This is a genomic window from Roseomonas sp. KE0001, assembly GCF_016107285.1.
Taxonomy (GTDB): domain Bacteria; phylum Pseudomonadota; class Alphaproteobacteria; order Acetobacterales; family Acetobacteraceae; genus Pseudoroseomonas.
Window position 1 is genome coordinate 1 of the sequence record NZ_RCVQ01000016.1, and the last position, 43,728, is coordinate 43,728.

The 43,728-nt window shown below is 62.4% G+C and carries 38 protein-coding genes and 10 pseudogenes; 20 read left to right on the forward strand and 28 right to left on the reverse strand.

Annotated elements, in window-relative coordinates; all coding sequences use genetic code 11:
- A partial coding sequence (locus tag D9598_RS21275) for a hypothetical protein (RefSeq protein ID WP_232477465.1) occupies nucleotides 1-300 on the forward strand: 300 nt, incomplete at its 5' end.
- 6 nt (nucleotides 301-306) lie between these two features.
- On the forward strand, nucleotides 307-711 hold the full coding sequence (locus D9598_RS21675; protein WP_370592091.1) for an ATP-dependent endonuclease: 405 nt from the start codon (nucleotides 307-309) through the stop codon (nucleotides 709-711).
- 35 nt (nucleotides 712-746) lie between these two features.
- On the opposite strand, the gene D9598_RS19600 is transcribed toward D9598_RS21675, so the two are convergent.
- The 3 genes from D9598_RS19600 to D9598_RS19610 form a co-directional block, all read right to left on the reverse strand.
- Nucleotides 747-2,110, reverse strand: a protein-coding gene (locus tag D9598_RS19600) for an IS3 family transposase (protein ID WP_370592090.1) whose coding sequence is annotated in 2 segments (ribosomal slippage) — nucleotides 747-1,760 and nucleotides 1,763-2,110 — 1,362 coding nt in all. Because the reading frame shifts where the segments join, the coding sequence is not laid out codon by codon here.
- 139 nt (nucleotides 2,111-2,249) lie between these two features.
- The gene (locus D9598_RS19605; protein ID WP_198368183.1) at nucleotides 2,250-3,509 is read right to left on the reverse strand and encodes a Y-family DNA polymerase; all 1,260 of its coding nucleotides are present in this window, start codon (nucleotides 3,507-3,509) and stop codon (nucleotides 2,250-2,252) included.
- Between the two features lie 2 nt (nucleotides 3,510-3,511).
- A complete protein-coding gene (locus D9598_RS19610; protein WP_232477466.1) occupies nucleotides 3,512-3,916 on the reverse strand; it encodes a LexA family transcriptional regulator in 405 nt (134 codons plus the stop codon).
- Between the two features lie 485 nt (nucleotides 3,917-4,401).
- Between D9598_RS19610 and D9598_RS19615 the strand changes: the two genes are divergently transcribed.
- The 5 genes and pseudogenes from D9598_RS19615 to D9598_RS19630 all read left to right on the forward strand — a co-directional run.
- A complete protein-coding gene (locus tag D9598_RS19615) occupies nucleotides 4,402-5,055 on the forward strand; it encodes a division plane positioning ATPase MipZ (RefSeq protein ID WP_198368184.1) in 654 nt (217 codons plus the stop codon).
- 2 nt (nucleotides 5,056-5,057) lie between these two features.
- Complete coding sequence (locus tag D9598_RS19620; protein WP_198368185.1) at nucleotides 5,058-5,339, forward strand: hypothetical protein; 282 nt, start codon at nucleotides 5,058-5,060, stop codon at nucleotides 5,337-5,339.
- Nucleotides 5,340-5,757: 418 nt separating this feature from the next.
- Nucleotides 5,758-6,321 carry a helix-turn-helix domain-containing protein gene (locus D9598_RS19625; protein ID WP_198368186.1) on the forward strand — a complete coding sequence of 188 codons (564 nt, stop codon included), beginning with the start codon at nucleotides 5,758-5,760 and terminating at the stop codon, nucleotides 6,319-6,321.
- A 97-nt stretch (nucleotides 6,322-6,418) separates the two neighbouring features.
- A pseudogene (locus D9598_RS21280) lies at nucleotides 6,419-6,611 on the forward strand (IS630 family transposase); the annotation flags it as partial.
- A 6-nt stretch (nucleotides 6,612-6,617) separates the two neighbouring features.
- Nucleotides 6,618-6,710: pseudogene (locus tag D9598_RS19630) on the forward strand (transposase); the annotation flags it as partial.
- A 147-nt stretch (nucleotides 6,711-6,857) separates the two neighbouring features.
- On the opposite strand, the gene D9598_RS19635 reads toward D9598_RS19630, so the two are convergent.
- From D9598_RS19635 to D9598_RS21680, 4 genes are all read right to left on the reverse strand, one after another.
- Nucleotides 6,858-7,991 (reverse strand): tyrosine-type recombinase/integrase, encoded by a 1,134-nt coding sequence (locus D9598_RS19635; protein WP_198368187.1) that lies wholly within the window; start codon nucleotides 7,989-7,991, stop codon nucleotides 6,858-6,860.
- Nucleotides 7,992-8,004: 13 nt separating this feature from the next.
- Nucleotides 8,005-9,735, reverse strand: coding sequence for a site-specific integrase (locus D9598_RS19640; RefSeq protein WP_198368188.1), 1,731 nt, complete (start codon nucleotides 9,733-9,735; stop codon nucleotides 8,005-8,007).
- A gap of 209 nt (nucleotides 9,736-9,944) precedes the next feature.
- On the reverse strand, nucleotides 9,945-10,133 hold the full coding sequence (locus tag D9598_RS19645) for a helix-turn-helix domain-containing protein (RefSeq protein WP_198368189.1): 189 nt from the start codon (nucleotides 10,131-10,133) through the stop codon (nucleotides 9,945-9,947).
- A 333-nt stretch (nucleotides 10,134-10,466) separates the two neighbouring features.
- A complete protein-coding gene (locus D9598_RS21680) occupies nucleotides 10,467-10,733 on the reverse strand; it encodes a transposase (protein ID WP_198368190.1) in 267 nt (88 codons plus the stop codon).
- Between the two features lie 660 nt (nucleotides 10,734-11,393).
- On the opposite strand from D9598_RS21680, the pseudogene D9598_RS19655 reads away from it, so the two are divergent.
- The 4 genes and pseudogenes from D9598_RS19655 to D9598_RS19675 form a co-directional block, all read left to right on the forward strand.
- Nucleotides 11,394-11,540 (forward strand): annotated as a pseudogene (locus D9598_RS19655) (transposase); the annotation flags it as partial.
- A 202-nt stretch (nucleotides 11,541-11,742) separates the two neighbouring features.
- Nucleotides 11,743-12,578 (forward strand): annotated as a pseudogene (locus D9598_RS21685) (IS5 family transposase).
- 250 nt (nucleotides 12,579-12,828) lie between these two features.
- A complete protein-coding gene (locus D9598_RS19670; RefSeq protein ID WP_198368194.1) occupies nucleotides 12,829-13,656 on the forward strand; it encodes a hypothetical protein in 828 nt (275 codons plus the stop codon).
- A 66-nt stretch (nucleotides 13,657-13,722) separates the two neighbouring features.
- Entirely contained in the window at nucleotides 13,723-16,029 is a 2,307-nt protein-coding gene (locus D9598_RS19675) for a tetratricopeptide repeat protein (protein WP_198368195.1), read from the forward strand.
- Nucleotides 16,030-16,405: 376 nt separating this feature from the next.
- Here the strand turns inward: D9598_RS19675 and D9598_RS19680 are convergent, their stop codons facing one another.
- The 8 genes and pseudogenes from D9598_RS19680 to D9598_RS19715 form a co-directional block, all read right to left on the reverse strand.
- Nucleotides 16,406-16,753, reverse strand: a complete 348-nt coding sequence (locus D9598_RS19680; RefSeq protein ID WP_198368196.1) for a hypothetical protein — start codon at nucleotides 16,751-16,753, stop codon at nucleotides 16,406-16,408.
- Between the two features lie 288 nt (nucleotides 16,754-17,041).
- Nucleotides 17,042-17,188 (reverse strand): hypothetical protein, encoded by a 147-nt coding sequence (locus D9598_RS21285; protein ID WP_232477467.1) that lies wholly within the window; start codon nucleotides 17,186-17,188, stop codon nucleotides 17,042-17,044.
- A gap of 1,377 nt (nucleotides 17,189-18,565) precedes the next feature.
- Nucleotides 18,566-18,967, reverse strand: a pseudogene (locus D9598_RS21290) (transposase); the annotation flags it as partial.
- A 161-nt stretch (nucleotides 18,968-19,128) separates the two neighbouring features.
- The gene (locus D9598_RS19695; protein ID WP_198368198.1) at nucleotides 19,129-19,416 is read right to left on the reverse strand and encodes a hypothetical protein; all 288 of its coding nucleotides are present in this window, start codon (nucleotides 19,414-19,416) and stop codon (nucleotides 19,129-19,131) included.
- A gap of 298 nt (nucleotides 19,417-19,714) precedes the next feature.
- Nucleotides 19,715-20,440, reverse strand: a complete 726-nt coding sequence (locus D9598_RS19700) for a hypothetical protein (protein WP_198368199.1) — start codon at nucleotides 20,438-20,440, stop codon at nucleotides 19,715-19,717.
- A 395-nt stretch (nucleotides 20,441-20,835) separates the two neighbouring features.
- Entirely contained in the window at nucleotides 20,836-21,690 is an 855-nt protein-coding gene (locus tag D9598_RS19705) for an FkbM family methyltransferase (RefSeq protein WP_198368200.1), read from the reverse strand.
- A 307-nt stretch (nucleotides 21,691-21,997) separates the two neighbouring features.
- Entirely contained in the window at nucleotides 21,998-24,556 is a 2,559-nt protein-coding gene (locus D9598_RS19710; RefSeq protein WP_198368201.1) for a glycosyltransferase, read from the reverse strand.
- Nucleotides 24,557-24,594: 38 nt separating this feature from the next.
- Nucleotides 24,595-26,205 (reverse strand): hypothetical protein, encoded by a 1,611-nt coding sequence (locus D9598_RS19715; protein ID WP_198368202.1) that lies wholly within the window; start codon nucleotides 26,203-26,205, stop codon nucleotides 24,595-24,597.
- Nucleotides 26,206-26,479: 274 nt separating this feature from the next.
- Between D9598_RS19715 and D9598_RS19720 the strand changes: the two genes are divergently transcribed.
- The 3 genes and pseudogenes from D9598_RS19720 to tnpC (D9598_RS19730) form a co-directional block, all read left to right on the forward strand.
- Entirely contained in the window at nucleotides 26,480-26,935 is a 456-nt protein-coding gene (locus D9598_RS19720) for a transposase (protein ID WP_198368203.1), read from the forward strand.
- A 10-nt stretch (nucleotides 26,936-26,945) separates the two neighbouring features.
- Nucleotides 26,946-27,260 (forward strand): transposase, encoded by a 315-nt coding sequence (locus tag D9598_RS19725; protein ID WP_198368204.1) that lies wholly within the window; start codon nucleotides 26,946-26,948, stop codon nucleotides 27,258-27,260.
- A 45-nt stretch (nucleotides 27,261-27,305) separates the two neighbouring features.
- A pseudogene (tnpC, locus tag D9598_RS19730) lies at nucleotides 27,306-28,128 on the forward strand (IS66 family transposase); the annotation flags it as partial.
- A 26-nt stretch (nucleotides 28,129-28,154) separates the two neighbouring features.
- Here the strand turns inward: tnpC (D9598_RS19730) and D9598_RS19735 are convergent.
- A pseudogene (locus D9598_RS19735) lies at nucleotides 28,155-28,286 on the reverse strand (transposase); the annotation flags it as partial.
- Nucleotides 28,287-28,422: 136 nt separating this feature from the next.
- Between D9598_RS19735 and D9598_RS19740 the strand changes: the two are divergent.
- A pseudogene (locus D9598_RS19740) lies at nucleotides 28,423-29,200 on the forward strand (IS5 family transposase).
- Between the two features lie 459 nt (nucleotides 29,201-29,659).
- Here the strand turns inward: D9598_RS19740 and D9598_RS19745 are convergent.
- The 3 genes and pseudogenes from D9598_RS19745 to D9598_RS19755 form a co-directional block, all read right to left on the reverse strand.
- Complete coding sequence (locus tag D9598_RS19745) at nucleotides 29,660-30,454, reverse strand: hypothetical protein (RefSeq protein WP_198368205.1); 795 nt, start codon at nucleotides 30,452-30,454, stop codon at nucleotides 29,660-29,662.
- A 344-nt stretch (nucleotides 30,455-30,798) separates the two neighbouring features.
- Nucleotides 30,799-32,262 carry a DUF563 domain-containing protein gene (locus D9598_RS19750; RefSeq protein WP_198368206.1) on the reverse strand — a complete coding sequence of 488 codons (1,464 nt, stop codon included), beginning with the start codon at nucleotides 32,260-32,262 and terminating at the stop codon, nucleotides 30,799-30,801.
- A 125-nt stretch (nucleotides 32,263-32,387) separates the two neighbouring features.
- Nucleotides 32,388-32,647 (reverse strand): annotated as a pseudogene (locus D9598_RS19755) (transposase); the annotation flags it as partial.
- 285 nt (nucleotides 32,648-32,932) lie between these two features.
- Between D9598_RS19755 and D9598_RS19760 the strand changes: the two are divergent.
- Nucleotides 32,933-33,157 (forward strand): hypothetical protein, encoded by a 225-nt coding sequence (locus tag D9598_RS19760; RefSeq protein ID WP_198368208.1) that lies wholly within the window; start codon nucleotides 32,933-32,935, stop codon nucleotides 33,155-33,157.
- A 272-nt stretch (nucleotides 33,158-33,429) separates the two neighbouring features.
- Complete coding sequence (locus D9598_RS19765) at nucleotides 33,430-33,843, forward strand: SRPBCC family protein (RefSeq protein ID WP_198368209.1); 414 nt, start codon at nucleotides 33,430-33,432, stop codon at nucleotides 33,841-33,843.
- Nucleotides 33,844-34,262: 419 nt separating this feature from the next.
- Here D9598_RS19765 and D9598_RS19770 read toward each other — a convergent pair.
- Nucleotides 34,263-35,626, reverse strand: a protein-coding gene (locus D9598_RS19770; protein WP_370592090.1) for an IS3 family transposase whose coding sequence is annotated in 2 segments (ribosomal slippage) — nucleotides 34,263-35,276 and nucleotides 35,279-35,626 — 1,362 coding nt in all. Because the reading frame shifts where the segments join, the coding sequence is not laid out codon by codon here.
- Nucleotides 35,627-35,658: 32 nt separating this feature from the next.
- On the opposite strand from D9598_RS19770, the gene tnpC (D9598_RS19775) reads away from it, so the two are divergent.
- Nucleotides 35,659-37,146, forward strand: coding sequence for an IS66 family transposase (gene tnpC / locus D9598_RS19775; RefSeq protein ID WP_370592092.1), 1,488 nt, complete (start codon nucleotides 35,659-35,661; stop codon nucleotides 37,144-37,146).
- Nucleotides 37,147-37,411: 265 nt separating this feature from the next.
- Here tnpC (D9598_RS19775) and tcmP read toward each other — a convergent pair whose 3' ends face one another.
- Together tcmP and D9598_RS19785 are read right to left on the reverse strand one after the other, a co-directional pair.
- Complete coding sequence (tcmP, locus tag D9598_RS19780; RefSeq protein WP_198368210.1) at nucleotides 37,412-38,389, reverse strand: three-Cys-motif partner protein TcmP; 978 nt, start codon at nucleotides 38,387-38,389, stop codon at nucleotides 37,412-37,414.
- A complete protein-coding gene (locus tag D9598_RS19785; protein WP_198368211.1) occupies nucleotides 38,386-39,138 on the reverse strand; it encodes a DUF5131 family protein in 753 nt (250 codons plus the stop codon). Before D9598_RS19785 ends, tcmP begins: the two co-directional genes overlap by 4 nt.
- A 92-nt stretch (nucleotides 39,139-39,230) precedes the next feature.
- Here D9598_RS19785 and D9598_RS19790 point away from each other — a divergent pair, with 92 nt between their 5' ends.
- Nucleotides 39,231-39,584, forward strand: coding sequence for an XF1762 family protein (locus tag D9598_RS19790; protein ID WP_198368212.1), 354 nt, complete (start codon nucleotides 39,231-39,233; stop codon nucleotides 39,582-39,584).
- A 1-nt stretch (nucleotide 39,585) separates the two neighbouring features.
- On the opposite strand, the gene D9598_RS19795 is transcribed toward D9598_RS19790, so the two are convergent.
- The 6 genes and pseudogenes from D9598_RS19795 to D9598_RS19815 form a co-directional block, all read right to left on the reverse strand.
- Entirely contained in the window at nucleotides 39,586-40,137 is a 552-nt protein-coding gene (locus D9598_RS19795; RefSeq protein ID WP_198368213.1) for a hypothetical protein, read from the reverse strand.
- Nucleotides 40,138-40,326, reverse strand: coding sequence for a hypothetical protein (locus D9598_RS19800; RefSeq protein WP_198368214.1), 189 nt, complete (start codon nucleotides 40,324-40,326; stop codon nucleotides 40,138-40,140).
- Nucleotides 40,327-40,622: 296 nt separating this feature from the next.
- The gene (locus D9598_RS19805) at nucleotides 40,623-41,639 is read right to left on the reverse strand and encodes a toprim domain-containing protein (RefSeq protein ID WP_198368215.1); all 1,017 of its coding nucleotides are present in this window, start codon (nucleotides 41,637-41,639) and stop codon (nucleotides 40,623-40,625) included.
- A 78-nt stretch (nucleotides 41,640-41,717) separates the two neighbouring features.
- Nucleotides 41,718-41,978: a hypothetical protein gene (locus tag D9598_RS19810; RefSeq protein ID WP_198368216.1), complete on the reverse strand. Its 261-nt coding sequence runs from the start codon at nucleotides 41,976-41,978 to the stop codon at nucleotides 41,718-41,720.
- Nucleotides 41,978-42,109 carry a hypothetical protein gene (locus D9598_RS21445; RefSeq protein WP_255528812.1) on the reverse strand — a complete coding sequence of 44 codons (132 nt, stop codon included), beginning with the start codon at nucleotides 42,107-42,109 and terminating at the stop codon, nucleotides 41,978-41,980. The genes D9598_RS19810 and D9598_RS21445 overlap by 1 nt, the downstream gene beginning before the upstream one ends.
- A gap of 5 nt (nucleotides 42,110-42,114) precedes the next feature.
- A pseudogene (locus D9598_RS19815) lies at nucleotides 42,115-43,268 on the reverse strand (IS3 family transposase).
- Between the two features lie 304 nt (nucleotides 43,269-43,572).
- Here D9598_RS19815 and D9598_RS21690 point away from each other — a divergent pair.
- Nucleotides 43,573-43,728 (forward strand): ParA family protein (locus D9598_RS21690; RefSeq protein WP_198368217.1); only part of this gene is annotated, 156 nt, incomplete at its 3' end.

The window sequence follows — 43,728 nt, forward strand, 5'->3', positions numbered from 1 at the left end:
AAGCAGAGCTTGCGGACAGCCCAAGAGATCCTGCGCACAGACAAATACACGAGCTTCGTCACAGAGATGGCCGAGGGCTTTAAGGCCCAGCTACGCCGAACCAGCCACGAGGTAAAAGTAGACTTCCGCACCTTCGATCCGCTGAACTTCTATAAGACGCTCCAACCCATCCTTGTCGAGGACGGGTTGGAGCGGAGCCCTGAGGAAGCAGGTTCTGGGATGAGGAACCTCATCGTACTGGCCCTCTTCCGCGCATACGCGAAGTGCTTTCGAGGAGATGCGGTTTTCGCGGTCGAATAACCTGAGATCTATCTACACCCGCATGCCCAACGCAGCCTCGCCCTTCTGTTCCGTGAGATGGCCGACCAGGGCGCCCAAATCCTGTACTCCACACACTCGGCCGCCTTCGTATCGCCTGATAACTTTGACGAAATCGCTGTAGTCGAGCGCTGCCTCGACGAGGACAATGAGGGAATGCTCTGCACGCGAATGCGCCGCCTATCTGCCGCGCATCTGATGGCATCGCCTGAAGCCAGTACGGGGACTGAAGCCCTGCTACGAGAGCGCCTCCGGCACGCCTGCGGCCAGGAGCATGCGGAAGCATTCTTTGGCCGTGCTGTTATCCTGGTGGAGGGGCCAACTGAACGTGCCGCACTGCCTATCTTTGCCGAGTGTCCGTCGTCAGAACATTCGGCACAACTCGCGGCGTAGATTAGCGGAGTGCGGACCTCGTCAGGGGGTTGATGTTAGGCGGCGAACTTGCGGTGCTGCAAGCGCCGATGTTCGATGGTCTGTCGCTTGATCCTTTCGCGCAGTTTGATGATTGCCGGAGCCCTGCCGAAGTAGGCGTCGGCAGGCGTCACGTTGGCCAGGCTCTCGTGGTATCGCTGGTGATTGTAGTGCTCGACGAAGGCCTCGATGTGGGCTTCGAGGTCGCCGGGCAGGAAGTAGTTTTCCAGCAAGATGCGGTTTTTCAGGGTCTGGTGCCAGCGCTCGATCTTGCCCTGGGTTTGGGGATGACACGGGGCGCCGCGGACATGGCTCATCTTCCGGGCCTCGATGTATTCCGCCAGCTCACCCGCGATGTAGCTGGGGCCATTATCGCTGAGTAGCCGGGGTTTGTGCAGCACCGTGGCGCTGTCGCAACCAGAAGCCGCCAGGGCGAGGTTCAGCGTGTCGGTGACGTCCTCGGCTCGCATGTTGGTGCACAGCTTCCAGGCGATGATGTAGCGCGAGAAGTCGTCGAGCACGGTCGACAGATACATCCAGCCCCACCCGATGATCTTGAAGTAGGTGAAGTCGGTCTGCCACATCTCGTTCGGCCGCGTGGTTTTCGTGTGGAACTGATCGGCAGCCTTGATCACGACATAGGCCGGGCTGGTGATCAGGTCGTGGGCCTTCAACAGGCGGTAAACCGTGGATTCCGACACGAAGTAGCGCTGCCCATCGGTGAAGCGCACGGCCAGTTCCCGGGGGCTCAGCTCAGACTGTTCCAGCGCCAGCTCGATGATCTGGTCGTGGATGCCCGCCGGGATGCGGTTCCACACCCGGCTCGGCGCCGATGGCCGATCTTCCAACGCCTCCGGCCCGCCTTCGAGGTAGCGATCATACCAGCGGTAGAATGTCCGACGAGGGATGCCGAGTTGGTCCAGCGTGCGCTTGGCCGACAGGTGCGACTGCTCGACGGTTCTGATGATCTCGAGCTTCTCGGATGCGGGATATCTCATTCGTCGTTGTCCCCATCCGCGACCATGCTTTTTTTGAGCAGACGGTTTTCCAGTGTCAGATCGGCCACGCATTCCTTCAGGGCCCGGGCTTCGCGGCGCAGGTCCTGGACCTCTCCGGTGGTCGCGGCACGGGCGGTGTCGCCGGCCAGGCGGCGCTTGCCAGCTTCCATGAACTCCTTCGACCAGGTGTAATACAGGCTCTGGGCAATGCCTTCCTTGCGGCATAGCTCGGCGATGCTGTCTTCCCCGCGCAGGCCATCCAGCACGATGCGGATCTTGTCCTCGGCCGAAAAGTGGCGCCGGGTCTGTCGGCGGATGTCCTTCACTACCCGCTCTGCTGGGGCCTTGGCGGGCGATTTTACATTGGAGGATCTGGGCTTCATCTTCGTTCCTTCGTCACTACGACGAAGCCCAGATCCTCCTTAAATCACAACCTCAAATCTGTGCCATTGGTGCTGACGGCGGACACCATGGAGTCAGGGCGCGATCCAAGTGCAAGAGGCCCGTTAATAGATCCTGATCCTAGAAAGATTCCGCACGCAGGATTTCCTCCAGCCGCGTGGTGAAGCGCTGGGACAGCCGCTGCGCCCGCGTTGCCCAGGGCCTGGTGATGCCAGTGGCCAGGGGCCGCAGTGTTCCTCGACCAAATCGACTGTTGATAGCATCCATCGCCGTCATCGCCTTGGCTGAACGCACCGGATCGCGCGATGGGAACAGCCTGGCCTGCTGCCGTTGCGGTGCCAGGTCGTTCAGCATCACCCCCGCCTTGAAGTAGCGGAAGCCGTCGCGCCAAAGCGGGGTCAGCAACCGCAGCGCCTCGCCGATCAGATCGCGGGTGTCGCCGGTCGGCTCGATACGCGCCGTGCGCTGGGCAGAGTGCCAGGGGCTGCCATCGTGCGGATTGGTGTGCAGGAAGACCGTCAGGTGGCAGGCGTCCAGCCCCTCGGCGCGCAGCTTCTCGGCCGCACGAGCCGCAAAGGCTGCCACGGCCTCGCGCATGTCCTCCCAGCGTGTCACCGGCTGGCCAAAGGAGCGGGTGCAGGCGATGCCCTTGCGGGTGGCCGCCATCAGCTGCAGCGGCAGGCAGGAGATGCCACGAAGCTCCGCCTGGACGCGGCCACCCACCACCGTCAGCAGATCGCGCGTCATTCGGGCATCGAGCGCGACGAAGTCGGCGATGGTCTCCACACCCAGGCGCTGAAGCTTCTCCACCGTCCGGCCGCCAATACCCCACACCTCGCCCACCGGCAGGCGGGCGTACCACCCTGCCCGCTCCTCCGGGTCCGTGAGATCGCAGAGGCCACCCAGCTCCGGGAAATCCTTGGCGATGCCGTTGGCCAGCTTCGCGATCGTCTTGGTCGGCCCCCAGCCCACGCAGGTCGGGATCTTGGCCACTTGGCGCACGGCTTCCCGCAACCCTGCGCAGAAGGCTGGCAAGGGCTGCGGAACATCCAGATCGAGGAACATCTCGTCGATGCTGTAGGGTTCAACACGAGGCACCCGCTCGGCCAACACCTGATAGACCCGGCGGCTCATGTCGCCATACAGCGCGTAGTTGCTGCTGTACCAATGGACGCCGCGCAGCTCAGGCCGCTTCCGGACGAGGTGCCATGGATCACCCATCTTGATTCCCAAGGCTTTCGCCTCTGGCGTTCTGGCGATCGCACAGCCGTCATTGTTGCTCAGCACGACGACCGGCACGCGCTGAAGCACTGGGGCAAAGGCACGCTCGCACGAGCAATAGAACGAGTTGCCATCGATGAGGCCATAGGTGGCCGGCATGGCTACATGCGATCCCGGACCAGGGCGGCCACCACCGCCCAGATCTCCACCTCCTCCGTCACCGCCACGGGCGCCCTGCCCTGCCGGCCGGATCGCAGCCACCACTGACCCTTCTGATAGGCCAGTTGGGCCACCAGCACTTCCCCGTGCAGCATGACGATGGCCACCGCGCCGGAGCGCGGCTCGGCTGCGGCGTCGGCGATCAGCACGTCGCCATGCAGGATGCCCCGGCTGGACAGTGCATCGCCGACGACACGGATCGGATAGCGGTGTGGCCGGCGCAGATCGAGCGTCTCGGCCAAGTCGATCGGGCCCTCCAGGCTGTCACCGGCGGGGGAAACAAAGCCCGTGGTCTCGCCGCCGGTATAGGCCGGCGGCTCCATCTGGTCGTCACCGGAACGGGGCATCAGAGAAGGGCGCCGCCTCGCACGGGCTGGATGATCTGGCCGGCCGGTGTGGCACGCATCATGGCGACGTGCTCAACAGGCCGGGCACAGACACTGCACCGGAGTCGGTCGGCCATGGCCTGCAGACTCTGGTCTCCCCAGGCCGTCAGCAGATCACCAACGCAGAGGAGTCGGTTGGGTGGACAGGCAGGGTCGCCACATCGCGTCTGCACCTGCCATCCCGTCCATCGAGAGAGCGGACTGTCCGGTGTGCCCAGGGGCGCGGTGAACGGCATGCTCTCGCTACCTGTGCGCCTCTGTACATGGGGCTGCATCGCTGCATCTCCTATCGCTTCTCCATCGAGACCCCCGTCCTGCGCTGACCCTATATATGGAACATTTAGAGAACAAGGGAGAAATCTATCTTGAGAGAAAGCTAGCTTTCTCATTGTACCAAGTAGACAAATAGCTAGAAAGCTAGCTAGCTTTCTGGTGGCAATGGGGAGATGAAGATGATTGTCATGGTAGGCGGGGAAAAGGGCGGAGTTGGGAAGACGACGCTGGCGACGCACCTTGCTGTGGCACGTAAAGCGCAAGGGAGTAGCGTGGTCCTCGTCGATGCGGACAGCCAAGGAACGTCTTCGATCTGGAGCGATGCACGCAAAGAGCATCCAGAGGTGCCTCAGGTCCCATGCGTTTCCCTTCGAGGCGGAAAAGTGCATGTCGAGTTAAAGGAACTCGCGCGACTCTATGATGATGTAGTGGTGGATACAGGCGGCGCAGATAGCCAAGAATTTCGATCGGCAATGCTTGCAGCTGACACCCTGCTCATGCCTCTCCGACCAGGCAGCTTTGATTTCTGGACGCTGCTGAAGATGCAGGAGATCGTAGCCTTAGCTGAAGGCTTCAACGACTCCCTAAGGGCTGTGGTGGTGCTGTCTCAAGTACCGCCCACTGCGGTGGATCGAGCCCGTCGTGAGGCGATTGAGGTGCTTTCTGAAATGCCAAGATTTAAGTTGCTCAACACCATGACCGTCTTTCGAGCCGCGTTCAATCATTCGGCCGGAGAGGGGTTGACGGTCGACGAGATGCCGCGGCGTGACTCGAAAGCGTGCTCCGAAATTTCATTCCTTCATCAAGAGCTGTTCGCGGGAGCCTAACGATGGCGATCAAGATGCCCTCTCGTCGCCCTCAGAGCCCTGAAGACTTTGTGGCCGAGGCATCAGCGGCTCCGGCACCTACCCGCCCCGACCTTCCGTGGCTTGATCCACGTGTCAGGCCCGACCTCCGAGTCCAGCTGAATGCAAAGCTCCCTGAGCCGCTGATGCTTCAGTTGGAGTATCTCCATAAGTCGCTCGATCGACCAAAGCAGCTGATCGTGGAAGAAGCGCTGCGGGCATGGGTACAGAAGCAGCTGCGGGCTTTGAATCTGCCAGAAAGCTAGCTAGCTAGCTCAGGTTGAGACGCGAGAGCTAACAAGCAGTTAGGCGCCTTCATTGAGAATAGCTAGCTAGCTTTCCAGAAAGAGTATTCCTGACAAAAGCTAGGAAGCTAGCTAGCTTCCTAGCTTTTTCGGCATAAATCAGGGGCTTGCAAGGAAAGGCTTACACAGGCTTTGATGATGGTCCTCTACGCACTTTCGCGTGGAGCCTCAAAAGCAGAAAGGGCCGCCCCAGCAGATCCGCCAGAACGACCCCTTCATACAGCCTGTGCCGAAGCATTCTGGCTTGGTGTGGTAACCCCAGGATAGGACGGCCCTCTGGAGACCGCAAGGAATTGCGGAACGGGAAGCTGTGCCCTGTTGGCGGCCCAGGAGAGTGGGCATGCCTGATGTACGACCGCGCCCGGCGCGGGCCGGATCCGTGCGCGTCGCCGCGTGGCAGCGGCAGATCCTGGGCGATGCGGACCGGCGCCGCATCATGGAGGCGGCACGCCGCCTGGAACGGCGCACCCATCAGCCGGGGCTGCACGGCGGCTGCCTGCGCCGCACCGGGATCATCCTCCTCTGGACGTTGCTCTATCGCGGGCCGTCGCGGCACGGCGTCTGCGACCCGTCGCTCGGCCAATTGGCCGCCTGGTCCGGCTGTGCCCGCTCCACCGTGCAGCTGGCCCTGCAGCGCCTCGAGGCGGCCGGCATCCTCGGCCATGTGCGGCGCGGTCTGGTGGTCGCCGGCCGCTGGTCGCAATGGACCTCGGCCTATCTGTTCGCCACGCCGGAGCGCTGGACTGCAAGCGATACCGACGCCCGGTCAGCCGAAGTCTCTGCAGTAAAAAAAACGCTCAGGAAAGAGTCCTCGGGAGAGGGGAGGGCCCGTTTGCCGGCCGCGGTACTGCGAGACCTGGCGGTGACATGGGGGCTGCGGCAGGAGGCGAGCGGCACAGACAAATGCGGCGATCCCGCCGGACCAGGCGCATGCCAGCGATAAGCCAACATTATCGGGGGTTAAGCGGAGGGATGGGCGCGCGGCCGACGACGACAGTCCGCTTGTCGTCCTTCCGGTCGCCCGGCAGGGCATTGTCACGCTGCGGGCCGCAATCCTCCACGGCCACTGGAAAACCTCCACCTTCATCGCCGGGCTGCGCAACAATGGCATGGTGGCGCCAATGATGCTCGACGGCCAACGGCGCCGCCTTCCAAGCCGACGTCGATCAGGTGCTGGTACCCGAACTGGCGCCCGGTGACATCGTCATCATGGACACCCTGGGCAGCCACAAGGTGCACTTCCCCGCCGCTCACTGGGCCAAGTTGCACAGCACCAACCTGATCGAGCGCCTCAATGGCGAGATCGAGCGCCACACCGACGTGGTTGGGATCTCAGCCATCAGCACCGTCAGCGATACTGCCGCCGTCAGGCTCTCGGCCGTGCCAGCCTGACCCGGCGGCCCAGCCCGCCGGGGATCATCGCGCTCCTACACCATACGAGGGGACACGACCGGTCGGTGCTGCCGGTTGGCTGCCTGATCAGCATTCCTCCTGGTTGGTCTCCTTGCGCCGCCGCGGCGCCCGCCTGGCGTGGAGGGCCTCGTGATGCCGGCGCAGGGCACCGCGGGACTGCGCCGCGATGTAGTGCCGCTCGGTGGTCACGAAGCTGCCGTGACCCAGCAGCGGTGCGGCCAGGCGCACATGCTCGGGGTCCGCCTCGCCGAGGAAGCTCGCAGCGCAATCGCGAAACAAATGCGGGTTCACCGTCACCCCGAGCCGCTCGCGCGTGTGGCGGGTGATCACCGACCAAGCTCGCATGCCGGAGAGCGGCTGGCCGGTGTTGCTGAGCCAGAGGCTCTGCGTGCTACTGGCCCGGCACCGGGCCAGGAGGGGAGGACGATGCACCGCCAGATAGGTGTCGAGGGCCGGCACCAGCGCCGCGGGCAATGCCATCTCGATCGGCCGATGGTTCTTGGTCTGCTCGCCCGGGATGGCGATCAGCCAATGACCGGCCTGTCGGGTCAGCTGCTGCTCCAGCTCCAGCCCCATCAGGTTGCGTCGGCGCAGCGGCAGCAGTGCCAACAGCGCGATCATCAGCCCGTCGCGGTAGCGCAGTGCCGTAGCGTCCGGACTTTTCATCGCGGCGGCCTCTGCCATGAGCTCCTGTCCCAGCCGAAGCAGGGTGCCCGGCGTGGTGAGACGTCCAGCCTTGTGACGCACCGGCGTGGCCTGGCGCTGAGCCACGCCGCGCATCGCCCGCAGCCAGGCCCAGTCCTGCTCGGGGCACAGCACGGCGGCCGCCATGCCGAGATGGCTCAGATAGCTGCTGACGGCGCTCCAGCTGCGGCGCTCGCGCAGCATGGCGGCATAGGCTTGCACCTGCGCGCGGGTGAGCCGGGCGTCGGGATCGCCTTCGGTGAGCGCGTCCTGACGCTGCAGGAAGCGCAGCCAATGGCCATAGGCGCGCTCCACTGCGACACGCGACGCCGGCCGCCAGCCCACGGCGCCGCCACCCTCGTCATCCAGCAGGGAGGCGGGTGGGGTGCAGGCGCGCCGCCAGGCTTGCTGATCCGCCCGCGGCCACTGTGCCAGGGGCAGGGACAGCCGGGGACGGCCGCGCCGCCGCGGCGCGGGGTGCTGGGAAAGGGCGGGTGCCGGATCGTCGAACGGCATGATCGGCTCCTTCTCAGCGCCGCCGCCGGGGCCGGGCTGGCGCAGCCGCCGGATCCCGCGCCAGCACGGCCTGGTGGTAGTGCTGCAGGGCCCGGGGCGTCTCCAGGCCGGTGTAGAAGCTGGTGGTGGTGCCGAGCTGCCGGTGGCCGAGGATGCGCTGTACCAGCCCGTAGGCGGCCGGTTCGCGCTGCAGGGTCAGCAGGCCGGCGAAGTGCCGGAACAGATGCGGGTGCATCGCCACGCCGCAGCGCTCCGCCAGCACCTCGGTGATCTGGTCGCGCAAGGCGTCGTGACTCTTGGGGCGGCCGGGCTGGCGGCCCGGGAACAGCCAGTCGCCGCCGGCCTCGCCCAAGAGTGGGCGGTACTGCGCGATGTAGCGGTCGATCATCCGGGCGGTCACATCGGGCAGCTGGCACTCCAGGGGCTGGCCATTCTTGACCTCCTCGCCAGCGAGAGTGAGGAACAACGCACCCTGTGGCGTGCGCAGCAGCTGCGTGCCAATCCGCAGCCCGGCGAGGTTGGCCATGCGCATCGGCACCACCAGCAGCAGTTCCACCAGCACCGCCGTCTGCCATTGCCGCGCCAGGGCGACATTGGGCGCGCCGAGCCGGCGCTCTTGTCGCACCACCTCGCTGCAGAGATCCGCGGGCAGCGCAAACACCCGGTCCTGGGCACCAGGGTCCTGCAGCGGGCGCAGACGCGCCTGGTTGCGCGGCGCCATGCCCTGCTTGGGCGGGGTGACCCGGCTGGTCATGCGCTGCAGGGTGGCGAGCTCAACCTCCGGCAGCTTGGCCCAGTGCCGAGCGATGCCGAGCGCCAGCTGGGCGATTTGCGCAGTGTGATGGGTTGGCTTTTGACCGGCGCGCTCGAGGAAGAACTCCAGGGCCAGCCGCACCCGCGCCGGCGTCACAGCGGCGCGCAGGTCCACCAGATCGGCCGGATCCTCGCCGCGCAGCACCAGGGCACCGAGGTAGAGGCGCAGCCTGGCGTGGCGGTTCTGCACGGTTTTAGGACGTAGCGGCTGAGCGCAGGCGCCCTCGGCCCAGATGTCGGCGCCATCACCGCCGCGCAGCGCCGCGCACCAAGCCTCGACATCCTGCAGCAGGCTGGGCGGGTAGCTGCTCCAGGGCGGCGAATAATACAGCCGGTGATCCGGCACCGTCAGGCGCTGCTGCGGCCAGGCGGGATGGGCAGTCGCGGCGCGGTTCCACTGCAGTGCCGTCTCCCGCTGACAGCGGGCTGGGTCAGCGACCAGGCTGCCCTGCTCCAGGGCGGTGCGGAACGCGGCCAGCACCGCGTCATCCACCTGCTCCGGCTGCAAGCCCTGGCGCGTGCAGTAGCGGGCCAGGCGGCCCATGCGGCACCGCGTATCCAGTGAGGTCAGCTGCGCCAGCAGGGCCGCCCAGGCGGGCGAGGGCGGCAGGTCGAGGCGCGCCGGCACGATGATCTGCCCGGTGCGGGCCAGGGCGGCACTGACCAGGCTGCGGATGTTACGCCAGCGGGCGGGCTGAAAGCCCATCTGGGCAGCGGTGACCCCGCGCAGCAGGCGGCGCACTGCGGCGGGCTCCGCCGGCAGGGTGTCGAGCGGGCGGCCAAGGCCTTTTGCCAGACTCTGCAGCGCCGAGGCGAGGTCACGTTGCCGGGGTGCTGACAGCGCGGCATCGGCGAGAATGCGTGCCCGCAGCTGGGCCAGGGTGCCGACGGGAGCCGACACGGCGGAATTGAGTAGCAGGGAAGTGGACATGAGAACCTTTGCGCGGACAGAGGTGGTCAGGTGCAGAAAAACGTGAGTACGGGTCCCTTATACCCATCGGCATTATTCGGGATCCGCAGTCACGATCGGCCGTGAAAACCAGGAATTACAGGGACATGACTGGACAGGGTTGCGGCGTTGGACCGGACAGGTGAGAACCCGAGCACACGCCGCAGCCGTCGCCCGGATGGGCCCCGCGGCTATGCCCGGCGGCTGGCGAGAAAGGTCTGCAGATCCTCCTCGGCGACACGGATCTGCCGGCCGAGGCGATGGATGCGCAGCTGCTCCAACGCGATCCAGCGGCGGAGGGTCTTGGTGGAGACCGCCAGGCGCGCGGCCACCTCTACGAGGGTGAGCAGCGGCGATTGGCGGGAGGTCGTGGTGGCCATGAACGTGGCTCCGGAAGCAATGGTGGGAGGATTGACCACCGCGCTCCGGATCCCGGCTTGCCGGATCGGCCGAGCCGTCCGGCAGCCCGTCAGCACCGGCGCAGAGCCGCTTAGGAGGGAAAGGAAACGTGGCGATCATGCCGCCAGGGTTCCGTCACGACTTTTGGGCGAGGAGGCTGGCAAGCCAAAATCGACAGGCCGGAGGCAGAAAAATGCCGTTGGCCGCAGGGCGCTCAGAAGGAGCTACGCCGTACCACCGGCCCAAAAAGGGCCAGCGAGCCTGCCGTCACGACTTTGCCGAGGAAAGAGCCGCGACTACCGAGCGGCGTCCGCTCACCGCATCCGAGCCGTGCGACGCGCTCCAGGGCTGGCCGATTGCGGGCGGAGCAACGGGAGTTGGCAGGGGCAGCCATGCACCAGCTCCAGCGCCTCGGCCGAGCCGGCAGCCAAGTGCTCTGTGTGCCACGTGCTCAACTGGCCAGTGCTGAGGCCCAGCTCGGTCGCCACTTCCGATAGCCCGCGCCCACCCTCCAGCAGCCGCTTGACCGCTTGCGCCTTGAACTCGTTCGTGAACCGCCGCCGGGTTCGCTTCTCCGCCATATCGCCCTCCTGGGGTGCGCGGGTTCGTTAGCAAACCCTCCAGCCCTCAGGGAGAAGTCCAGTTGGAGATCGACCCCGAGAAGGCGCGTCAGGCAAGCCTCGCCGAAGCCGTGGCGAAGGCGATGGGCGGGCTCATGACGGCAGCCTCTTATGCCCTTACCGGCGCTAACTCTTCGGTCAAGATCGGGTGGACCCCATCGTACCCGCAGGGCGCCACCGCTACGCTTCGCTAAACCAATGCGGAGGACGAAGTGTGAAACAGGGTACAGGGCCGCTACAAGCCACTTTGGCAGTGACCTTCTGGCGGGAGGATGACGGTTCAATCCGTCTCATCCTATCGGACATGCAGGGCGACGTGATTCAAGGGTCGATGGTCTCGATCAGCGATCGTCCAAGGCGTGCGGATGGCCACCCGCTGCTGCACAGGCATCTGGACTACTGTTTGGAGCAGGTTTCTTGCGGCACCAGCCACCAAAAAGGAAGTGCCCGCTAACCCTTGATTAGCGTGCTTGCTTCGGAGGCTGTGGCAATGCGCCACATTTCAATGTGCTGTCGCGGCAGCGGCTCTCGGCATCCCTCTCCCGCCATACAAGTGCATGACATGGCGCATGGACTTGCTTCGGAAAAGTGGAGGGTTCCTGATGAGGCAAAGGGAGCTCCATGACGCAGCAGAGACGGTTCACGAAGGACTTTGAGGACGAGGCGGTCCGGCTGGTCCGGACGAGTGGCCGGAGCCAGCGCGAGATCGCCGGGGATCTTGGGATCGGCCTGTCGACGCTGGTCCGGTGGATCAGCCGGAGCCGAGACCGGCAGACTCCACGAGGGTGAGCAGCGGCGAGGGACGGGGTGTCGGGGTGGCTTTGGTGCATTGAGGTTGCAAGGGCTGCCTTGATGGGCTCGGCTTCAGGGTGGGTATGGGGGCAGGATCAGCTGATGGCGGGACGCGGTCGTCGGGGTGGGCCGCGGGCGCGGTATGTGGTGCGGGACTGCGGCATATGACCGCGCCCTCATGCGCCGGGGCGACATCACGGTCTGGGTGTCGGCTGAGGCGGTCGCGGGGTGGCGAGCACCATCGGGCCGTCGCACCTTCACCGACGCTGCAATCGCGGCGGCCCTGACGGTAAGGGCCGTCTATCGCCTCGCGTTGCGCCAAGCCGAAGGGTTGATCCGCTCCGTCTTCGCTCTTCTCGGCCTCGCCCTGCCCGTGCCGGACCACACGACGCTATCCCGTCGCGGTCGGACGTTGCAGATCGAGCGGCGCGCTGATGCCGGCGGCGGTCTCGATCTGGCCATCGACAGCACGGGCCTGCGCTTGGCCAAGCCGTCCGGTGCAGGGCACGAGGGCTGGCGCAAGCTGCACATCGCGGTGGATCCGGGCACGGGGCAGATCCTCGCGGAAGAGCTGACGTGCACGACACCGTGCCCGTGCCAGGGATGCTGAACCGCATCACCGGCCGGATCGGGCGTGTCTACGGCGATGCTGCCTATGCTGGCGGCCCCACATACCGTGCTGTCGCTGAGCACCGGCAGGCGCTGCCCAATGCGGAAGGCGTGTTCAGGCCAAAGGCGCCCGACGTCACGGAGGCGGATCAACTCGACCCTTTGAGTGGTCGTGGGCGACACGCCCGGCACGTGGCGCGAGATGGTCGCCGCGCGTGGGAGCGCGCGACCGGATATGGCCGTCGCAACGCGGCGGAGTGGACCCACTCACGCTACAAGCGCGTCCTTGGCGCTGGTCTGCGGTCGCGAACCCTCGAAGCGCAGCGGGCTGAAACTGCCATCGCGGCCGGCGCCCTGAACCGAATGGCCGAGCTCGGAATGCCGCGCGCCGTTCGGATTGCCTGAACGGCACACTTGAGGAAAACGCGTCCTCGCGACCGTTCATGCACCAGAGCCATTCAACCCATCGCCTCGCCGGTATTACACGAGAATTCGCCGCGTTGGCGTTATCGATCTGCAATGAAATATAAGGGAATTATGAGTAAATAATATAAGTTCTATTTGGCTCAAATAGTAGTATAATTTTATATGAAAAAATTGCGGCCTATTTGTAATCTGATAATAATTCCAAATTATTTCACAATGAGGATCGGGCTTGAGATTATTTGTCTTCGATACTTCTTTGGTCTGTCAGGCGCTTGGCATTGGCGAAAACGGCCTTATGGTTCTGACCAAACGCTTAGGATTGAGTGATATGGAGAAGGTGGACTACTGGTGCAGTGAGTTGGTGAGGCAGGTAGGGTGCGAATGCGACTATACCTTGCCGAGCCAGGAGCATGGTTCAGACCACGCCCAGCTCCCCAATGTGAACATTGAGGAAGGAAACCGACTTATCCTTGGCAACAACGTTCAGATCTCGGGAAAATCTCGGATCGACATCAAGGGTAAGCGAAATATCGTCATCATTTGTAACGACGTGAGGCTGAGCGATAGCACTATCTTGGTGCAGCGCGATGCTAACATCGTCGTCATCGGCAATCGGGTCCTGTTGCGGCACGTGGGCCTGAAGATCTCAGGCGGCAAATCTGCTTTCATGATGGGGCGGAATGCCACATGGGTCGGTGGTTCGGGCCTGTGTGAAGCGCCTGAAAGAAATGTCATCGTGGGCAATGACTGCATGTTCGCGCAGTCTGTGGTGCTGCGGACTGATGATGGCCATGGCATCTTCAGCAGGACTACAGGCGAGCAGGTCAACGGGCCCGCTTCGGTAGCAGTGCACGAGCATGTCTGGCTAGGAAACGCTGTTCGCGTCAACAAAGGCGCCGTTATCCATCGCGGCTCGGTACTCGCTGCTGGCTCCGTGGTGTCAGGCACGGTCGAGCCGCATTGTGTCTATGGCGGCGTCCCTGCGCATAAAATTCGGGAAGACGTCACCTGGTCGCGGACAATGCAGTTTGAGGATATTCCTGAATTGTATCGGTAAGCCTGCATGACCTGTCGTATGAGGATTGATTAAGAGTATTTGTGGCGGCGGCAGGCGCACAAGCTTGTGCTGGCTGAACACCGGGCCTGCAGAGATGGGAAAATTGAATTGCTGGACGAATATGAACTAGCCGATCTTTGGCGGGCCGCTCGGGCAGAACCCCGGAACATTCAGCTCGTCCTGCGGCTTGGTCAGGCGCTGCGTGCCAGTGGAGATCTGGAGGGCGCGGAAGCGGTGTTCAGCGATGCTCTGCAGGCTGGCGCAGCAGCCAACCCTCTCATCATGCGCCGGATGGCGGAGCTTCGGGCGCAGCGCGGCGATCCGTCCGGGGCTGCGGAGTGGGCTGACAAGGTTCTGACCGCTATGCCGGATGACCAAGACGTCTGGCTCTGGCGCTCCGCCTTGTACTTCGACGCAGGCTTGCTGGACGAGGCTGAAGGCTTGATTCGGCGTGCGCTGGTGCAATCACCGGGCGACATCCGTTGCCTGCGGCGCCTTGCCAGTATCGCCACCAAACGTGGTGATCTCGCCGGCGCAGAAAATGCGATCCGTGAAGCTCTCGCAGAGCACCCGTCGGAAGCTGTGCTTCATGGGCACCTGTCGCAGATCCTGGCCTTGCAACTGAACTTCGAGGAAGCCATCGCGTCGGCGCGTCACGCCAGTTCGCTGTCGCCGAACGAGAGCGTTTACCTGCTCCAGATGGCTGAGCTGGGGCTGCGCGGCCGGCGGTACGACAATGCATTAGCCTGGGCGGGCGAGGCAGCTGCGAAGCAACCCAACGACCCGCGCGCAAGCGAAGTACTGGCGCGGGTGTATCTGGCCATGGGTGATCTCAATGCTGCCGAATCTTCAGCCCTGTCCGTCCTGTCCCTTGCTCCGCAATCACTGAATGCGCTGCTCTGCCTGAGTGATATTGCCATTCGCCGTGGCGATGCGCAGGACGCGCGGCAGTGGGCGGAGGAGGCGGTGGAGGCAAATCCTGACGTGGCCAGGGGTTATCTTCAGCTCAGTGATATTGCGCTGTCGCAGGGTGAGTTTGCTTCGGCTGAAGATGCGGCTCGCCGCGCGCTTGTCGCAACTTCCGTCCGCGGCCTGACTTTGCGGCGCCTGAGCCAGGTTTCCTTGCGGAAGGGTGATCTTGCCGCCGCTCGCTCCCTGGCTGAGGATGCGGTCTCCGCAAGCCCATTGGATGCTTGGGCTTATCGGCAGCTATCCACCGTGCATGAGGCCAAAGGTGACCTCGCGGCCGCGGAGGCTGCTCTCCGGACCGGCCTGGACAAGCTTCCGAACAATTCCACTCTCCTGCGGAGGCTTGGTGCTCTGGCGCAGGTGCGCCGGCATCTGGCCGCAGCGAAGGACTGGACACAGCAGGCCATCCTTGCATGCCCCTATGACGCCTGGGCACACGACCAGTTGGCGGCCATTTGCCTGGAGGAGGGAGACCTGCCACTCGCTCGGCAAGCCGCTGAGAAAGCTGCTGCCCTGCAGCCTACCAATGCCACCTTGAAGCGGCGCCTGAGTACTGTGCTGAATCGCCTCGGAGAAAGAGAGGCTGCGCTCTCTCTGGCCAGGGAAGCGGTGGAGTTGTCACCGCAGGATGCGAACAGCCATTATCATTTGGTTGGGCTGCTGAGTTCAGCGGGGCTGCTGGAAGCGGCAGAGGAGGCGTGCTTGCGTGGTCTGGAGACCGCGCCTGATCACGCAAACCTTTCGATCAAGCGCAGCGAGATCGCCGCGCGCCGGCACAAGATGAAGCTTGCCCTGGAGTTGGCGCATGCTGTTGTCACGAAGCATTCAGCGAATGTCGCGGCATGGAATCATCTTGCCGGCCTCTTCCTAAAACTCGAGGACCCCGAGCAGGCTGAGGCCATCATAGCGCAGGCGCTGAAGGTGGCGCCTGGAAATGCCGTGCTGCTGCGTCGCAAGAGTGACATCCTGCGGCTCCAAGGCTCAGCCAAGCTAGCGGAGGATACTCTCCGGCACGCGGTGGGCCTGAATGCCAATGATGCCTGGTCGCATCATCACCTTGCCAAGATTTTGCTGTGGCGCAAGGACTTCGCTGCCGCCGAGGAGGCTGAGAGGAAAGCCTTGAAGCTGCTGCCAGGGCACCCGGTGCTGTTGCAGCAGATGACCAGAATTGCGCGGCAGCAGGGGAATCTCGCCGCGGCCCGAGAATGGGCCGAAAAGGCCGTATCTGCCTCGCCGGCGGATGCCATGGCCTGGTATACACTCGCACGTATTCGTGTTCAGCTCGGACTGCCTGAACAGGCGCTGGAGCCTGCTCGAGAAGCACTCCGCCTGGAGCCTGATAATAACACGTTCATGCGGAGCTTTCAGGAAGTCGTGCATAAGTGCCAGACTCCATCTGAATAGGTTCTTGGCATGATGGCGGGCAGGATTGGCTACCTGCCACCTCATTGCTTAATACATATCGATATTCCATTAGATGAACTGCAGGATTCCTGGTGAGCGGCAGTTCAACGCAGTGACCGGAGTGGGCTTAATGAACCTCGGAACAGCAAGGAGCGCACGCACTGCAGTTTCGGGACCGTATGGGGTATATGCCGAGCTTCGCTTCATTGCGACGCTCCCTCCGGCCGATAGGCTGGGATGGCATGACCCTTCTCCGGAAACACTGCGTTGCCTCCTTTCGCTGATCCGCAAGCTTGCTGCGCTGCGAGACGTGGTTGGCATGCGCCATTTGCTGACCCTGCTCGGCTGGCCAAAGCCTCAGGAGTTGAGCGGGCCTTCAGCGAAGCTTCTGCTGCAACTCGCGGGCGGCCTGTTTTCTGAGCAGAGTTACGACGACGGTGTGAAGCTTTGCCACCTGCTCCGCCAGCATCCGGCAACAGCCAATGAGGCGGCTCTGCTGCTGGCATGGAGTGGGCATGGTTCGGCCCTGGGCCCGGATGCGGCGCGGCCAGGAAGCCGTGCGCTGCAACTTATCCAAGCCCAGTTCCTGGCTGCTGCCGGCCAAACCGGAGCAGCCGAAGCATTGTTGGCGGATGGTGTGGCGGAGGCGCATCTGGCGCTTGCCGCCTATCATAAGCAGCCGTTGGACCGGCTGGCCTGCTTGGATGCTTATCTGCAGCAGCAATCGCTGCCATCATTGTCCATACGTCGCCGCGGGCAGTTCACAGGCATAGCCGATCTGGATTTCATCCCTCGCTATCGGCACGGGGCTGGTATTCCGGTTTGCATTGTCGCGGCCCCACAAGGTGATTCGAACGTCACTGCCGCGATGATCCGCTCCATTCAGGCCCAGACACATACGAACTGGCGGCTTCTTATCGCCAGTCATGGTGCTCTGGACCCAGGTACACAGGCAGCAGTCGCCGCTGCCCAGTCCGATCCGCGCATCATCGTCCACAACCTGCCAGAACTGTCACGCAGTCAGGCGCTGGCGGCACTGTTGGGTGAGGCAAAGGAGGATTTCGTCCTCCTGACTGGCGGCGAGGCCGTGTATTTCGAGACGTTCCTGCAAAGTCTTTGCAACCGGCTTGATCTGGAGCGCAACGAGATAGCGGCCCATGGGATGCAACTCCTGTGTGAGGACGAGCATCTGACGTTCCGCGCCAGTCCCTTGTACGGATTCCGGGCACCATCCGAGACGGCCCTGCTGATGCGGCATGGGATATCCGAGCTGGAAGCTTTGCCAGAGAATGGCGACGCGATCATGCCGGATATGACAACCCGCATACGTGTCCGCCAGGGCGGCAATGGCCTGGGGGAGGCACGCGCAGCTTTGGCATTGACCCTGCGGCAGGATGCTCCACCGATCTATGGATCGGGCCATCTACCGAAGCGCTTGGGCCCAGAAGGGCCGCGGACACCTGTCGATGTACGTGGCACCTGCCGCATTGTGCATGCGATCAACCTGGCGGAAGACAGTATCCTGAGTTTTGCCGCCTTGAATCATATCAGCATTGAGCGGCGGCTCGGTTTTTCCAGCAATCTGCTTCCTGGAACCCAATCCGGCCTGTCCTGGCAGGGGCGCAGGATGCAGGCGATATGCCCGGGTATTTCCCCCGGCGACGTGGTTGAGGGGCATGATCTTGCGCTGATCTATGGCGCGTCCATGCTACGTGAGGTGCTAGCGCACAGCGCCTCCCGCCCCCTGGCGAGGCGGCAGTTTGTTCTAGCCCGTGACGGCGCTGACCGCGAAGAGATTCGTCGGCTGCTGTCGGAAGGCCATGCCGCCCTTGAGGTGGCGCAGGTCAAGCATGTTCCTTTTGCACCGGATGTGGGTGCCGAGATATGGGATGTGCCGCTGGCCGAAACCATTTTCGACGCGGATAACGAGGCGTTTCGGAAGCAGAATCGCCTGCGTGCCATCGGTGTCAGCTTTTTCCGGCGGAGCTTTACGCAAGCGGACGCTGAGCGTCTGGGGGAGCTTGTTGCCCGGCTTTCCGTGCCGGTAGTTCTTCTTGTTGAGGAGGATGACGCCGCGCAGGCGGCAGGCCTCCCGGTGACTTTGCAGGTCATCAATCGAAAGCGGAATTTCTGGAACGATTTCTTTGCTTTCGTCTCCTTCCTCCTGTGCGATGAGGAGGACCTGATGAATTTGAGAGTAACGGGCCCCTTCGGACAAGCCGCGATGCGCCGATGCCCGACCATTGTGCTGGCGAGCAGCGGAGAGATACCGAAGCCGCTGACCTGTTTCCGAGAGGAGAGCGCCCTCGTCGCATGGATTGAGCAGCTGGCCACCAACCCTGCCGCTTTCTGCAAGGCAAGGATGGAAGCGTTGCAGCATTTCCGTTCGGCAGCAGGAGAGGAAGCCTATTCTGAACGCCTGCTCCATTTGTTGCGGACCGTGCCGCCCGAGGTCGAGGCTCTCTAGATGTTTAGTTCTAAGGTTGTTCTGTTTAAACCTTTCCGGCTGGGATCTGAGGATCATAAGGTTATGTGTGAGGACGCGCAGGATAAGCTCGCGCCGCTGAGCCTGATGGCCGCGCGCCCTCAGCGCTGAGCCGAGGCGGCGCTTGTGCTGGCTGAAGCCGTTCTCGATGTGCCAGCGCTGGTGATAAAGAACGCGGGGAAAGTGCTTGTGCAGGGCACGTCTGTAGGGCGTCTTCGGCCAGCGCCGCCCGGTGTTGCGTCGGTTCAGGGCAATGATGCTGCGCCCGATGCCGAGTTCGTCGCGGCAGAGGCGATGATTGTGCTCGGCGTCGTAACCAGAATCGGCCAGAACTGCGCTCAGATCCATGAGCGCAGTGGCTTGGCGCATGGCGGGCGCGAAGTCGGGCGAGTCCTGACTGGGACCGATGCCGGTGACCGCGCCGATGATCAGATGAGAGTGGATGTGGAGCACCGGGGTGAGCTTGGGCTAGGTTCGCTGCCGATGGCCAGAACCGCTTCCGCGCCGTCTGCCGAAGTGCTCACTCACATGCCGTGTTTCCAGTCCGGTCGCGTCCACCGCGGCAACAGGCGAGGCATCGATCAGACTGACAGACTTGGCCCGCTCCACGACGGTCAGCTGGGCGCGGTGGAAAGCCCCCCTTTTTCCGCTTCCGGGAGGAGACGGCGTGCCGCATAGGCCAGGGTGGAATAGTGCGGCACCTTCCTGAGGCCCAGGGCCTTTCGTATCTCCTGCCACTCGGCCACCAGAGTTACCAGCCCGCGATAGTCGGTCTGCAGGAACTGGCGCAGCACCAGGAGCGCGAAGAGCTGGGCTTGGGTGAAGTCGTGGCGAGAAGTCCGGCTGCCATAGGCCGGAAAGCTTCGTCGCCCGACGGCCAGGGCCTCACGTGCGACCCACACCACCGATTTTGTCATCCCGCGCATCGATGACCTCGCACCGAAACCTCATATGCCTACCCAGCACTCCACCCGCCCAGAAGGTTTCAACAGAGCAACCTTGGGACTAAACATCTAGGACATCGGCGCTCGGTCCGTCATCTGGCCACTCTCGATCGGATTTGTTGGGGCCTACCAGGATTGCTGTGGCCTCGAAGAACTCAGGCACAGGCGCAGGATTGGATCACCGCCACCATCCGCCACGAAAAAGCCGCCCAATCCGCTTCAACACCCGCCGTGTTATAAGCCGCAAATGAAGAGGCTACGGACGTGCAGGCGTAAAATATTTCTTGAATGCTTCCGACTCAACGACACGCGTCGCAGCACCTGACAGATCACTACGATGGCTGAGCCAAGCAGCAGATGCTAGGGCTTCAGCAACCATGCCGTAAGGGATATGCTTGACATTCCCATAGCGATCACGCTCCTTCAGAATGCGTGTAGAACCGCTTGGATCAGCAGATCCGTCTTCCTGAACCCTTCCTTCCAGCCAGATGGCACCTCGTGTAAGAGCTGCTACAACACGCGCCCGCCTGACAGGATCACGAACAACCGCGGCGTATCGCGCTCCAAAGACAATGCTAGCCGCTTGGTAGCCCAAGTCATAGCTGCCTTTCTCTGGAAAGATGCCTTCAGAAGTTTCTGCGGCCAGAGCCTGATCCGCGAATTCGGTACTACGCGCTTCCAGACTGTCATCGTTCGCAATCTGTGCTCCGTAGGCGAGAGCCGCCGCCATAGACCACATGCGATGCGTGAACCTGGCATTATTGACCATCTCCGGCGAAACTTCAGGACGCTGCATTCCGAGCCAACGCGCCGCCCGCACCACATCATCCGCAAATGCAAGAGCGCGGTCAGGGCTCCCCAGAGCGTAGTCGACTAAGACAGAGCGGCCGGCAGCCTCCGTGAATAAAGTGGTTGAATGGATAGGCTCCCGCCCTTGTGGAAATCCGCCTTGCGGCGTCTGCAACTCGATACCCCATTGCACAGCACGCCATCCACGCTGCACCCAATCAGGGCGCTGCCTCAATAGGCCGGCGACAATCCAATCGGCGCCGCCCCTCTGATCTTCCACAAGTGGTGCCGGCCGGCGTCCAGCCTCATAATCCCGGTTAACCCCCATCGCTCCGCTGGGGATAATGCCGCCGTTCGGGCGTGGCCCCGAAGCTGCCATAACCAGAGGGTCCTGTAACAAAGCAACAAGACCTCGCGAATTCTGCGTGGAGAGCGCCGTGGCAGTTGCGACGCGCGGAGCAGACTGAGAGGGCATCTGCGCAGCAGAAGCGCCCCCTATGCTGAGGGTGAGACACAGCGCCAGCGCGCCCACAAAGCGGGCACCCATTCTCCGCTGACCTCCGGACTTTGCCACCTGAGCCAAAAGCCTTACCTGCCCATACCTGCATTCATGGCGAAACGGCTCACCGCTTCAGATGAAGTGACAAGCAGATCGCCGTGACGGATATCGAGATCCCTGCTTTGAGAGACAGGGCTGAATCCGCCATCCTGCCCAACCAGAAAAACGCTACCGATTTCGAGGAGTTGCTCGAGAAAGGCCTCAGGTTGGAGCCCAGCGAGTTGCAACTGGTTGGGATCAAATTCTACCAGAAGAGTGAATGGACGGGAGGCTAAAGCACCACGCGCCCCGGCCACGACATGCGGTTCGTGCCCCTCGATATCAATTTTCATGGCCAAAGGTCCAGGGGGCGCGGCAATCTTAACTAGATAGTCATCAACAGAAACCTTCTCGATCTGCTGCAGCTTGTAGTGCTGCTCTCCCTCGCCCTTATAACGGGCGTCAGGCATCTTGTAGTCAAGCGATGAAGTTCCGGACCATTTCATGTCTAGGAATAGCGTACCCTGCCCTGTTGTATCCGAGACGGCCAATGCTTCCACCCGGATCTGGGAGCCATTTATATGCTCACGCGCCGACTCTTTGAGGAGTTCTGCAAGGGCAATGTTGGGCTCGAACATGATAACGACAGTGTCCGGCCTAAAGAGAAGGGGGAAAATCATTTCCCCATGATTGGCGCCCACATCCAAGACCACCGCAGGCTGCATCAGCGCGATCACCTGTTCCCAGGCGTGCAGTACATGGGGCTGCGTCACGCCTCCCTTCTCGATCAGGCGGTCGGCGCGATTGTCGGAAGACAGCAAGTGAAGTGAGCCAACCTTCAGGTAGAAACTTATGCTGCTTCCATCCGCAGAAACCTGCGCAATCCGGGACTTTCCATGGTTCACAGCCCTCTCCTCCTTCAGCCTTGCCTTCGCAGGCGCTTAGCGGCCTGGTTCCTTGGTAACCAGGTACAGACATGTCTGGCTCACATAGATCCCTTATCACAAGGCAGGCAGAGATGCTTCTATGTCGCGCGGAGGCGGAGTATAAGAACTCAAATCAGACTTATTGTGTAAGGAAAAGAAGAACCACAAAGCACTGAACGGCCAAGCAGCAAGTAACAATCGAAACGTTTCTGCAGGCTCCTCGGCGCCAGCAGGCGGGCGTCAGTCTTTCCTGCCACGCCATATGGCCGCCTGCTCAGCTATTTTCTTAATCCTCTTCGCCAGAAAGAATGCGCTTGTAAAGATCCAAAGCCTTCTTGTTCTGACGTGCGATATTAAATTCCAGCTCAACATGCGACCGCCCCTGGCGCCCAAATAGCGGACCCAGATGCGGGTTGTCATAAAGGTGGACAATGTAGCGCCCTAAAATCTCAGCATTCCGTTCAGGCGCAAGGAAGCCTGTGTATCCATCTACCACAGCTTCCGGAATTCCGCTGTGAAACGTGGAAAGAATAGGCAGGCCGGAGGCCATGGCCTCCATGGTCACGGTCGGTATTCCTTCCTGATCGCCATCATCACCCGTGACGCTCGGGGCCAGCAGTGCATGGCTGGCGGCCATGATGCTGGTGACCACGGCGTGCGGTTGAGCACCTAGCAACCGGACCTTGCCGGCCAAGCCCAACTCCTCGACCAGCAGCCTCAACTTCTCCATCTCGGCGCCTTCGCCAACTACGCTATACTCCACGTCCAGGCCCGGCCGCTGCTCCAGGGCATTCGCCACACCGCGTATGCCCCATTCAAAGCCCTTCTTCTCAACCAACCGGCCAACAGACACGATGCGGAGCGGCTCACCAGCGCTCCGGTATCGATTTGCAAACGAGAATTTGCTGCAATCGATGCCGACGCGGTGTACCTGAACATCTTTCTTCTCAAACCCCATCTCCAACATGCGTTCGCGGAAGAAGTTGCTGATCGGAAGCGCCTTCGTCAGACGGGTTTTGTAGTCATCGTAGAGACCAAGTCCAAACTTCTTGACATGCGCCGACATATCAATGCCGTGGTATGAACATACGACAGGCGGGGAAAAGGCGCCCAGATCTATGTAGCGGAATATCAGGCGTGGCCGGTGACCAAAATGGCAATGCACGATATCCACGTCCGCAGCATGGCGGCGGATCTGCTCAACAGCATACATCTCCGAGAACCGCTCGCCGGCCGCCCCCAGCTCAGCGATTCCTTGGTCCAACACATCTGCAGAGGAGTGTTGTGCCAGCTCGGACCTGGTCATCTCCCTGTGCAGCTTGCTCCGAGCATCTTTCATAGGTTGAGTAAGAGCACGAATGGTCCTGTCCTGCGCTTCCGGCGGGCGGACACAGAAGGTGCGTTCATGCAAGGCATAGCGCATGTAGTCGGTCGGCGCCTGTTCCGGGCGCCCCACCATCGTATGCAGCACCCGGACATCCTGCCCAAGGTCCAGTAGGCCTGTCACATGGTTCAGAACGAAAGTCTCGGACAGCTTCGGGAACTCTCCCGCCACGATCAGTATCTTGAGTGGGCGGCTGTCGCGTGGGGCCACTCGGGTCCGGAGAACCTGATGCACCTTATCGCGCTTGATACTGGCATGATAAACTTTGCGAAGCTGCTCCGTAAGGGCAGGGACGCGCCGCTTCTTTGCTTCTCGGACATCGTTGTAGAACGAGAGATAGCGCTCTCCCACCACTTCCGGGAGGTAAGCCTTGGCAGCTTCGATGCAGGCGGCGCTCATACGTGGCAACGCCGCCGGCTCTAACTCCAAAATCTGCTGGATAATGTTCGAAAGTTGACCGGGGCTATCGGGATCAAAGATCCAGCCAGTTTCCCCATTTTCGACAATGTCAGGAATGCCGCCGCGATCTGTCCCGATAACAGGCACCCCATGTGCCATTGCCTCGATCACCACCCGGCCGAACGGTTCATGCCAGATCGAAGGCGCAACCAGCACGTCGATCATCTTGAACAGCTCGGGCGGATTCAAGAAGCCGAGATACTTAGCATCATGACTCTGCCCAAGTTCGGTCACCCGGTTAGTAATATGCGGGTCCTGCAGGTCCCCCGCCATTACCAGGCTCACTTCGGACGGATCAAGTTTTTCAAAGGCATCGATGATTAGATTGATGCCTTTACTGGCATGGAGGCGCCCCAGGAAGCCGACGCGCAACTTGGCGCCCGGCTGCCTTGGATGTGCAGGCTGGACGACCTCTAGCGGCCGGTAGGAATTCGGGATGACCTGCTTGTGGAGTGCCTGATTGAAGAATCCATATTCAAGATGGCGGCGCAGCGTGAAACGGCTCAGGCCTACAACTCCATCGACCCAGCGTGATGCCTCGCGCGCATCGATAGAGACACGGCTGCAATCCGCGCATTGTGCGCCACAATCGCGCACGCCATCGAACATGTTCCTTTCGCACAGCAACTTATACTCGCGCAGGGTGTGCACCATTGGGATGCCGAGGCGCCCCAGTTCACGCCACGCCTGCGGTGCGCGATGGAAAACATTTGTATGAATGATATCAGGCTTTTCCATGAGCGCGAGGCTCATCAGCATATCTGCATGGGTGGGCAGCCGCGAAACTCGCCCCAGCATGATCGTCTTGACGCCGTTCACTTCACGTACGGAATGGATACCGCTATCCAGCATGCCACGCGTGTAGGCCCTGCGCCCCATGAAGGCGAAGGTAACGTCATGGTTCTGTCTGGCAAAATATTCGCCAATAGACTGCACTGACCTTTCTGCGCCGCCGGGGCCGCCGAAGAGGGCATGCTCTTGGTTGATCAACAGGATCTTCATCAACGACTTCCAATGCCGGCGGGGTAATTTTGCTAGATTTACTCAGGCTGCAGGGCGGTCTCGACGACACCGTCCGGGTCAAGCAGCATTGCTCGTTGCTGCTCCACAGCCTGAAGCACTGCAACAATTTCGATCTTGGCGCTGCATTGGCAGCTACGCGTCAATGCTCGCCAGCGATCCTCCGGACGATCGCCACACGCGAAGCATTCACACTGCGGATCGAGGATAACTGCACCGGGTACTACCTGAGTGAGCAAATGGCCATTTGAATACGAGGCGAGGAATATGACCGGTATGCCAAGCACACCCAGCATCATGGCTGTAGCTTCTTCCTCGCAGATCACGACTGAAGTGCCGGAGAGAGTCTGGAGAAGTTCCGCAGCCGCCTGATCAGGCGCGAGGTCCACCCTGACGGCCGGGAGATTGGCTGAAGCCAATTCCCGCAACAACTGCTCAGCGGCGGCGCCCTTGTGTCCCGTGATGTCGCGATACACCACCCCCACTGGTGCTTCCGCAGCCCCGCTGTAGCGGCGCTCGATGCGCGGCCTCCCTGCCAGCAGATCGGATGGCTCCATTGATAGGATGGGTGCCATCCAACGAATCAGTGAGCTGTGACGATTTTTCAGTATTTCGTCGCTGACAGCGAATTCCTTCGAGTAATCGAACAACAACGCGGCACTTGGCGGGTGACAGCCAGCGCTTGAATGCACAAACCCCGGCAGCAGGAGAGCAACCTCGTAGGTGACACGCGACTCGCTGGCCAGGACGAAGCGGCCGACATCGAGGTTGCTTTCGAAGATGAGATCAGTGGTAGGCGTGCGCTCGGTCACGATGATGTCGATCTGGACGCCGAAATGCTTTGCCATTGCCGAGGCAATGCAACTGGCAAGCAGACATTCCAGCCTGTCTTCACCAACAGCCAGCGCCAAGGGGTTCGCCGCGAAGCGCATCGCACTCCTGTAGCGCAGCAACAGGCTTGCCGACGGGGATTTCTCGCTTGAAAGCAAAGCCAGCTGGCTTGCTGCCTCCTTGTCGCCTGGCCGCATCTCCAGAATTGCCTGCCATTCGGCGGCTGCCCGATCCACAAAGCCCATCTCGGAAAGCAGCTTCGCCAGATCGCGCCGAACACCGACTTCAGAAGAGCGCCGAACAACCGCTAATTCAAGATTAGCCAGCGCTTCTTCGGGCCGTTCTAACGCCGCCAGCATTCGCGCGCTGGCTACGAGCCTCTCGTTATAGCCATCGTCAAGGGGCGAGACGCCGCGCCAAATCTCTACCGCTAGACTCCGCTGCCCCTCCCGCTCGGCGATACGGGCCAACAGAACAGCAGGCTTAGGGTTACGGGGGCTGATTGCCCTCGCACGCAGGGCGAAATCCTTAGCTTCCGCTTGGTTTCCAGCCGTCAGCGCCACACGCGAACGTCGCACCAGTGTCTCGAAGTCGCCAGGATGGTTTAGCAGCACAGCATCCAAAAGAGCAGCGGCATGGCCTAGATCATTGGCTCGCTCTGCGATACGAGCTTCATCATGATACCACGCAATAGGCTTGGACTTTGCGTGGCTGCCCTTCTCTTCACTGCGTTCAGCAGCCGAGTCTGCTAGATCCATAAAGCTGCAGCCCCTTTCCCGACAACAATAGCCGGCCACCATCAACCCGCTTAGGCGGTTGATGAGGGGCAGGCACCGGTGCGCGACCTCAGAGATTTTCAACCTACGATACAGATGGGATACAGAAGGGTCAAGCTCAGTAGCAAGTGCAGCCGCCTTTGAAGCGCCACGTGCCTACAGCGGTGAATCTCTAAGAGCCTGTTTGAGCGCGCCCCTGCCGTGCATCCCTATCTTCTCCTAAGGTGAACACCGAGAACCGCCTGGCGGGGCGGAAGGGTGGGAGAATAGATGTGGACGCGGCGGCATCGGGCGCGCCATGCGGCGCCTGGAAGAGATAGTCTCGTGGCACGCCGTGCAGGAGGTGGCGCATTGGCTGGAGCGGGCTGATCCACCGCGAAGCGAGAATGCCACCCCGATCCTGGCTGTGGTGCAGGCGCTCGCATGGCACCTTCGGGTGGGAGGCGGCTGGCGATCGCTGCCGTCGGGCATGCCGCCCTGGCGCACCGTGTATGGCTGGTTCCGGCGCTGGGCTGGATTAGGACTGTTCGAGCGGATGATGCGTGACCTGACCCGGCTGCGCCGCCGGGCGGAAGGCCGCAAGCCAAATCCCCGGCTGACGATCATCGACACGCAGACCGTGAAATGCCTTTCCGTGCGCGGGCCGCGCGGCTTCGATGCCGCCAAACGCGTAATTGGGCGCAAGCGGGTGGCCATGGTGGATGCCGACGGGAACTGGCTCGCCGTCGCCGTAGTGCCCGCGTCAGTTCAGTAGCGTGACACGCTTGCTGTCCTCGATGAAGGCAAGGTGGCATGGCCCAGCCTGCGCACGGCGATCCTGGGACAGCGCCTTCACCGCTGAGCGCTGCCACCTCTGGTCCAACCTGCACGGCATGCGTCACCAGGTTGTCTCTCGCGCGCCAGGTCAGAAAGGCTTCGCCATCCTGCCTCGCCGCTGGGTCGTCGAACGCAGCTTCGGCTGGCTCACTCATTGGGGCGGCCTGCTCCGCGACCGGGCTGGCCGCCTCGACGTCTCCGCAGCCCGCATCGCCTGCGCCGCCGTCCTCGCCTCAACCGAGGCCCTCATCAACCCAGCCTGAAACCGCTCAAACAGGCTCTAAGTGCCCGTTTGAGAATGGTCATGGATGCACGAAGACGACACCACCGTGCCGCTGTTGGCCCGCGGCAAGACGGTCACCGCCCGCGTCTGGACCTATGTGCGGGACGACCAGCCCTTTGCCGGACCCGCGCCACCAGCGGCTGTGTTCTACTTCTCGCGCGACCGCACTGCCGAGTATCCCAAGCAGCACTTGGCCGCCTACACCGGGATCCTGCAGGCCGACGCCTATGCCGGGTTTGGTGATCTTCACCTAGCAAGCCGCAAGCCTACGCCGATCACGGAGGCGGCGTGCTGGGCACATTTCCGGCGCAAGGTGTTCGAGCTGGCCGAGGTCGCCCGCGCGCCGCTGGCCGCCGAGGCCGTGCTGCGGATCGACAGGGTGTTCGAGGCCGAACGGGCGGTGAACCGGTCCTCGGCGGCCGATCGGCTCACGCACCGGCAGAGCATCGTGGCCCCACTGGTTGCCGATCTCCAGGCCTGGATGCTGGAGACCAAGGGCAGGCTGTCGCGTCACAACAACTTGGCCAAGGCGCTGGACTACGCGCTGAAGCGCTGGACCGCGTTTACCCAGTTCCTCAGCGACGGCCGGGTTTGTTTGACGAACAACGCCGCCGAACGCGCGCTTCGCGGCGTGGCTCTCGGCAGAAAGGCATGGCTGTTCGCAGGCAGCGACCGTGGCCGCGATGATGTATGCCCTGATCACCACCACGAAGCTGAACAATGTGGATCCGCGTGCCTGGCTTGCCGATGTGCTGGCCCGCATCGCCGACCACCCCGCCTCCAGGCTCGACGAACTTCTGCCGTGGAATTGGCAGCGTGCTCAAACGCCCGCAACCGCTGCCGCCTGAACGTCAACCGCGGCCATCACCGGATGGGTACGCAGCACGTGAATGATGCCGCTGATCACCCGCCGATCATCGACGCGAGGCACGCCGCGTGGCTTGTTCGGCAGGAGGGGCGACAGGCGTTGCCACTGTCGGTCCGTCAGCCAGAACTCTCCGCTCATCGCGCATCTCCTGACCACAGCCGCAACCAAAGAGGATCACGTAGCGCTCTGTCGCTCAACCCCATTTATGGGTCCGGGCCCTAGCTCCTGACCATAAGCCTATCTGCTGTGGAGGCAGCCGAGGGGTGAATGGATGGTGCTGACGGACGCGCAGTGGGCGGTGCTGGAGCCGCTGATCGAAGCCTGCCGTCCACACCGCAAGACGCAGCACCATGACCTCCGGCGCACTGTGGAGGCGATCATCTGGCGCTGCCAGAACGGCGCCAAGTGGCGTGCTGTGCCTGCCGAGTATGGCCCTGGTGGATGGCGGCACAGACTTTCATCCGCTGGGGCAGACATGGCGTCTGGGAACGCCTGCTGAGCCTGGTGCAGGGGAAGGGCTTGCGGCTCGGCATGGCCTTCCTGGACGGCAGCAACATCCGCGCACATCAGAAGGCTGCCGGCGCGGCCGAAAAGGGGGATCCCGAGCCCGACGCGATGCGCGTGAGGCTCTTGGCCGATCACGTGGCGGCTATGGCACCAAGGCCTGCGTGATTGCCGATGGTGGTGGACGTGCGGTGGCCTTCCGGCTGGCGCCGGGCCAGGCGCATGAATTGCCGATGGCCCGCGCCCTGCTCGGCTGCCTGCCAGGGGTGCCGACCTGGGTGGTCGCTGATCGTGGCTACACCAGCCATGCCTTGCGCGAGCACATCTGGAACATCGGCGCTCGACCTGCCATCCCACCGCAGCGACATGAAGCGCCGGTCGCCTGCTCCGCCTGGATCTACACCAACCGCAACAAGGTTGAGCGCCTCTGGGCGCGGCTGAAAGAGTGGCGCGCCGTCGCCACCCGCTACGAGAAAACCGCCCGATCCTTCCTCGGTGTCCTCTGCCTCGCCGCCTCGCTCGATTGGATCAACAGCAACGGACCCTAGAGGTAGCGGTGAGACATGCGAGATAGTGCGCCCGAGGGTTGGGCGCCCTTGTCATGTGGTCTGCCGTGCTGTGACGACAGGGCTGCCCTTGGGCGGCATCAAGCCGGGGATGCGAAGGATGCTGGATAGACGGACCGGCACTCTGCATTGGCATAGCGTCCCCGGTCCCGCGCCCTGGTAAGTGTTCCTTATCGCTGTTGTCGCGGCGGCAGCGCTGCTGGCGGGTGGCATGATCTTCGGCAAGTTCGGTCTGTAGGCGCCTAATGAGCAAGGGCGCGCAGATAAACATCTCCTACGGACGGGATCTCCACCGCTTCAGCTCCTGCAAGGTGGCCTGCACAGCCCTTCTGGCGGATGCCACTGCCTGGATGCCTTGCTTGCGTTGCTCTTTCACGCTGGGGCGAGAGTGACAGTAAGGCACAGCCCCGGGATGACGCAGGGCTGCTCCCTGCCCGCCTGCTAGATCAGGTCGACCGGGTAAGCCTGTCGGCCCTCGTGCTGGCCGAACTCCAGGTAGTGCGCAAGGGGGTTGAGCCGCGCATACGCAACATCAGGGCTCGCTTCGAGGTAGGCTTCCGCGTCGAACTTCGCGGATGGCGACTTGATGTCAACCCCGTAGTCGCTAGTGCTTTTCAGGTAACTGCGGTACGGGTCAACCAGATCGTACAGCAGTTGTTCGCCGTAGAACGCCGCGTCGAACCACTCGTTGGGGTTGCGATGCTCGAAGCGCCCAAAGAGTTCGTAATGGGACAGGGCGTTCATGCCCGACGCCGCCACGTCCGGGTTCTCGGCCACATAAAACGAGGTGTCGAACAGCGCAGTGGGGTCGCGGCCCTCGCTGGCACCGAACTCGAGGTAGTGCTGGAGCGGGTTGACCCCCGCCGCCTTCACGTCCTGGTTCTGCCGCAGATAGAATTCGGCGTCGAACAGGGAGCCAGTATCGCGACCCTCGGCCCAGCCGAACCGCAGATAATGCTCCTCGGCGTCCATGCCGGCCTGCCAGACGTCCTTGTTCTTCGAGTAATACAGGAGGTCATTGACCAGCCCGTTGCCGTCGTTCTGGACCACCACGCCGTCCGTGAACCGGATGATGTCAGGGCGCAGGTAAAAGTTCTGGACGAGGTTGTCACCCTCGACCTGCCACCAGCCGTTCGCATCATTGACCGTACCGCTTCCCAAGGAATGGCCGGGGCTAACGTCCCGATCATCCCAGTAATTCCGCGTGTATGGACCCCAATATTCCGAATAGAGCACAGCTAGCGCCTTTGCATCTTACCTCAATCTTAACAAGGTAATGCTACGCTCAAGATGTGGTCAACAATGACCCTTCAAGACGCCCCCGCCAAATCAACCACCAGTGGCGTTTTTCTGGGGGACTACGTAGCGTCATCTAGCCACCCCTCAGGATGCCTATAGCCGCGCGGAGGGATGCGACTTAGGTAGGGAACCCATACAACTATCTGACGCTGTTAGCGTTTTACCTCCTGATCAGGTTTGGGAGGTGGGGAGACGGCGACGGCGTGGTTGTTCTGGCTATCGGATGAGGCTTGGGTGGCGATCGCGCCGCACCTGCCGCGCGGCAGGCCAGGCAAGCTGCGTCAGATGTTGCAGATCCAGCCTTGTGCGAATGAGGCATCCAGTGTCCCGCCGAGATAGTTGTTTGCCTTGTCCTTAAGGCCACGCATATCGGCTTCGCCGTAACTGGTATACTGAAGCTGTCGGAATGCAGACAGTTCCATGTACGCCTGCGTCCCTCCACCAGGAGAGAAGATCTCCAGGACCTTTGTTTTCTCAGGGCAGAAAATCAGGTTTGCTAGTGCGGCACCGTGATTACCCACCACAGCAGATGCTGATGCGAACGCATCGATCTGCTCACCAAAACTGAGATCAGCAGGCTCAATCTCGACAAACTTGGCTGCCTCAAAGAGGCCTTTCAACTCCGCATAATTCAACAGAGGCCGCGTGCCCTTTCGTGGAACAAACAGACGTCCATTATGGGACTGGTTTTCTTTCTCACGAATCTTGCTCTGCCACCAGTCCAGTAGAAAAGGGTGCCCATGCTGCATGGGGTGACGGAAGCCGAAGTTCGTGAATGATGTAGAGCAAACAACCAGACGCCTGCAAAATGTGAGGGAATCTAAGCCGATTGAGAATAATCCATCAGGGTTATGGCCGACGTACTCAACACTCTCTTTTTGGTACTTGTGTAGAACATCCCGGCACAGGATGTTGTCCGGCTTGATCTTCAAAATTTCGGCCGCAGCCAACCGAGGCAGCCAGTCGACGACCCAGTGGCAGTACGTAGCGCCCCAGAAGTTGTCAGCAACAAGGGCCGATGTCCCAGGCAGAATCCTCGCGCTGCCTTTCTCAAGCTTGGCAATGTCATCCACCACGTCTCGTGTAATGGCATGAGAGGCATTCTGGATGACGCGTAGATCCTTGTCCAAGACGTGGATCATTCCACAGCGAGAACGGACGTAGACATCTTCCAGCACGTAGACGTCAATGCCAGGTGAGAACAACGAGTCCGCGCTGAGCAACTGGGAAACTCGTGTTGGTGCATACCCTACGACGGAGAACTTGGCCTCCCGAAGAGGGAAGCTAAACTTTGAGATGCGCTCAGAGGCGTTTGCTGTAACGGTGTCGACCTTTGCCTCAAAGTCGTTATTCAGCTTCTGATGTAGAGCGTCGAGTGCCAAGAGGTCGAAGTAGATGATCTCTTTCTTGATATCAGCCGCATCCTTGCTGGCGTCTTCTACCAGTCGGCCCGCACTCTCCAGGTTGCCTACGTTCATCGCCTCCTGAGCGAGTGTGATATAGGCGCGGAGACGAGCGCCACTTGCAACCATCTTTGGTAGCAACTTGGGCGCCAACTCAAGGTGCTGGCCATTTCCAAGCAGGCGCGCAGCATCAAGCCCTTTTGATGCAATCAGGCTCTGCTGTGCAGCGTTATATTCGCCATCTGATGCCGCCAGACAGAGCTCCAGAGCATCCTTGAACCTGAGTTCACGAATGTGCGAAAAGATGTCAGACTTCAACTGCTCGAAGTTGCCCGCGCTCATCAGGTCCCCCCAGGACGACTGCAATTTTGCACCGCAATATAATTTCTCTCGTGCTGGCTAGTCTAGGCTTGAGTATTGCCGCTCCGCGGGGGGGGGTTAGGGTCTGTTAGAGGCTGGCTGGAAACTCATGCGGAACGACCGAGGCGCCGGACGAGGAGCATGACGGAGGCGGCGTAGAGGAAGGCCTCTGCGGAAGCGACGGTCTGCTCGAAGTCGCGAGCCAGCCTGCGGTTGCGGTTCAGCCAGGCGAAGGTCCTCTCCACACCCAACGTCTTGGCTGGACGGCAAAGCCGACCTGGCCCTTGGGCCTGCGGATGGTCTCCGGCGTGATGCAGGTTGCCCTGGCAACGCGCTCTCCGGCGTAGGCGCTGTCGGCGAAAACCCTCTCCCATTCCGCGTCCGTCAGGTCGCTGGCGATACGCAGCCCGGCTCGGCTATGCTGCGCTCGGCTGGTCAGGGTCCACATCAGGCACTCCAACTTGGTCTCAACTACCTGTTGGAATCACGCCCGACCCGGCAGGCCAATTCTCATTCCGCTCCCGTTTCCAGCCAGCCTCTTATGCTGCAGCGAAGCATGAAGGCTCTGCCCATTGACCTCGATTCGACATAGGTTGCGCCCGCGCCCGGCTGGGCGGGAAGACGGTTTCATTAGCGAAGGAAGGACTTAGACATGAACGATCCCCTAAGCAGCCACGAGGTATGGGTGGTCTGGGGCGGGGTCTTCCGCGATACGAGTTTCGCCGAACTGGAAGCCGGCACTGAGGAACTGCACGGTCCCTTCCGCAGCCAGCAGGATGCCGAGAAGGCCTGGCTGGAGCGGATGCGCCGCATGGTGGACATCGCCTCGCACCGCCTCTTCGTGCTGCGAGCTGTGCCGCCCTCCGAAGCGAAATGACAAGCTTCGGCTAATCACTGATTGCCGCTGTTCTGACGTCAGAATATCGAGTGTCTGCCGACGCGGAGAGACGAACTTCTGACGTCAGAAGTTTTGTAAGCAAGGCGGCGCCATCGCTTGATACATGGCGGCATGCGCCAGCCATTAGATTTGGCACGAGAACAGATGCCTCTTACAAGGAGCAATCTACCGTAGCCCTGACGGCAGAGCGCCAGCATCGCAACCCATTATTACATCGTGACGTTGGCAGCCCAGCCAAGAGGAGCTGTGCCATGGACCAGAAGATCACCATTGCTCGCCCCGCCGCCGAGGTTTTCGGTTACCTAGCGGATCATCGCCATTTGCGGCACTGGCTGCCTCATCTGCGCCGAGAAGAAAGCCCACTGCCTGAAGAGGGCCTCGAGATAGATCACGCCACCCGAACCTTAGCTTGGTCTTTTGCGCCCGCTGGGCACTGGCGGATCACTGGTGAAGGTGCGATCTCAACCCTTTATCTTCATCTCGATACAGAGTTCGCTCAAGCCGTGGATCCGACCGAAAGAGAGAACCCCCATTCGGCAGCAGAGCATGGAGCTGAGGCGGCACTGCAAAGCCTGAAGTCTCATATTGAGCAGGCAGAAGGCGGCGACCCCGATTTGAGAATGCCCCCAGCGCCATGGCGTTCGTTTGGACATACCCCGGAATAGAATCGCCAATTCTTGGCGAATAGGCCATTGACAGCAGATACGGAGATTATTCCGACAGCACTATGGTAAAATTACGAGGCCACTATTCGAATACCTTAAATTATTATCAGTTCCAAACTGACCTCTGTATTCTATTGAACTGTCGATCGCTACAAATATAGCCATAAACATCACGAGACTAAGGGTTAGGATTAACAAGAGAAATCTTGGTGTAGACATCAGTGTACCTCCGGCTGATGTGTATCACATTTGCGTGAGCTAAAATCAACCAAAAGTTGACTTGCTATGGCGACATATGCGCGCCTAGCCTTCGGAACGTTGATGCGTATCGATAGCGTTTCGCATTGTCCGTCGTCAGAACATTCGGCACAACTCGCGGCGTAGATTAGCGGAGTGCGGACCTCGTCAGGGGGTTGATGTTAGGCGGCGAACTTGCGGTGCTGCAAGCGCCGATGTTCGATGGTCTGTCGCTTGATCCTTTCGCGCAGTTTGATGATTGCCGGAGCCCTGCCGAAGTAGGCGTCGGCAGGCGTCACGTTGGCCAGGCTCTCGTGGTATCGCTGGTGATTGTAGTGCTCGACGAAGGCCTCGATGTGGGCTTCGAGGTCGCCGGGCAGGAAGTAGTTTTCCAGCAAGATGCGGTTTTTCAGGGTCTGGTGCCAGCGCTCGATCTTGCCCTGGGTTTGGGGATGACACGGGGCGCCGCGGACATGGCTCATCTTCCGGGCCTCGATGTATTCCGCCAGCTCACCCGCGATGTAGCTGGGGCCATTATCGCTGAGTAGCCGGGGTTTGTGCAGCACCGTGGCGCTGTCGCAACCAGAAGCCGCCAGGGCGAGGTTCAGCGTGTCGGTGACGTCCTCGGCTCGCATGTTGGTGCACAGCTTCCAGGCGATGATGTAGCGCGAGAAGTCGTCGAGCACGGTCGACAGATACATCCAGCCCCACCCGATGATCTTGAAGTAGGTGAAGTCGGTCTGCCACATCTCGTTCGGCCGCGTGGTTTTCGTGTGGAACTGATCGGCAGCCTTGATCACGACATAGGCCGGGCTGGTGATCAGGTCGTGGGCCTTCAACAGGCGGTAAACCGTGGATTCCGACACGAAGTAGCGCTGCCCATCGGTGAAGCGCACGGCCAGTTCCCGGGGGCTCAGCTCAGACTGTTCCAGCGCCAGCTCGATGATCTGGTCGTGGATGCCCGCCGGGATGCGGTTCCACACCCGGCTCGGCGCCGATGGCCGATCTTCCAACGCCTCCGGCCCGCCTTCGAGGTAGCGATCATACCAGCGGTAGAATGTCCGACGAGGGATGCCGAGTTGGTCCAGCGTGCGCTTGGCCGACAGGTGCGACTGCTCGACGGTTCTGATGATCTCGAGCTTCTCGGATGCGGGATATCTCATTCGTCGTTGTCCCCATCCGCGACCATGCTTTTTTTGAGCAGACGGTTTTCCAGTGTCAGATCGGCCACGCATTCCTTCAGGGCCCGGGCTTCGCGGCGCAGGTCCTGGACCTCTCCGGTGGTCGCGGCACGGGCGGTGTCGCCGGCCAGGCGGCGCTTGCCAGCTTCCATGAACTCCTTCGACCAGGTGTAATACAGGCTCTGGGCAATGCCTTCCTTGCGGCATAGCTCGGCGATGCTGTCTTCCCCGCGCAGGCCATCCAGCACGATGCGGATCTTGTCCTCGGCCGAAAAGTGGCGCCGGGTCTGTCGGCGGATGTCCTTCACTACCCGCTCTGCTGGGGCCTTGGCGGGCGATTTTACATTGGAGGATCTGGGCTTCATCTTCGTTCCTTCGTCACTACGACGAAGCCCAGATCCTCCTTAAATCACAACCTCAAATCTGTGCCATTGGTGCTGACGGCGGACACGCCAAGCTGCGGCACGACAAGTTCGGCGCCTCCTCCGAGCGCGGCCGCAAGCTGCTGGATCAGCTGGAGTTGGAACTCGGCGAGCTGGTCGCCACGGCGGCCGAGGACGCGGCGCGGGCGGAGAATCAGGCAGAAATCCGGCCTGGAGCACCACCGCGCAGGCCGTCCCGCGGCCCTCTGCCTGCCCATCTGCCGCGCGAGCGGGTGGTGCTGCCATCTCCCTCCGCCTGCTCCTGCTGCGGCGGCAAGCTGTCCAAACTCGGTGAGGATGTCACCGAGACCCTGGAGGTCATCCCGCGCTCGTGGAAGGTCATCCAGACGGTGCGGGAGAAGTTCTCCTGCCGTCGGTGCGAGGTGATCACCCAGCCACCTGCGCCGTTCCACCCGATCGCCCGCGGCAGGGCCGGACCGAACCTGCTGGCCATGATCCTGGAGGCGAAGTTCGGCCAGCACCTGCCCCTGAACCGGCAGAGCGAGAGCTATGCCCGTGAGGGGGTGGAACTGAGCGTCTCCACCCTGGCGGACTGGGTCGGTACCGCGGCGGCCACTCTCTCGCCGCTCCACGCGCTCATCGAGGCGCATGTTCTGGCGGCGGAGCGCCTGCACGGGGACGACACCACGGTGCCGCTGCTCGCCCGCGGCAAGACGGTCACCGCCCGCCTCTGGACCTATGTGCGGGACGACCAGCCCTTTGCCGGGCCCGCGCCACCTGCCGCGGTGTTCTACTTCTCGCGCGACCGCACCGCGGAGCACCCCAAGCGGCACCTGGCCTCCTATACTGGGATCCTGCAAGCCGATGCCTATGCCGGGTTCGGCGAGCTCTACCTGGCCAGCCGCAAGCCTGGACCGATCACGGAGGCGGCGTGCTGGGCGCATTTTCGGCGCAAGGTGTTCGAGTTGGCGGAGGTGGTTCGCGCACCTTTGGCTGCTGAGGCCGTGCGCCGCATCGACCGGGTGTTCGAGGCCGAGCGAGCGGTGAACGGGTGCCCGGCGGCCGATCGGCTCACCCACCGGCAGAGCGTCGTGGCCCCGCTCGTTGTCAGCCTGCAGGCCTGGATGCTGGAGACCAGGGGCAGGCTGTCGCGCCACAACGACCTGGCCAAGGCATTGGACTATGCCCTCAAGCGCTGGGCCGCGTTCACCCAGTTTCTCAGCGATGGCCGGATCTGCCTCACAAATAACGCGGCCGAGCGCGCCCTCCGCGGCGTGGCCCTTGGCAGAAAGGCATGGCTGTTCGCGGGCAGCGACCGTGGCGGCGAGCGGGCCGCGATGATCTACGCGCTGATCACCACCGCGAAGCTGAACAACGTTGACCCGCGTGCCTGGCTCGCCGATGTGCTCGCCCGTATTGCCGATCACCCCGCCTCCAGGCTCGACGAGCTCCTGCCTTGGAAGTGGCAGCGCGCCCAAACCCCTGCGACCGCTGCCGCCTGAGCGTCACCCGCGGCCATTACCGGAGGGATACCAATTGCCCGCCGTCGTCAGCGGCGCACCATTCCCGGGCGCGCCGGATCTGCGAGATAACGCTCCCCGTCAAGCGAAGCACGCCGCAGTCAACAGAGCACGCTTACGGAGGTGGTGCCGCCCTTCCTGCTGAAGCGGCTCCGCTGGTTCGAGGATCCGTGCTCCAAAGGGCTGGCGCGCCATCCGCCGGCGGTTCCGCGCGTGACCTATCAGGTCGCCGTGGACGATGGCTCGGTCAAGATTTCTCGTCCGAAGGCGAAGCGCGCTTCTTCGCCTGCCGCGGCGGCGGAGTAGCGGCACCGTTCACTCCTGCCCGCTCCAGCTTTTCGCCCTGTCGCAGGATGTGGTCGGCACCCTTCAGGCCCAGCGCCTTCGGACCGGCCCAGATGAGATAGTAGAGGTGGCCGCCCTTAGTGTTCTTGATGAGACGCGCCGGGGAAACATGCCCGAACACCTCCTTCAGGCGCGCGCGGTACCAGTCGAGCAGGCGCTGCCCCGCATCGCTGCGCTTTTCGAGGCGAGTGCCGAACAGGTCGGCCTTTTCGTCATAGACCTGCGCATACCAGTCCGGCGAGCCGAAGAAGCGATCTAGAGCCTCACGCCAGCCCGGCTGCAGCGCGGCAGAACGCGGCAGCACGCGCTGGATCGCCATGCCGAGGGTGAAGTTGATCATCACCTCGATGCGCTTCGTCTTAGCGAGGCGCTCGATCATATCCCAAGAGAGCTGCATACCGAACGGATCGAGGAAGACGACGGCCAGATGGCCGCTTCGGCCAAGATGGCCCTTCAGTAGCGCATCCAGCTCCGCGTCGGCCGCACCCTGACGCACGTCGATCCGGTGCCGGGAGCCGTACTCACCGTGAAGCTGCTCCAGCATGGCGGCACGGCCCGGATCGCGCTCGATGAAGACGTACTGGCTGAATGGGGTGGTGATATCGAGAGCCACGCGGGGAGAGCCCCGGATGTATTCTTCCGCTGCGGCGTCGATCGGCGCGGCCTCCGCCTGGGCAAACAGGTCGGCGACGGCGGCGGACGCGGCGGTGCGCCGGATCTTGGCATGCCCTGCCCCGGCGAAGGCATCGACGAAGGTCGTGCTCTTGATCCACGCCTGGTTCTTCAGGGCAGTGGTGTAGAAGTTGAGATACGCTCCGAGCGCATCCAGTTTCTCGCGCGCCCACGGACCGACCGTAGCGCCAGGCGCAGGATCACTCATTCAGCGGCAGCAGCCATGTTCCAGGGCCTAGATTGCGGGAACTCGTCCCATTCACGGCCGTCCAGCGTCCTGCCGCCTTGGGTGGGGCGGAAGCCGCCCCATTGCTTGAAGAAGAACGGCACCTCTGCCGCGACGCATTGATCGCGGATATCGCGCACCCATTGCGGGTCCATGGGCCGCGAGCGCGGGCCGCTTTCCCCGCCGACGATGACCCAATGAATGCCGCTTAGGTCCAGCTGGCCGATTGGGCCGATCAGGGGCTCGATCGACAGGAAGCGCACGGCGGCCGGAGCTTCCTGCAGGTGACGGACGCGGGACATGCGGGCGCGGTCCTCGACCGACACGCCGAGCCAGATATGGCTGGGTACTGGACGGGCCGCATAGCGCTTGCGCAGAAAACTGCGCATCAGGCTGCTGCGCTTGGTCAACATCTGGAACTGGTGCCAGTGCGCCTGTTCCATTGTGTCGAAGACCTGCTCGATGAAGGACACCGGCACGTCCTTGTGGAACAGGTCGCTCATGGAGTTGACGAAGATCCGCCGCGACCGCTTCCACTGGAGGGGCTGCTGTAGCCGCTGGGGCCGCAGGGTCAGGTCGAAGCCGGTCTCGAACGGATGGCCGGGCACGCCGCGGAACCGCTCCGAGAACCGGGCCGCGTAGCAGTTATCGCAGCCCGGGCTGATCTTGGTGCAGCCAGTGACCGGATTCCACGTCGCGTCAGTCCATTCAATGTGCGAAGCGTCAGCCATGCCGAGCCCTGGAACAGACCGCGAATCTTGCATAAACAGGATGCAGTCGCAACGGTACAACCACGAAGCGGGCTGATGTCATACTGACTCCTGTGCTATGGTCGGAATGGCTTCTCGGCCTGCTCGATGGCATGGGCAATGGGGCGGCCGAGGAAGCGGAACGCAGGGGTCGCTCCCGCATCATCACCTACACGCTCGAGGAAGAAATCGGCTTCTCGCTGCGCTATGCGAGATGGCAGCGGGATGACCATGTCTCCAAGGGCGGTAGCTGGAACACACCGTCCCGGCCCCGGATCGACAAGTCGCCGACGATGCTGAAAGTCCGCTGGTATCCAGACCTGCATCCGCTGGAGCCGCTGAAGGAGCCCGCCCCACCGAAACCGGCGCAGGGCAATTTTTGGCAGCAGCTGGTCGGCGGGGGAGCAGGCCGGACGCGGTCGCACTAGCTCACTGGGTCGGTCCGGTAGGCGGTGATGGTGCGGATGCGGGCGGCGACGGCTGGCCGATGATCCCCTTCGTCACCGCGATCGGTGACGGGTCCTTGTCGAACACCCACGCTCCGAACAGCACGAGCAGAGTGAAGATCACCGTTGCGGCCAAGCCGCTGAAGATACCGACGCGGAAGGCCGTCTTCGTGGAGGTCGCCGCGGTCACCGTGGCCGTCAGCTCCAAATTCAGCCGCTGCACCTCGGCCAGCAGGGCGCTGCGCACGCCCTCGTCACGAGCCTTCTCGATCTCGTCCTGCATGTAGGCCGTGGCCGCGAGGTCGAACGTGTCTTCCGCACCGGCGCGGAACTCCTCGAACCGGCTCATCGGCTGGTTGGCGATCCACTCGTCCACCTCGGCCGGCGTCGGAAGCCGCTCGTTGCGCTCCTCGAAGAGCGTGACCCAGTCGTATCGGGCGGAGGCGTATGCTGCGTAGGCAAGGTGAGCCACCTCGGGGGAGGCCCCAGAGTGCTTTAGGAAGTGCTCGAACACCTCCCGGTCATTGGACGGCATCTACTTTTTCTTGGTGAACAGGCCGGTCTGCCGGTTGGCGGTCTTCAGCGCGCTGGCGACCTTAGCCGCCCGGCTGGCACGGAGAGTCGCGACGGAGGTGGAACTCGCGCGGGCGGAGCCGCTCAGCGAGATGACGCGCCCGGAGGAAGCTGTCTTCGTCGTGTTGCCGCTCGATTTCGGCGCAGCCATACCCGCTCGTCCTTTCAGGCCCCATGAGCCGTTGCACCTTAACATAGGGTCGCACCGGCCGGAAATGAATGCCGACGGCTCAACGCCTGATCACGTCGGCGAAGCTCGGCCCCCCCCCAGCGCAAGCAGCGGAGGCGCTCGATCACCTTGTAGACTTGTAGACTCCTAGGCAAGGAGTGCCGCCGCTCCGGCTCGGCCAGCCGGTGGCCATCGCGTTCAACAGCGGCAACCTGCTGCCGGTCGCGCAGGCGCTGCAGCACGCCGCCATGGTGGCGGTACCAGAGCGGATCCACCGCTCAGCCGCGCTGAGCCTGCACTGCCGGGCGTGCGCCATACCGCCGCGCCCAGGGCTGGCGCACCAGCGGCTCACACACCATGTCCTCCTGCCGCAAGGCGTCCCTGATCAGCTGGCGCGTCACTTCGCGGCCATGGGCATCAGCAAAGTCCAGCCAGTCGGTGCCGTCCTGATGGGGGGCAAACTCCGGCAGCAGCACCAGCCCGCCCACCGCATTCGCCGCCTCGGTTGCCTTCTCCTTGCCGACATTGGGCAGGAGCTTTTCCCGCCTCGGCAGGTGATGGTCGTTGTCCGCGGCGAAGACCTGGCGCACGCCGGGATAGGCGCGCTGCAGCGCCTGCGCGACCGGCAGCAGGTTGCCGCTGTTGAACGCGATGGCCACCGGCTGGCCTAGCATCTCCCGCATCGCCGCCGCCGTGGCGAAGCCCTCCGCGACCAGCAGCGGGCGGGCCGGGTGGATCTCCCGCGCACCGAGCAGCGTGAAGAGGCCATGAGTGCGGCCATCTGGCAGAAACAGCTTGCGGCCGTCCGGGTCGATGATCTGCAGATTGCGGATCCAGCCCTGCTCGTCCTTCACCGGCACCAGCAGCTTGCCGCGATTGTCCTGACGCATGCCGTGCGCAAGCACGCCTTTACGGCTGAGGTAGGAGTTATCCCTAGCCTCGGTCCCGCGCATCCACATGGCAAACGCCTGTTTGCCGATGCGTTCTTCCGTCGCCTTCCGCTCCGCCTCGCGGGCCGTGCGTGCTGCCGCAATCCGTTGACGGTCCGCCTCGGTCAGCTCCCGCATCGGCTGAGAGGATTTCCATGGCTCGGCATAGCCGGTGCGGAAATTCTGAAGGAAGCCCGCCGGGTGGCCGTCTGTGTAGCCGACATAGCGCCCGGATTTCTCCGCGCCACGGTCGCCATCCACCTGTCCCCGGTGCCATTGGCCATCCATGATGGCGGGCTCATTGAGTGTAAAACCGGCGCGGTGCAGCTCGTCGGCGAACTCGGTTTCCACCTCCGCACGCTGCATGCTGTGCTCCTTTCGCTGGTCTCCTATCATAGCACCACACGGGAACAAGACGAGAACAAAAAGCCGTAATCTTCGAAATTACAGGGAGATAGACGATCCCTGCCCGCGCTCCACCGTCACCTCGCGCTGCAGGCGCAGCCGCTCCGCCGCCTGCCTCACCGCCTGCGTGACCCGCTCACCAAATTCCCCGAGCCGCTGCACCGCGCCGCGCTGGCGTGTCGCCACCTGCTCGATCGCCTGCAGGGCGGGCTTCAGCGCTTCGGCCTCCCGCCTGCGCTCTAGCGTCTGGTGCAGGCCGGTCGGCGGTCCGCCATTCCGCTGGTTCAGCTCCGACGGCATCAGCGATGCTGGAAGCGGCGCACGGTACCCCGCCGCACCTGGCTGGCGCGCGCGAGGAAGTCGAGCGCCATCACCTTCTCCGGCTGACGCGAGAGGTTGGAGGCGTGGCCTGCTGCCTGTTCGATGGACACCGAGTTTAGCCTGAACTGGCCAAGCGTTCGAACGCTACAGGGCTGAGATAGCCGATGGCCGAGTGGCGTCGCGTCGGATTGTGGAACCGCTCGATGTAGTCGAACACCTCTGCTCGGGCGGCGTCGCGGCTACGGTAGATCTTGCGGGCAAGGCGCTCGGTCTTCAGCGATGAGAAGAAGCTCTCCATCGCGGCGTTGTCCCACACATTGCCCGACCTGCTCATCGAGCAGGTGACGCCGTGGTCGGCCATCAGCCGCTGGAACCCCTCGCTGCTGTACTGGCTGCCCCTGTCCGAATGGTGCAGCAGGGCTCTTGGCCTGCCGCGCCGCTAGATCGCCATGACCAATGCATCGGTGACGAGCTGCGCCGCCATCGTGGCGCTCATCGACCAGCCGACGACGCGGCGTGAGAAGAGGTCAATGACGACGGCGACATAGAGCCAGCCCTCAGCGGTCCAGACATAGGTGAAGTCGGCCACCCATTTCTGGTTAGGAGCCCCTGCATTGAACTGGCGGTCGAGGATGTTGGCGGGGACGACGCCTACCGCCCGCTCGCCCCTGTCCAGCGGCAGGCGGCGTCGTCGGGGCCTGGCTCGCAGCCCACCCTTGCGCATCAGCCGCTCGATCTTGTGCAGACCGCAATCGACGCCGTCCGCCAGCACATCATGCCAGACCCGGCGGGCGCCATAGGTCCGGTCACTCGCCAGGAAGCTGGCGCGTGCCATCGTGCCAATCCGCTCGTCGTCGCGGCTGCGCTGGCTCGGCTTCCGGGTCAGCCAAGCATGAAAGCCGGAGCGCGATACACCCAGCGCCGAGCACAGCCAGGACAGCGGCCAGATACCCTTGTGCTTCGCGATGAAGGCGAACTTCATGTCGCATCCCTCGCGAAGTAGGCCGCGGCCTTTTTTAGGATGTCACGCTCCGCCTTGAGCTTGGTGACCTCCCGCCGGAGACGGTCGATCTCCTGCTGCTCAGGCTTTACTTGGCCATGCCCAGGAAAGGCGTGTCGCGGGTCAGCCTCGGTCTCCCGCATCCAGCGGCGCAGCACGCTCTCCGCAATCTCGAGCTCGCGGCAGGTCTGAGCCACCCCCACTCCGCGATCCCTGACCAACTTTACCGCCTCGAGCTTGAACTCGCGGCTGAATGTCCTTCGTCCCATTCCAGAACCTCCGATCGGGTGAAAACCTTATCCAGGTGTCCACCAAACCGGCAGCAGGCCAGCCGTCCAACTCGCCGCCATCGCCAGCTACTGGTTATGAGTCCTGACCGTAGCCAAATTCCTTCAAGGCGTGCCCCAGAAGGTCAACTCTCTCACTCCACCTAAGCTGATTCTACAGGTGAAGGCCAACAAGGAACGAATTGTTGTCTTGTTAACTAGCTAACTTGTTAGCAAATCTACCGAGTTGACGGCTGTTTCGATCGCTTGTAAGCGAGGCATCGCACTGGATGACGTGGAGACTGGGGTGAAGGTCATTACGGTTGGGAGCCGCAAGGGAGGCTCGGGAAAAACCGTGTTGTCCCGGCACCTAGCGGTGTCAGCTCTGCGCAGCGGGATTGAACGGGTCGCCATCGTCGACCTCGATCCGATGTCCGGCATAAGCCGCTGGTGGCAACGCCGA

Excerpts from the sequence above, each read along its gene's own strand:
- D9598_RS19605 (WP_198368183.1), bottom strand. The coding sequence starts at position 3,509 with ATGCCGGCCACCTATGGCCTCATCGATGGCAACTCGTTCTATTGCTCG.
- D9598_RS19610 (WP_232477466.1), bottom strand. The coding sequence starts at position 3,916 with ATGCCCCGTTCCGGTGACGACCAGATGGAGCCGCCGGCCTATACCGGC.
- D9598_RS19615 (WP_198368184.1), top strand. The coding sequence starts at position 4,402 with ATGAAGATGATTGTCATGGTAGGCGGGGAAAAGGGCGGAGTTGGGAAG.
- D9598_RS19620 (WP_198368185.1), top strand. The coding sequence starts at position 5,058 with ATGGCGATCAAGATGCCCTCTCGTCGCCCTCAGAGCCCTGAAGACTTT.
- D9598_RS19635 (WP_198368187.1), bottom strand. The coding sequence starts at position 7,991 with ATGCCGTTCGACGATCCGGCACCCGCCCTTTCCCAGCACCCCGCGCCG.
- D9598_RS19640 (WP_198368188.1), bottom strand. The coding sequence starts at position 9,735 with ATGTCCACTTCCCTGCTACTCAATTCCGCCGTGTCGGCTCCCGTCGGC.
- D9598_RS19645 (WP_198368189.1), bottom strand. The coding sequence starts at position 10,133 with ATGGCCACCACGACCTCCCGCCAATCGCCGCTGCTCACCCTCGTAGAG.
- D9598_RS21680 (WP_198368190.1), bottom strand. The coding sequence starts at position 10,733 with ATGGCGGAGAAGCGAACCCGGCGGCGGTTCACGAACGAGTTCAAGGCG.
- D9598_RS21285 (WP_232477467.1), bottom strand. The coding sequence starts at position 17,188 with ATGGGCCGCTATCTCGTTGCGCTCCAGATCAAGCCGGTTGCAAAGACT.
- D9598_RS19710 (WP_198368201.1), bottom strand. The coding sequence starts at position 24,556 with ATGAAGATCCTGTTGATCAACCAAGAGCATGCCCTCTTCGGCGGCCCC.
- D9598_RS19715 (WP_198368202.1), bottom strand. The coding sequence starts at position 26,205 with ATGGTGGCCGGCTATTGTTGTCGGGAAAGGGGCTGCAGCTTTATGGAT.
- D9598_RS19720 (WP_198368203.1), top strand. The coding sequence starts at position 26,480 with ATGCGGCGCCTGGAAGAGATAGTCTCGTGGCACGCCGTGCAGGAGGTG.
- D9598_RS19750 (WP_198368206.1), bottom strand. The coding sequence starts at position 32,262 with ATGAGCGCGGGCAACTTCGAGCAGTTGAAGTCTGACATCTTTTCGCAC.
- D9598_RS19760 (WP_198368208.1), top strand. The coding sequence starts at position 32,933 with ATGAACGATCCCCTAAGCAGCCACGAGGTATGGGTGGTCTGGGGCGGG.
- D9598_RS19765 (WP_198368209.1), top strand. The coding sequence starts at position 33,430 with ATGGACCAGAAGATCACCATTGCTCGCCCCGCCGCCGAGGTTTTCGGT.
- tcmP (WP_198368210.1), bottom strand. The coding sequence starts at position 38,389 with ATGAGTGATCCTGCGCCTGGCGCTACGGTCGGTCCGTGGGCGCGCGAG.
- D9598_RS19785 (WP_198368211.1), bottom strand. The coding sequence starts at position 39,138 with ATGGCTGACGCTTCGCACATTGAATGGACTGACGCGACGTGGAATCCG.
- D9598_RS19795 (WP_198368213.1), bottom strand. The coding sequence starts at position 40,137 with ATGCCGTCCAATGACCGGGAGGTGTTCGAGCACTTCCTAAAGCACTCT.
- D9598_RS19800 (WP_198368214.1), bottom strand. The coding sequence starts at position 40,326 with ATGGCTGCGCCGAAATCGAGCGGCAACACGACGAAGACAGCTTCCTCC.
- D9598_RS19805 (WP_198368215.1), bottom strand. The coding sequence starts at position 41,639 with ATGCAGCGTGCGGAGGTGGAAACCGAGTTCGCCGACGAGCTGCACCGC.
- D9598_RS19810 (WP_198368216.1), bottom strand. The coding sequence starts at position 41,978 with ATGCCGTCGGAGCTGAACCAGCGGAATGGCGGACCGCCGACCGGCCTG.